This window comes from uncultured Aliiroseovarius sp. (assembly GCF_947497285.1).
GTDB lineage: Bacteria > Pseudomonadota > Alphaproteobacteria > Rhodobacterales > Rhodobacteraceae > Aliiroseovarius.
In genome coordinates this window covers 52437-109140 of the sequence record NZ_CANMFT010000005.1, presented here as the reverse complement: position 1 = coordinate 109140, position 56704 = coordinate 52437, and the positions used below count along the sequence as shown (strand labels likewise).

The 56704-nt window shown below is 60.0% G+C and carries 56 protein-coding genes (2 of these 56 only partly in view); 22 read left to right on the top strand and 34 right to left on the bottom strand.

Annotated elements, in window-relative coordinates; genetic code table 11:
* Positions 1-777: the start of a primosomal protein N' gene (locus tag Q0864_RS10705; RefSeq protein WP_298569083.1), read on the bottom strand. The gene continues 1419 nt to the left of window position 1, outside the view; 777 of the gene's 2196 nt are visible here — the first part of the coding sequence; its start codon is at positions 775-777; its stop codon lies off the left edge, out of view.
* A 102-nt stretch (positions 778-879) separates the two neighbouring features.
* Between Q0864_RS10705 and fsa the strand changes: the two genes are divergently transcribed.
* From fsa to Q0864_RS10685, 4 genes are all read left to right on the top strand, one after another.
* Entirely contained in the window at positions 880-1533 is a 654-nt protein-coding gene (gene fsa, locus Q0864_RS10700) for a fructose-6-phosphate aldolase (RefSeq protein ID WP_298569081.1), read from the top strand.
* 138 nt (positions 1534-1671) lie between these two features.
* Entirely contained in the window at positions 1672-2379 is a 708-nt protein-coding gene (locus Q0864_RS10695) for a DUF484 family protein (protein ID WP_298569079.1), read from the top strand.
* Between the two features lie 17 nt (positions 2380-2396).
* Positions 2397-3311, top strand: a complete 915-nt coding sequence (locus tag Q0864_RS10690) for a tyrosine recombinase XerC (protein ID WP_298569499.1) — start codon at positions 2397-2399, stop codon at positions 3309-3311.
* A 65-nt stretch (positions 3312-3376) separates the two neighbouring features.
* Positions 3377-4084: a CDP-alcohol phosphatidyltransferase family protein gene (locus tag Q0864_RS10685; RefSeq protein ID WP_298569077.1), complete on the top strand. Its 708-nt coding sequence runs from the start codon at positions 3377-3379 to the stop codon at positions 4082-4084.
* Positions 4085-4103: 19 nt separating this feature from the next.
* Here Q0864_RS10685 and Q0864_RS10680 read toward each other — a convergent pair whose 3' ends face one another.
* The 12 genes from Q0864_RS10680 to ileS all read right to left on the bottom strand — a co-directional run bounded on the left by Q0864_RS10680 (position 4104) and on the right by ileS (position 16497).
* The gene (locus tag Q0864_RS10680) at positions 4104-4553 is read right to left on the bottom strand and encodes a molybdenum cofactor biosynthesis protein MoaE (RefSeq protein ID WP_298569075.1); all 450 of its coding nucleotides are present in this window, start codon (positions 4551-4553) and stop codon (positions 4104-4106) included.
* A 1-nt stretch (position 4554) separates the two neighbouring features.
* Positions 4555-4803 carry a molybdopterin converting factor subunit 1 gene (gene moaD / locus Q0864_RS10675; protein WP_298569073.1) on the bottom strand — a complete coding sequence of 83 codons (249 nt, stop codon included), beginning with the start codon at positions 4801-4803 and terminating at the stop codon, positions 4555-4557.
* The gene (pgsA, locus tag Q0864_RS10670) at positions 4796-5470 is read right to left on the bottom strand and encodes a CDP-diacylglycerol--glycerol-3-phosphate 3-phosphatidyltransferase (RefSeq protein WP_298569071.1); all 675 of its coding nucleotides are present in this window, start codon (positions 5468-5470) and stop codon (positions 4796-4798) included. The genes moaD and pgsA overlap by 8 nt, the downstream gene beginning before the upstream one ends.
* Before the next feature lie 18 nt (positions 5471-5488).
* Positions 5489-7372, bottom strand: coding sequence for an excinuclease ABC subunit UvrC (uvrC, locus tag Q0864_RS10665; protein ID WP_298569069.1), 1884 nt, complete (start codon positions 7370-7372; stop codon positions 5489-5491).
* 322 nt (positions 7373-7694) lie between these two features.
* Entirely contained in the window at positions 7695-8480 is a 786-nt protein-coding gene (locus tag Q0864_RS10660; RefSeq protein ID WP_298569067.1) for an SDR family oxidoreductase, read from the bottom strand.
* Entirely contained in the window at positions 8481-9449 is a 969-nt protein-coding gene (locus Q0864_RS10655; protein ID WP_298569064.1) for a calcium/sodium antiporter, read from the bottom strand.
* A 168-nt stretch (positions 9450-9617) separates the two neighbouring features.
* Positions 9618-10415 carry a S49 family peptidase gene (locus tag Q0864_RS10650; protein ID WP_298569497.1) on the bottom strand — a complete coding sequence of 266 codons (798 nt, stop codon included), beginning with the start codon at positions 10413-10415 and terminating at the stop codon, positions 9618-9620.
* A 79-nt stretch (positions 10416-10494) separates the two neighbouring features.
* Positions 10495-11256: an ABC transporter permease gene (locus Q0864_RS10645; RefSeq protein WP_298569061.1), complete on the bottom strand. Its 762-nt coding sequence runs from the start codon at positions 11254-11256 to the stop codon at positions 10495-10497.
* On the bottom strand, positions 11253-12179 hold the full coding sequence (locus Q0864_RS10640) for an ABC transporter ATP-binding protein (RefSeq protein ID WP_298569057.1): 927 nt from the start codon (positions 12177-12179) through the stop codon (positions 11253-11255). Before Q0864_RS10640 ends, Q0864_RS10645 begins: the two co-directional genes overlap by 4 nt.
* A 66-nt stretch (positions 12180-12245) precedes the next feature.
* A complete protein-coding gene (locus Q0864_RS10635) occupies positions 12246-12704 on the bottom strand; it encodes a methylated-DNA--[protein]-cysteine S-methyltransferase (protein WP_298569055.1) in 459 nt (152 codons plus the stop codon).
* 65 nt (positions 12705-12769) lie between these two features.
* The gene (locus Q0864_RS10630) at positions 12770-13540 is read right to left on the bottom strand and encodes an AAA family ATPase (RefSeq protein WP_298569053.1); all 771 of its coding nucleotides are present in this window, start codon (positions 13538-13540) and stop codon (positions 12770-12772) included.
* A 50-nt stretch (positions 13541-13590) separates the two neighbouring features.
* The gene (ileS, locus tag Q0864_RS10625; protein ID WP_298569051.1) at positions 13591-16497 is read right to left on the bottom strand and encodes an isoleucine--tRNA ligase; all 2907 of its coding nucleotides are present in this window, start codon (positions 16495-16497) and stop codon (positions 13591-13593) included.
* Between the two features lie 272 nt (positions 16498-16769).
* Between ileS and Q0864_RS10620 the strand changes: the two genes are divergently transcribed.
* A complete protein-coding gene (locus Q0864_RS10620; protein WP_248367851.1) occupies positions 16770-17195 on the top strand; it encodes a group III truncated hemoglobin in 426 nt (141 codons plus the stop codon).
* Here the strand turns inward: Q0864_RS10620 and Q0864_RS10615 are convergent.
* Genes Q0864_RS10615 through Q0864_RS10605 form a run of 3 tightly spaced genes read right to left on the bottom strand, consistent with a single transcriptional unit; the run spans position 17187 to position 20049 of the window.
* Positions 17187-18203: a TIGR01620 family protein gene (locus tag Q0864_RS10615; RefSeq protein WP_298569049.1), complete on the bottom strand. Its 1017-nt coding sequence runs from the start codon at positions 18201-18203 to the stop codon at positions 17187-17189. The two genes, Q0864_RS10620 and Q0864_RS10615, sit on opposite strands and share 9 nt — an antisense overlap.
* Positions 18203-18634, bottom strand: coding sequence for a GNAT family N-acetyltransferase (locus tag Q0864_RS10610; protein ID WP_248367855.1), 432 nt, complete (start codon positions 18632-18634; stop codon positions 18203-18205). Before Q0864_RS10610 ends, Q0864_RS10615 begins: the two co-directional genes overlap by 1 nt.
* Positions 18634-20049 (bottom strand): YcjX family protein, encoded by a 1416-nt coding sequence (locus tag Q0864_RS10605; RefSeq protein ID WP_298569046.1) that lies wholly within the window; start codon positions 20047-20049, stop codon positions 18634-18636. Before Q0864_RS10605 ends, Q0864_RS10610 begins: the two co-directional genes overlap by 1 nt.
* Positions 20050-20181: 132 nt before the next feature.
* Here Q0864_RS10605 and truA point away from each other — a divergent pair, with 132 nt between their 5' ends.
* Positions 20182-20952, top strand: coding sequence for a tRNA pseudouridine(38-40) synthase TruA (gene truA, locus Q0864_RS10600; protein ID WP_298569044.1), 771 nt, complete (start codon positions 20182-20184; stop codon positions 20950-20952).
* Here the strand turns inward: truA and Q0864_RS10595 are convergent.
* On the bottom strand, positions 20942-22390 hold the full coding sequence (locus Q0864_RS10595) for a pyridoxal-dependent decarboxylase (RefSeq protein WP_298569042.1): 1449 nt from the start codon (positions 22388-22390) through the stop codon (positions 20942-20944). The two genes, truA and Q0864_RS10595, sit on opposite strands and share 11 nt — an antisense overlap.
* Before the next feature lie 158 nt (positions 22391-22548).
* Here Q0864_RS10595 and parE point away from each other — a divergent pair, with 158 nt between their 5' ends.
* Entirely contained in the window at positions 22549-24507 is a 1959-nt protein-coding gene (gene parE, locus Q0864_RS10590; RefSeq protein ID WP_298569040.1) for a DNA topoisomerase IV subunit B, read from the top strand.
* A gap of 676 nt (positions 24508-25183) precedes the next feature.
* Here parE and Q0864_RS10585 read toward each other — a convergent pair.
* The 4 genes from Q0864_RS10585 to Q0864_RS10570 all read right to left on the bottom strand — a co-directional run bounded on the left by Q0864_RS10585 (position 25184) and on the right by Q0864_RS10570 (position 28412).
* Positions 25184-25597: a cytochrome c gene (locus Q0864_RS10585; RefSeq protein ID WP_298569038.1), complete on the bottom strand. Its 414-nt coding sequence runs from the start codon at positions 25595-25597 to the stop codon at positions 25184-25186.
* Positions 25598-25702: 105 nt separating this feature from the next.
* Positions 25703-26350, bottom strand: coding sequence for a DUF3047 domain-containing protein (locus tag Q0864_RS10580; protein WP_298569036.1), 648 nt, complete (start codon positions 26348-26350; stop codon positions 25703-25705).
* A 105-nt stretch (positions 26351-26455) separates the two neighbouring features.
* Positions 26456-27133 (bottom strand): ABC transporter ATP-binding protein, encoded by a 678-nt coding sequence (locus Q0864_RS10575; RefSeq protein WP_298569035.1) that lies wholly within the window; start codon positions 27131-27133, stop codon positions 26456-26458.
* Positions 27126-28412 (bottom strand): lipoprotein-releasing ABC transporter permease subunit, encoded by a 1287-nt coding sequence (locus Q0864_RS10570; RefSeq protein WP_298569033.1) that lies wholly within the window; start codon positions 28410-28412, stop codon positions 27126-27128. Before Q0864_RS10570 ends, Q0864_RS10575 begins: the two co-directional genes overlap by 8 nt.
* A 311-nt stretch (positions 28413-28723) precedes the next feature.
* Between Q0864_RS10570 and Q0864_RS10565 the strand changes: the two genes are divergently transcribed.
* The 4 genes from Q0864_RS10565 (at position 28724) to Q0864_RS10550 (ending at position 31446) form a co-directional block, all read left to right on the top strand.
* Entirely contained in the window at positions 28724-29227 is a 504-nt protein-coding gene (locus Q0864_RS10565) for a YbjN domain-containing protein (RefSeq protein ID WP_298569031.1), read from the top strand.
* A gap of 110 nt (positions 29228-29337) precedes the next feature.
* Positions 29338-30165, top strand: a complete 828-nt coding sequence (gene proC, locus Q0864_RS10560; RefSeq protein ID WP_298569029.1) for a pyrroline-5-carboxylate reductase — start codon at positions 29338-29340, stop codon at positions 30163-30165.
* Positions 30158-30496, top strand: a complete 339-nt coding sequence (locus Q0864_RS10555; RefSeq protein WP_248367889.1) for a tRNA-binding protein — start codon at positions 30158-30160, stop codon at positions 30494-30496. The genes proC and Q0864_RS10555 overlap by 8 nt, the downstream gene beginning before the upstream one ends.
* Positions 30496-31446 carry a D-glycerate dehydrogenase gene (locus tag Q0864_RS10550; RefSeq protein WP_298569025.1) on the top strand — a complete coding sequence of 317 codons (951 nt, stop codon included), beginning with the start codon at positions 30496-30498 and terminating at the stop codon, positions 31444-31446. Before Q0864_RS10555 ends, Q0864_RS10550 begins: the two co-directional genes overlap by 1 nt.
* A 1-nt stretch (position 31447) precedes the next feature.
* On the opposite strand, the gene Q0864_RS10545 is transcribed toward Q0864_RS10550, so the two are convergent.
* Positions 31448-32041: a thymidine kinase gene (locus Q0864_RS10545; RefSeq protein WP_298569023.1), complete on the bottom strand. Its 594-nt coding sequence runs from the start codon at positions 32039-32041 to the stop codon at positions 31448-31450.
* 384 nt (positions 32042-32425) lie between these two features.
* Between Q0864_RS10545 and Q0864_RS10540 the strand changes: the two genes are divergently transcribed.
* The gene (locus Q0864_RS10540) at positions 32426-32884 is read left to right on the top strand and encodes a hypothetical protein (RefSeq protein WP_298569021.1); all 459 of its coding nucleotides are present in this window, start codon (positions 32426-32428) and stop codon (positions 32882-32884) included.
* Between the two features lie 14 nt (positions 32885-32898).
* On the opposite strand, the gene Q0864_RS10535 is transcribed toward Q0864_RS10540, so the two are convergent.
* Complete coding sequence (locus tag Q0864_RS10535; protein ID WP_298569019.1) at positions 32899-33285, bottom strand: YigZ family protein; 387 nt, start codon at positions 33283-33285, stop codon at positions 32899-32901.
* A gap of 93 nt (positions 33286-33378) precedes the next feature.
* Here Q0864_RS10535 and Q0864_RS10530 point away from each other — a divergent pair, with 93 nt between their 5' ends.
* Positions 33379-33621 (top strand): hypothetical protein, encoded by a 243-nt coding sequence (locus tag Q0864_RS10530; RefSeq protein WP_298569017.1) that lies wholly within the window; start codon positions 33379-33381, stop codon positions 33619-33621.
* Here Q0864_RS10530 and glpK read toward each other — a convergent pair.
* Positions 33608-35074, bottom strand: a complete 1467-nt coding sequence (gene glpK, locus Q0864_RS10525; protein WP_298569016.1) for a glycerol kinase GlpK — start codon at positions 35072-35074, stop codon at positions 33608-33610. The two genes, Q0864_RS10530 and glpK, sit on opposite strands and share 14 nt — an antisense overlap.
* A gap of 153 nt (positions 35075-35227) precedes the next feature.
* Between glpK and Q0864_RS10520 the strand changes: the two genes are divergently transcribed.
* Positions 35228-36634: an FAD-binding oxidoreductase gene (locus Q0864_RS10520; protein WP_298569015.1), complete on the top strand. Its 1407-nt coding sequence runs from the start codon at positions 35228-35230 to the stop codon at positions 36632-36634.
* Positions 36635-36716: 82 nt separating this feature from the next.
* Here the strand turns inward: Q0864_RS10520 and Q0864_RS10515 are convergent, their stop codons facing one another.
* The 5 genes from Q0864_RS10515 to Q0864_RS10495 all read right to left on the bottom strand — a co-directional run bounded on the left by Q0864_RS10515 (position 36717) and on the right by Q0864_RS10495 (position 40818).
* Positions 36717-37184 carry a hypothetical protein gene (locus tag Q0864_RS10515; RefSeq protein WP_298569013.1) on the bottom strand — a complete coding sequence of 156 codons (468 nt, stop codon included), beginning with the start codon at positions 37182-37184 and terminating at the stop codon, positions 36717-36719.
* A 96-nt stretch (positions 37185-37280) separates the two neighbouring features.
* Positions 37281-38651, bottom strand: a complete 1371-nt coding sequence (locus Q0864_RS10510; RefSeq protein ID WP_298569011.1) for a glutamate--cysteine ligase — start codon at positions 38649-38651, stop codon at positions 37281-37283.
* 63 nt (positions 38652-38714) lie between these two features.
* Positions 38715-39227 (bottom strand): hypothetical protein, encoded by a 513-nt coding sequence (locus Q0864_RS10505; RefSeq protein ID WP_298569009.1) that lies wholly within the window; start codon positions 39225-39227, stop codon positions 38715-38717.
* A complete protein-coding gene (locus Q0864_RS10500) occupies positions 39224-40024 on the bottom strand; it encodes a GNAT family N-acetyltransferase (protein ID WP_298569007.1) in 801 nt (266 codons plus the stop codon). The genes Q0864_RS10505 and Q0864_RS10500 overlap by 4 nt, the downstream gene beginning before the upstream one ends.
* A 68-nt stretch (positions 40025-40092) precedes the next feature.
* The gene (locus tag Q0864_RS10495; RefSeq protein WP_298569005.1) at positions 40093-40818 is read right to left on the bottom strand and encodes a 16S rRNA (uracil(1498)-N(3))-methyltransferase; all 726 of its coding nucleotides are present in this window, start codon (positions 40816-40818) and stop codon (positions 40093-40095) included.
* A gap of 11 nt (positions 40819-40829) precedes the next feature.
* Here Q0864_RS10495 and ubiA point away from each other — a divergent pair, with 11 nt between their 5' ends.
* The 3 genes from ubiA (at position 40830) to Q0864_RS10480 (ending at position 44278) form a co-directional block, all read left to right on the top strand.
* Positions 40830-41798 carry a 4-hydroxybenzoate octaprenyltransferase gene (gene ubiA, locus Q0864_RS10490; protein WP_298569003.1) on the top strand — a complete coding sequence of 323 codons (969 nt, stop codon included), beginning with the start codon at positions 40830-40832 and terminating at the stop codon, positions 41796-41798.
* A gap of 63 nt (positions 41799-41861) precedes the next feature.
* Positions 41862-43925, top strand: coding sequence for an OmpA family protein (locus Q0864_RS10485; protein ID WP_298569001.1), 2064 nt, complete (start codon positions 41862-41864; stop codon positions 43923-43925).
* Positions 43926-43948: 23 nt separating this feature from the next.
* Positions 43949-44278: a hypothetical protein gene (locus Q0864_RS10480; protein ID WP_298568999.1), complete on the top strand. Its 330-nt coding sequence runs from the start codon at positions 43949-43951 to the stop codon at positions 44276-44278.
* Between the two features lie 7 nt (positions 44279-44285).
* Here Q0864_RS10480 and Q0864_RS10475 read toward each other — a convergent pair whose 3' ends face one another.
* A complete protein-coding gene (locus Q0864_RS10475) occupies positions 44286-46328 on the bottom strand; it encodes an NADH:flavin oxidoreductase (protein ID WP_298568997.1) in 2043 nt (680 codons plus the stop codon).
* A gap of 24 nt (positions 46329-46352) precedes the next feature.
* Entirely contained in the window at positions 46353-47906 is a 1554-nt protein-coding gene (locus Q0864_RS10470) for a trimethylamine methyltransferase family protein (protein ID WP_298568996.1), read from the bottom strand.
* 84 nt (positions 47907-47990) lie between these two features.
* Between Q0864_RS10470 and Q0864_RS10465 the strand changes: the two genes are divergently transcribed.
* From Q0864_RS10465 to Q0864_RS10455, 3 genes are all read left to right on the top strand, one after another.
* On the top strand, positions 47991-48608 hold the full coding sequence (locus tag Q0864_RS10465; protein WP_298569494.1) for a TetR/AcrR family transcriptional regulator: 618 nt from the start codon (positions 47991-47993) through the stop codon (positions 48606-48608).
* A 163-nt stretch (positions 48609-48771) separates the two neighbouring features.
* Entirely contained in the window at positions 48772-51978 is a 3207-nt protein-coding gene (locus Q0864_RS10460; protein WP_298568995.1) for a 2Fe-2S iron-sulfur cluster-binding protein, read from the top strand.
* Between the two features lie 46 nt (positions 51979-52024).
* Positions 52025-52498 (top strand): GNAT family N-acetyltransferase, encoded by a 474-nt coding sequence (locus Q0864_RS10455; protein ID WP_298568993.1) that lies wholly within the window; start codon positions 52025-52027, stop codon positions 52496-52498.
* A 23-nt stretch (positions 52499-52521) separates the two neighbouring features.
* Here Q0864_RS10455 and Q0864_RS10450 read toward each other — a convergent pair whose 3' ends face one another.
* From Q0864_RS10450 to Q0864_RS10440, 3 genes are read right to left on the bottom strand one after another with little or no spacing between them, the layout of a single operon-like run.
* A complete protein-coding gene (locus Q0864_RS10450; RefSeq protein WP_298568991.1) occupies positions 52522-53910 on the bottom strand; it encodes a HAMP domain-containing sensor histidine kinase in 1389 nt (462 codons plus the stop codon).
* 24 nt (positions 53911-53934) lie between these two features.
* A complete protein-coding gene (locus Q0864_RS10445; RefSeq protein WP_298568989.1) occupies positions 53935-55305 on the bottom strand; it encodes an FAD-dependent oxidoreductase in 1371 nt (456 codons plus the stop codon).
* Position 55306: 1 nt separating this feature from the next.
* Positions 55307-56044, bottom strand: a complete 738-nt coding sequence (locus Q0864_RS10440; protein WP_298569491.1) for a TVP38/TMEM64 family protein — start codon at positions 56042-56044, stop codon at positions 55307-55309.
* A 266-nt stretch (positions 56045-56310) separates the two neighbouring features.
* Here Q0864_RS10440 and rpmH point away from each other — a divergent pair, with 266 nt between their 5' ends.
* Positions 56311-56445, top strand: coding sequence for a 50S ribosomal protein L34 (gene rpmH, locus Q0864_RS10435; RefSeq protein ID WP_248367959.1), 135 nt, complete (start codon positions 56311-56313; stop codon positions 56443-56445).
* A gap of 17 nt (positions 56446-56462) precedes the next feature.
* Positions 56463-56704, top strand: the 5' portion of a protein-coding gene (gene rnpA, locus Q0864_RS10430; RefSeq protein ID WP_298568985.1) for a ribonuclease P protein component. 199 nt of this gene lie beyond the right edge of the window; the window shows 242 of its 441 coding nt (coding positions 1-242); the start codon lies at positions 56463-56465; its stop codon lies off the right edge, out of view.

Sequence of the window (56704 nt, the reverse complement as noted above, 5' to 3'; positions counted from 1 at the left end):
GGCGGTCAGGGCGATTTCGGGCAGCAACACCAGCGCCTGTCGCCCTTTGCGCAGGCAGGCAGCGACGGCTTCAAGGTAGACCTCAGTCTTGCCCGCGCCGGTGACCCCACGCAGAAGTATCGTGCCGTAACGCCCCCCGCGCACCCCATCGGTCAATTGTTTGGCGGCGACCGCCTGTTCCTCGGTCAGGTCTTTGCTGGGCAAGTCGGGATCAAGGCGCGGATAGGGCATGTCGCGCGGGGTATCTTCTTCGCGAATGGCCCCCAGCTTCACCAGCCCCTTGACGACCGACCCGCTGACCCCCGCCAGATCCGCCAGCTCTTTTTGGGTAAACCCGACGCCGGGCTGGTCCATCAACGCGTCCATCACCTTGGCACGCGCATCTGTCAGGCGATTGGGGCGGTGGCCTGACGCCTTCAGAACCTTGCGCATCGACGGCGGGTCGGACAGCCCTGGTGCACGCGTGGCAAGGCGCAGCATCTGGCTCATCGGGGTCAGGGTGTAGTCGCCCACGCGGGTCAGAAACTCTGCCATCTCGGTGCGCATTGGCGCCACGTCCAACACCCGGATCACCGCGCGAAGTTTGGAGGCGTCAAAGCCACCCTCGCCCGGCCCCCACACCACGCCCAGCACTTTGCGCGGGCCAAGCGGCACCTCAACATACGCGCCTTGCACGCAACCGCCTTCGGGCGCGCGGTAGGTCAGGATTCGGTCCAGTGGCTGGGTGGTCAGCACGCCGACCCTTGCGCCTTCCGGAAACTGCTCAACGTCGCTCATATAGCCAGATTCCCTGTCATCAAGCGCACCATAAGGGCTTTCTGCCCGCGCGCCCATGGGGTATGAGAGCGCAAACGCTCAATAGCTGCAGGAGCCGCGCTTATGAAATTTTTCGCTGATACCGCCGACATTCCCGCCATCAAGGAACTGAACGACCTTGGCATGATCGACGGGGTGACCACCAACCCCTCGATCATCAAGAAATCGGGCCGGGACATTCTGGAAGTGACCAAAGAGATCTGCGACATCGTGGATGGTCCCGTGTCCGCCGAAGTCACCGCCATCGACGCGGACACCATGATCGCCGAGGGCCGCAAACTGGCCAAGATCGCCGACAACATCGCGGTGAAGGTGCCGCTGACTTGGGATGGTTTGAAAGCCTGTAAGGTGCTGACCGACGAAGGCAGCATGGTCAACGTGACGCTTTGCTTTTCCGCCAACCAAGCCCTGCTGGCCGCCAAAGCTGGTGCGACCTTCATCTCGCCCTTCATCGGCCGTTTGGACGACATCAATCTGGATGGCATAGAGTTGATCGAGGACATTCGCACCATCTATGACAACTATGGATATGAGACGCAGATTTTGGCGGCCTCAATCCGGTCGGTCAACCATATGAAAGACTGCGCGCTGGTAGGAGCGGATGTTGCAACCGCACCTCCGTCAGTGATCGAAGCGATGGCCAAACACGTGTTGACCGACAAAGGCCTGGACGCCTTTTTGGCCGACATCAAAGCAGCGGGCATCAAGATCCTGTAACGCAACGCGATCCAGACAGAACTGTTACGAGGGGGCCACGGCCCCCTTTTTCTGTTTTGGTTAACCAAAAATATACAACAATCGGCCAATGCTTGGTGTATATTCAGGAAAAATAACAAAACGAACCCGAGGCAGAACATGAGCGTACCGGTTACGATCAATGAAGATTTGCGCGAGCAGTTAATCGCGCAACCCGAAGCCATCCTGGACGATCACGACATCATGCACGCCCTGATCGCGGCGAATGAACGCGCAATGGGTGCGAATATCGTCGATATGCGCGGCATCGCGATGGAGCGGCTTGAGGCCCGGCTTGACCGGCTGGAAGACACCCACCGATCAGTGATTGCCGCTGCATATGACAACATCTCGGGGATGAATCTGATCCACCGCGCTGTGCTTAGAATGCTGGACCCCGCGGATTTCGAGCTGTTCATGAACGATCTCGGCGGCGAAGTTGCCGAGATCTTGCGCGTTGATTGCGTGCGTCTGGTGCTTGAAACCCTGCAGGACGAAAAGAACAGCGCTGTCGAACGGTTGGGCAAGGTGCTTTCGATCGCAGAACCCGGCTTTATCGCTGACTATCTGGGGGTCGGAACCGATCAATCGTCGCGGCAGGTTTTCCTGCGTCAGGTGCTGGAACAAGATCAAACCATCTATGGCGATACCGGATGCTGGATGCGGTCCGAAGCCTGTATCCGCCTTGATTTGGGAGAGGGACGCCTGCCGGGCATGCTGGTTCTCGGCGTAGAGGACCCCGACCAGTTCAAGCCGGGACAGGGCACCGATCTTTTGTCTTTCTTTGGTGGCGTCTTCGAACGGGCCATGCGCCGCTGGTTGTCGTGACCGCCACAAACACATCGATGATTTCCGAAGGCGCGCGCGACGCGCTTTGCACGTGGCTTGATCACATCCGGGCGCTGGATGGCGCGTCGGTCAACACGATTTCCGCCTATCAAACCGACCTTGCCGGGTTTCTGGCTTTCATGTCTGGTCACCTCGGTGGCGCGACCGGGCGGGGCGCGTTGGCCGCTGTTACCCTGTCTGACATGCGCGCATGGATGGCGAACGAGCGTAATCGGGGCGTTGGCGCTCGGTCTTTGGCCCGCTCCCTGTCTGCCGTGAAAAGCTTTTACCGCTGGCTCAGCGAACGCGATGGGTTTGATGCGACGGCCGTTTTGTCGACACGCAGCCCGAAATTCACACGAAAGCTACCGCGTCCGCTTGCGCCAGATGCTGCGAAAGCGGTTATTAAAACGGCTGGTGTGCAAGCACGGCAGGACTGGGTTGGCGCGCGCGACATCGCCGTTGTGACCCTGCTTTACGGTTGTGGTTTGCGCATTTCCGAAGCGTTGAGCCTGCGCTGCAAGGACGCCCCATTGCCCGACACCTTGCGGATCAAGGGCAAAGGCGGGAAAGAGCGGCTGGTTCCCGTTTTGCCCGCAGCGCACGACGCAGTCGAAGCCTACCGTCGCCTCTGCCCCCACCCTGCCACACCTGACGCGCCACTGTTCAGGGGCGTGCGTGGTGGCGCACTTGGCCCGCGCATCGTGCAAAAGGTGATGGAGCAGGTGCGTCTGCAACTTGGCCTGCCCGCCACTGCGACACCGCACGCCATGCGCCACAGCTTTGCGACGCACCTTCTGGCTGCTGGCGGTGATCTGCGCGCCATTCAAGAGCTTCTGGGTCATGCCAGCCTGTCGACCACACAGGCCTACACCTCGGTCGATACTTCGCGCCTGCTGGAGGTTTATCAGTCCGCCCATCCGCGCGCCTGACACGCGATGATGTAGGTTCAAGGTTTCTTCTTTCCCCCAAAGTGAATTTCCGGCACAAAGCGCGCATGAAAATCTCGACCAAAGCCCTTCTTGTTCACCTGCTGACCGCGACAGGTGCCGTGTTTGCCATGTTGGCAATGCTGGCCGCAGTAGATGAAAAGTGGAGCCTGATGTTTCTTTGGCTGGTCGTGGCCTTCGGGGTGGATGGGATCGACGGACCATTGGCGCGACGCTATCACGTCAAGGTCAACGCACCACAATACGATGGCGTATTGATGGACCTGATCATCGACTATCTGACTTATGTTTTCATACCGGCCTACGCGCTGTTCAAATCCGGGCTGATGCCGGGCTGGACGGGCTGGTTCGCGATCATCGTGATCACCTTCGCCAGCGCGATCTATTTCTCGGACACTCGGATGAAGACCAAAGACAACAGTTTCTCGGGCTTTCCGGGCTGTTGGAATATGCTGGTCATCGTCTTGTTCGCAACCGAACCAAATTTCTGGGTCTTGCTGTTGTTGGTGTCAGCACTGGCCGTGGCGATGTTCTTGCCACTGAAGTTCATCCACCCTGTGCGGACCGAGCGGTGGCGGCTGGTCAGCTTGCCCTGTGCCCTGGCCTGGACGTTCTTTGCCGGGTGGGCCGCTTGGGTCGATTTCCACCCGGAAAGCTGGGCGCATTGGGGGTTGGTCGTGACGTCGGTTTATCTTTTGGGGGCCGGTATCGCGCAGCAGATCCTGCCTGAACGACAAACCACGCAACCCAGCTGAGACGCGACGCACTTAGCGCTTAGTCAGACCATCGTTTCAGCGCGTCTTCGTCATCGACCTTCGCCGCCACCCAATCGGTGGCGCCGTCGCGTGTGAATTCTTTCTTCCAGAACGGCGCGCGGGATTTCAGGTAATCCATCAGATATTCTGCCGCCTCAAACGCGGCGACGCGGTGTTTGGAGGCCGTGGCAACCATCATAATCTGCTCGCCGGGTTGCAAGGAGCCGTGGCGATGAATCACCAGGCAATCTGCCAGCGCCCAACGGTCAACCGCCCGCGCAACGATCTGCGAAATCGCCTTTTCCGTCATGCCCGGGTAGTGCTCAATTACCATCCGGTCAAGCGAGCCCGCATCGTCCCGAACGATACCCGTGAAGCTGACGATCGCACCCAGATCTGCGCGACCTTGCCCGAAAGCGGACAGTTCAGCACCGGGGTCGAAAGTTTCGGCCTGCACCCGAACGGTCATCTTATCCCCCGGTCATCGGTGGGAAGAACGCGACTTCTCTGACCCCTTTCAAGGGCGCATCGAAATCTGCAAGCTCTTGATCCAACGCCACCCGCAGGGCTGACAAATCCTCGAACGCCGCAGCATAGCGCGGTTCGCGCGCGCGCAATTCGCTCACCAATTCGGCAACTGTTTCGGCCTTTGTCTCGATCTTTTCACGCGGTTCACCGATGCGTTCACGCACCCACGCGAAATACATGACCTCAACCATGGTCTTGCTCCTCTTTCAGAAAAGGCATCGCCTTTCGGAAATAATCCCATCCGGTTACGACGGTCAGGGCGCCTGCAATCCACAGCAGTGCGATCCCAACCCATGCCGACCAGCGGCCTGCAGCCTCGTAAAACAGAAGCCCGACCTCGTCAGTGACAGTGCCGTCAAACACGCCATCAATTGTGGCCTGATCCATGCCTTGAATGCGATCAATGAAGCTGTGCTGGAAAATCCCGGTCGAGAACAGAATGGCAATCGCCACCATCTGCACTGTCGTTTTCCATTTCGCCAGATTGGTGACCTTTAGCGCACGTGCCTTGTCGCCCAGGGTTTCGCGCAAGCCAGACACAAAGACTTCGCGATAGATGATCAGCGCCGAGGGCAGCAAGATCCAAGGCGTCACGCCCGCATAACCATTGATGACAAGCAGCGCGATCAACACCATCGCCTTGTCGGCAATCGGGTCCATCGCCGCGCCAAACAGGCTTTCAAGCTTCCACGCACGCGCCAAGTAGCCATCAAGGTAGTCGGTGATCGAGGCCACGATGAACAGGATCATCGCGTACCAATCCGCCCAAGGACGCGCGAAGTAAAGAAACATGACCGGCAACAAGGGCGCGGCAACAAGCCGGGCAACGGTCAGGATATTTGGCAGGTTCCATTTCATGGGATTATCCTTACCGCGTCAGCCTTTGTCATGGAAGAAGCCATAGATGGTTTCCGCCAGTGTTTCGGAAATACCATCCACGGCCTTGAGGTCCTCAAGCCCTGCGCGGCTGACGGCTTTGGCCGATCCGAAATGAGCAAGAAGCGCGCGTTTGCGCGCGGCCCCGACGCCGGACACGTCGTCCAACGGTGTCGCCCCCTGCGCTTTCGCGCGTTTGGCGCGGTGGGTGCCGATCGCGAAGCGATGCGCTTCGTCGCGCAGACGTTGGATGAAATACAGAACCGGGTCATTCCGTTTCAACGCGAAGGGGCGCTTTTTCCGTCGGTAGAATTCTTCTTTCCCCTGATCGCGATCGACCCCCTTCGCCACCCCGATCATCGGAATGTCGGTCACACCCAGCTCTTCCATGATCTGATGCACCGCGCTGACCTGCCCCGCACCGCCATCAATCAACAGCAGTTCGGGCCAGTGTTCACCCTCGCGGTCGGGATCTTCTTTCAAAAGGCGCTTGAAACGGCGGGTCAGCACCTCTTTCATCATACCGAAATCGTCACCGGGGGTCAGGTCATCGCCCTTTATGTTGAACTTGCGATACTGGCTTTTCATGAAGCCTTCCGGCCCGGCTACAATCATCGCGCCCACCGCATGTGCCCCCTGTATGTGCGAGTTGTCATAAACCTCGATCCGCTGTGGCGGGCCAACCAGATCGAAGGCCTGCGCAAGCCCCTCCAGCAGACGGGCTTGCGTGGCCGTTTCCGCCATCTTGCGGCCCAAGCTTTCGCGGGCATTGCGTTGGGCGTTGGCAACCAGTTCCGATTTCTCACCGCGCAACGGGACCGAGATTTCAACCTTGCGACCCAGCTTTTCGCCAAGCGCCTGTGACATCAGGTCCTGTTCATCCAGCGGGTCGGACAGAAGGATCAACCGCGGTGGTTCCTTTTGGTCGTAGAACTGCCCGACGAACGCTTGCAGCACCTCGCCCGGCCCAGCGCCCGCCCCTGTGCGCGGATAGAAATCGCGGTTGCCCCAGTTCTGGTGCGCGCGGATGAAAAAGACCTGCACACAGGCCTGCCCCCCTTCCATGTGCAACGCGATTACATCCGCCTCGGCCACGCCGCGCGGGTTGACGCCTTGTGCTTGCTGAACCTGGGTCAACGCGCGGATACGGTCGCGCAGGATGGCGGCCTTTTCGAACTCCATCGCCTCGGAGGCTGCTTGCATTTCACCGGCCAGATTTTCCTGCATTTTTGTTGTGCGGCCCGACAGAAAATCCTCGGCATCGCGCACAAGGGTGGCGTATCCCTCGGCATCTATTTTCCCAACGCATGGGCCAGAACACCGCTTGATCTGGTATTGCAGACAAGGCCGGGTGCGGGTTTCGAACATCGCGTCCGAGCAATTGCGAAGCAAGAACACCTTCTGCAACTGGTTCAGCGTCCTATTCACCGCATCTGCACTGGCAAACGGTCCATAATAGGCGCCTTTTTCCCTGCGCGCGCCGCGATGCTTCTTGATCTGTGGATAGTCGTGCCCCGTCACAAGAATGTTTGGAAAGCTTTTGTCGTCGCGCAAGAGCACATTGAAATGAGGCTTCAATTGCTTGATCAGATTCTGCTCTAACAACAGGGCTTCGGTTTCCGTGCGCGTCGTCAGAAACATCATCGAGGCCGTTTGGCTGATCATCCGCGCGATCCGCGCCGAATGCCCCGTGGGCTTGGCATAGTTCGAAACGCGTTTCTTCAGGTTTCGCGCCTTGCCGACATACAAGACCCGCCCCTTTGCATCGAGCATTCGGTAAACACCCGGCGAATTGTCGAGCGTTTTCAGATAGGTCTGGACAACCTCATACCCGGTTGGTGTGGCGGCTGTTGCGGCGTTCGCCTGCGGTTCATCTTGGCTCATGTCGGCACATTTCCGATTCTCTGCGCGTCTGCAACCTTACCGCGCCTTGCACAAGAGAAAACATGCCCACATTTTCTGTGGATAACTCTGAGGACATGTTTTGCGCATCAAGAAAAATCCTTTGTTTTCGGTCTGCTTCGTTGATCTGCCTATTTTTTAGGCACATATATAAGCCCTTGTTATTAAAGGAAAGAAATATGAACACACTGTAAATAAATGAAATCATTGCAGAAAATATGACCATCGACGTTTGACAATTTCACAGGTGCACAACTTTCGCGTCGGTTTTGTTGCAAGCAACCGTTCGCACAAGCAGCCTGCCTTATTCGACACCCAGAATATCAGGCGTTTCCCATCCCAAATGTTGCCCGCCATCCACCGCAATCATCTGTCCCGTGACCGCAGGTGCTGCCAGAAAATAGGCAAGCGCTGCCGTGATATCATCGCTATTTGCGCCGCGCTTCAGGATTGATGCGGCCCGCTGCGCTTGGAAATGGGCCGGAGATTGTCGCGCCCCAATCAAAGTGGATCCGGGCGCGATGGCGTTTACACGAATATCCGGGGCAAGACCCTGTGCGGCGGTCTGGGTCAACACCCACAAGGCGTGTTTGGCAAGGCTGTAGGTCATAAACTCGGGCGTCGGCTTCCGAACCCGTTGATCCAGCATGTTGACCACCAAAGCGTGCGGCATGCTTTCGCCGCTCTCATCCAGCGTCGCCCTGGGCGCCTGAGCCGCAAAAGCCTGCGTCAAAAAGAATGGGGCGCGCAGGTTCGACGACATGTGGCGGTCCCAACTGTCCTGCGTCGCGCTGGCCAAAGTGTCATGTTCGAAAATCGAAGCGTTGTTGATCAGCACATTCAGCGGTCCGTCCAATGCTTTGGCGGCGCGCGGCACAAGCGTGTCGACCTGCGCCATGTCCAGCAGGTCGGCCTGCAAGGTCACAGCACTGCACCCCAACGCTTGAATGGCGTCTGCGGTTTCACGCGCGCCATCTTCGGAGGTGCCAAAATGCACCGCAACATCATATCCGGCGCGCGCAAGCTCCAAGGCCATGGCACGCCCCAACCGCGCGCCGGCGCCTGTCACCAATGCGCGTTTCTGCACCACTTATGCACCTCCCAGAACGGCCAGAATATAGGCGACATACAGCACAGAAAGAATGATGCCCCAGACGCGGCCCATATGCCATTTCAGGAACACGAACGGCGCCAAAAGCGCCGACGCCCCCAGCATCACCCACAGGTCAAACTTAAGGATGCCCGGCTCGACCGGGATCGGGCCAACCAACGAGGCAATCCCGATGATGGCAAGCAGGTTGAACATGTTCGACCCGATGACATTTCCCAGTGCAACCTCGGCTTGGTTGCGCAAGGCGGCCATCACGGTCGTGGCAAGTTCCGGCAGTGACGTTCCAAGCGCGACCAAAGTCAGTCCGATCACCGTTTCTGAAACCCCATAGTGACGCGCGATATTGGTCGAAGCGTCAACCAGCAGATCTGCCCCCAGCGGCAAACCGATCAGACCCAGCACAAGGAACAGTATGACCTTCCACCACGGCATGTCGGGGTCGGCGCCTTCGACCTCTTCTTCGTCGTCCAGGGCGACCAGTGCCCCGTTGGCTGTCGCGCGGCGATGCGACAGCGCCACGCGAAAAGCAGAGCTTAGCATCAGCCCCAAGGCAGCCAGAAGCACCAGACCTTGCACCCATGTGATGACGCCCTGAAGGCTGAGGATGATGAACAGCACGGTCGCGCCCATCATCTGCAAATAGCTTTTCTTTGTGTCGCAATTGCCGGTCGACAACCCTGCCATAAGCGCAGGCACACCGAGCACCAACAGGATGTTGGCCGTGTTCGATCCGACCACGTTGCCCATCGCCAAACCGGGCACGTTTTCCGCAATTGCCTGAACCGAGATCAACAACTCGGGTGCAGACGTGCCGAAAGCGACAATCGTCAGCGAGACGATCAGCGCGGGCACCCCAAGGCGCAGCGACAGGTTGACTGCACCGCGCACAAGGCTGTCGCCCGCCAGCAAAAGGATCACAAGGCCAAGCGAGGCATAGATCAGATCCAAGTCTTAGCCCTTCCCTTTACAATCACACGGGGCTTTCCCCAGGCGATACCGCCCGCAACGCTTACACTTCAACGCCTCGATACGTTGCTGACCGGGATAGCGCAACTTGCCAAACATTGCCAAGACACCCATGCCCACAAGGAACAGAACGACGACCTTGATGACCATTCAAAGACCAAACCGCGCGTATTCCGCACGTTCCTCAAGGGCGGCAAGGGAATTGGCCGCAAAGCTAAGACCAAAACGGCCAATCAGGTTGCGGCGCGGGCCGTAGATGCGAAAGCGCACCTTGTCCCCGAACTTCTCTTTCATCGTTGGCACCACATGGCCAATTCGATCAGCCAGCCCTTTTTCAATCGCGGCCCGTCCCAGCCAAATGTCACCTGTAAACAGGTCCTCGCCTTCCGGCAGCTTGTCACCGCGCCGCGATTTGACCTGCGCTTTGAATGCCGCGTGGATGTCTTCTTGCAGGGCTTTCAATCGCTTTACGTCCGCAGGTTTCTCCGCCTGAAACGGGTCCAGCATGGATTTTGACTTGCCCGCGGTATAGACCCGCCGTTCGACGCCCAGCTTTTCGATCAGCCCCGTCAACCCGAAGCTGGCCGAGATGACCCCGATCGAGCCTAGGATCGAGCATTCATCAGCGTAAATCTCGTCAGCTGCCGTCGCCAGCCAATAGCCCCCCGAAGCTGCAACGTCTTCGACAAATGCATAGACCGGCAGATTGTTTTCAATCGCCAACCGACGAATGCGCGCAGTGATCAAGTTGGATTGCACCGGGCTTCCACCGGGGGAATTGATGACCAGCGCCACCGCTTTCGGCCTGCCCTTGCGAAACGCCCGCTCGATCGAAGGGGCAAGACTTGCGTCATTCAACTGACCGCGCGTCCCGGTGGCAATTGTTCCCGACAGCCGGATAACATTGACCAGCGGCGGCTTCTTCAAAAAGGGTATGAATGGTGTCATGGCTGTCATGTAGACCGCCCTTCAGGCTCAAACAAGGGTGCGGGGCATACGCTTTTCGTCATGTTGCAAACACCCCTCCTCAGCTGCGCAGCCGATAGCCACTGCGGAAGATCCAGCGGATCGTCAGAAGGCAGGCGGCCATGAAGGACAGGATCGCCAGCACCGACCAGCCAAGCGACACATCAGCCATCCCGAAGAAGGCCCATCTGAAGCCAGAGATCAGGTAGACCACCGGATTGAACAAGGTGATTGTCTGCCAAACGGGTGGCAGCATCGAGATCGAATAGAACGATCCGCCCAAAAATACGAGTGGCGTGACCACCAACATCGGCACCAGCTGCAATTGTTCAAAGTTTTGCGCCCAAATGCCAAGGATAAACCCTAACAGCGCGAAGCTGATGCAGGTCAGCACAAGAAACGCCATCATCCAAACCGGGTGTTCAATGGTCAGATCCACAAAGAAATGTGCGGTCGCAAGGATGATCATGCCAATCAGGAAGGCTTTCGTGGCTGCCGCACCGACATAGCCGATGACGATTTCATAGAAGGAAATCGGCGCCGAGAGGTGTTCATAAATCGTGCCGATAAACTTCGGGAAGTAGATCCCGAACGAGGCATTGGCGATGCTTTGCGTCAACACGGTCAGCATAATCAGCCCCGGCACGATAAAGGCACCATAGCTGACACCTTCGACCTGTTCGATGCGCGACCCGATGGCGGCCCCAAAAACGATAAAGTATAGCGACGTTGACAGGACCGGAGAGATGATCGACTGCACCAGGGTTCGAAAGGTGCGCGCCATTTCAAACCGATAAATCGCGGTGATTGCATTCCAGTTCATGCCGTCTTTTCCTTCACCAGGTCGACGAAGATATCCTCAAGCGAGCTTTGGCGCGTGGACAGGTCCGCCAAGTGAAGCCCGGCCGCGCGCAGGTCCGCCAGCAGCCCGGTGATCCCGGTGCTGTCACCCTGAACGTCATAGGCGTAAACCAGTTCCTGCACGCCGCCGATGGTCAGCGCATGGTGGGACAGGCTTTCGGGGATTGCGTCGATGGGATGATCCAGCTCGATCAATAGTTCTTTCTGCCCCAAACGCTTGATCAGGGCGGCTTTGTCTTCGACCAACAGGATTTCACCGTTCGAGATGACACCGATCCGGTCCGCCATCGCCTCGGCTTCTTCGATGTAGTGGGTGGTCAGGATGATTGTGACACCCGTCTCTTTCAGTTTGGCCACGATGTCCCACATGTCCTTGCGCAGCTCGACATCGACACCGGCGGTGGGTTCGTCCAGAAACAAGATCTTGGGGTCATGGCACAGTGCCTTTGCAATCAGCACACGCCGCTTCATGCCGCCAGACAGCGTCATGATCCTGTTGTCCTTCTTGTCATGCAGGCTGAGCAGTTTCAGGATTTCTTCGATCCGTGCGTCATTGCGCGGCCGTCCGAACAGACCGCGCGAAAACCGAACGGTGTTCATCACGGTTTCAAACGGCTCCAGATTGATTTCCTGCGGCACAAGGCCAATCATCTCGCGTGCAGCCCGGTATTGGGTCACATGATCATGCCCCCCGACGGTGATTTGCCCAGAGCTTGCGGTCGCAATGCCGCAGATGATCGAAATCAGAGTTGTTTTGCCAGCACCATTTGGACCCAGCAGGGCAAGAATCTCGCCCTCTTCGATCTCAAGATCGACGCCTTTCAAGGCTTCGTGACCACCGTCATAGGTTTTGGTCACGCCCTTGACGTTCAGAATGGTCGCCATTTTGTCCCCCTGTTGCGCGCCGCCACGTTGCCTGATTTTGCCGGCAATGACCAGCGGCCGAAAAAATCAGATAAGAAGCCCGGCCGCGCCTTCAAGGCGCAACAGATGAACTTTCGTTTCGACCCCTCCGGCACCGGAAAATCCAACCAGTTTGCCCCCGGCCCCCATCACGCGATGGCAGGGGATGATGATCGGAATCGGATTGGCACCACACGCATTACCCACAGCTTGGGCTGAGTTTCCGGTTAGCTTTGCGATGTCGCCATAGGTCAGAGTTTCGCCATACGGAATGGCCGACATGACGTCGCACACCGCGCGCTGAAAATCCGAACCGTTTACATAGGTGGGCAGGTCGAAGCGTTTCAAACTTCCGCCAAAATAGGCCGTGAGCTGCGCGTGCGCTTCTTGCAGCAAAGGCGTGTCCGCATTGTCGGTGGCGCGCCCCCAACCAAGCCGCACTATGGCCTCATCGTCCTCGTGGATGACCAAAGGTCCGACAGGAGAATGGAATGACATCTGAAGCATACCGCACACTGGCCCAGCCAAGCAGTGCCCGCAATCCGAATTCTGCGCCTAGCAGGCCGCAGACCCTAAGAAATGGCGTCCCAATCCCCTTCAAGCGCCGCTTTCAAGAACGCTTCCGGGTCCTGTGCGAAGGACTGGTAAAGCTTGAAATGCTCAGTTTCGCGGTAAGAGCACGCGACGATGCCGCGATGGGTCATCCGCCGCAAATCTGCGCCGGGTGTTGCCATCAGGATGGGCGAATGAGTCGCCAGAACCACCTGGGAACTGCCCGTCTGCTGCACATTCATCAAGAACTGCAACAACTCGACTTGTCTGCGTGGCGACAGCGCGCTTTCAGGTTCGTCGAACAGGTAAATTCCCTGTCGTTCCATACGTTCCCCGAAAAAGCGCAGGAAGCCCTCGCCATGGGAATTGGACAGGAAATCGGCGTTCGGACTGCCCAAAGCATCAAGCCTGCGCGCCATCGAAAAGAATGTCTCTGCACGAAAAAACCAACCGTTGGTCACTTTGGGCAGCCAGCTTCCACGCATCACGCGCCCCAGTGCGGCCCCGTTCACCTCAAGCCCGCCATCGTCGGATGTCGCGCCAACAGACCGGTTGCCGCCCGTATCGCTAAACCCGCAAACCTCTGCGATGGCTTCGATCAGGGTTGATTTTCCCGACCCATTCTCACCGCAAAAGATCGTGACCGGATTGTCGAATTCCAACTCAAAATCATCCGACACCCACGGCAAGCTGAAGGGATATCCTTCCGGCAGCGGCAAGGCATCAAGCCGCACCCAGAGCCGTTTCAGATAAGGCGACGGGAGCTTGGTTTCGCGCGTTCGTTTCGCCATCGACCTGTCCCCTTTCGGAAAGGGCGAGCCATTGGCCCGCCCTTGCTGTCTTAGCCAAGCGCCTCGTCACAGCGTTCGCAAGTGCCTGGGTGGCTGTGTTTGCCCACATCCGGCAGGATTTTCCAGCAACGCTGGCATTTCTCGCCCGACGCTTTTTCAAACACCACGCCCACACCTTCGATTTCCGGCAGGCGGAAAGCTTCGGATGGCAGCGGGTCGTTGGTCAGCGACACCGCCGAGGTGATCGCGATATCGGCAAAGTTCACCGATTTCAGCGTCGCCAGAACATCCTTATCGCGCACATGCACGACAGGCGCGGCCTCAAGCGAGGCCCCGATCACCTTGTCGCGGCGCTGGATTTCCAGTGCGGCTGTCACCACGCGACGAGCCTTGCGGATGCCTGACCATTTCGCGGCCAGCGGTTCGTCAAGCCAGTCGGCGGGCGTGTTCGGGAAATCGATCAAATGCACCGAGCTTTGGTCGCCGGGGAAGCGTTCCAGCCAAACCTCTTCCATCGTGAAGACCAGAACGGGCGCAAGCCACGTGGTCAGACGGTGGAACAGGATATCCAGCACCGTGCGCGCGGCGCGGCGGTTCAGGCTGTCGGCCCCATCGCAATACAGCGCGTCCTTGCGGATGTCGAAATAGAAGCTCGACAGGTCCACGGTCGCGAAGTTGAACACGGCCGAGAAGACACCTTGGAAGTCGAAGGTCTTATACCCCTCGCGCACCGTGTGATCGAGTTCCGCCAGACGGTGCAGAACCCAGCGTTCCAGTTCTGGCATGTCGGCCGCGGCCACTTTCTCATCCTCAGAGAAATCGGCCAGGTTGCCCAGCATGAAGCGCATGGTGTTGCGCAGGCGACGATAGCTGTCGGCCACACCTTTCAGGATTTCCGGCCCGATCCGCTGATCGACCGTGTAGTCCGTCTGGGCCACCCACAAGCGCAGGATATCCGCGCCATATTGTTTCACGACCGTTTCAGGCACGATGGTGTTGCCAAGTGACTTGGACATTTTCATGCCCTTTTCGTCCAGCGTGAAACCATGCGTCACGACGTTCTTGTAAGGCGCGCGCCCCTTGGTGCCGCAGGCCTGCAGAAGCGAGGAGTGGAACCAACCGCGGTGCTGGTCGGTGCCTTCCATATAGACATCCGCGATGCCGTCCGGCGTGCCGTCTTCACGGTCGCGCAGGACGAACGCGTGGGTCGAGCCACTGTCAAACCACACGTCCAACACGTCAAACACCTGGTCATAGTCGTCGGGGTTCGCTGCATCCCCGATGAAGCGCTCCTTGGCGCCGTCTTTATACCATGCGTCCGCGCCTTCAGCCTCGAACGCCTCGGCGACACGGGCGTTGACGCCTGCGTCACGCAGCAGGAAGTCCGGGTCAGTCGGCAGAGCACCTTTCTTGGTGAAACAGGTCAGCGGCACGCCCCATGCGCGTTGACGCGACAGAACCCAATCGGGCCGCGCCTCGATCATCGAATACAGTCGGTTGCGCCCCGATTGCGGCCACCATTTCACCAACTGGTCGATCGAGTTCAGCGCGCGGGTGCGGATGGTCTTGCCCATCTCGTCCTGCCCGTCACCGACCTCTTTATCCACGCTCGCAAACCATTGCGGCGTGTTGCGATAGATGATCGGCGCTTTCGACCGCCATGAATGCGGATAGGAGTGCTTGATCTTGCCACGGGCCAGCAACCCGCCAACCTCGACCAGCTTGTCGATCACGGTCTTGTTGGCATCGCCTTCGCCACCTTTGCGCGACAGAATGAATGTTCCGCCAAAGAAGGGCAGATCTGCACGGAATGATCCGTCATCAAGCACGTTGTAGGTAATGACCTGCTCAAGCATCCCAAGGTCACGGTAAAGCTCGAATTCTTCCATCCCGTGAGACGGCGCACAATGGACGAAACCGGTGCCTTCTTCATCGGTGACGAAATCGGCGGCGCGGAAGTCACGCTGATCATCCCATTCGCCATTCCCGCCTTCGGCACCCGCCAGAGGGTGGTTCAGCGACAGCGTGGCCAGTTCGTCCGCCTTGACGTCCCGAACGCGCGTCCACTGGTTGTCGTCAAGGCGGGCGCGGGCGAATACGTCACCGGCAAGCTTGTCCGCCAGAAGAAAGCGGTCGCCTTTACTGGCCCAGCATTCCGCCGGGGTGTCGGTCACTTCATAAAGTCCGTAATCGTAGTTTTCACCATAGACCACGGCTTTGTTCGACGGGATCGTCCAAGGAGTCGTGGTCCAGATAACCACGTTCGCGCCTTTCAGGTCACCATCTGTCGCGACCGGGAATTTCACCCAGATTGTGAAGCTTTCCTTGTCGTGGTATTCCACCTCGGCCTCAGCCAGCGCAGTCTGCTCAATCGGCGACCACATCACGGGTTTGGACCCCTGATACAGCGTGCCGTTCATCAGGAATTTCATGAATTCCTCGGCGATCACGCGCTCGGCGTGGAAATCCATCGTCAGATAGGGATCGGCCCAGTTGCCGGTGATGCCCAGCCGCTTGAATTCGTCGCGCTGGATGTCGATCCAGCCTTCCGCGAACTTGCGACATTCCTGACGGAAATCGACCACGTCGACGTCGTCTTTGTCTTTGCCCTTCTTGCGATACTGCTCTTCGATCTTCCATTCGATGGGCAGACCGTGACAATCCCAGCCCGGCACATAACGCGCGTCGAACCCCATCATCTGGTGGCTGCGCACGATCATGTCCTTGATCGTCTTGTTCAGCGCGTGACCGATATGCAGATGCCCGTTGGCATAGGGGGGGCCATCGTGCAGCACGAAGGGCGTGCGGCCTTCTTTTTCGCGCAGGCGGTCATAGACGCCGATCTTTTCCCACCGGGCCAGCCATTCAGGCTCGCGCTTGGGCAGGCCTGCGCGCATGGGGAATTCGGTGACGGGAAGCGTCAAAGTGTCTTTGTATTCAGGGGTGTCGGCACACATGTGTCCGGTCCTTTTCAGGATATTTCGCAATCTATCGGATGGGTCGGCGCGGGTCGTCCATACGCCTTGTCCCGGCGGCTCAGTGGGTCAGAGCGCCGGGCTGATAATTCGAATAATGATGGCTTTGGCGTGCATCATGGGCGCGTTATAGGCGCGTGGGTCGGCGGCGTAAAGACTTGGCAGACCGGCAAAGATCATGACGTGGTGCGCGCAATTGTCTCTTTCGCCCGCACACTAATCTGACTAAAAGCATCAGATTAGCAGGAGCCACCATGACTGACCTCAACCCCCTTGCCCGCTTTCCCGTGTCCGGCGACCAGATCGCGCGGGTCATGCAGGTGTTTTATACGCGCATTCGACGCCACCCCGAGCTTGGCCCGGTGTTCAACGCCCATATAGGCGAAACCGACGCCGAGTGGGCCGCCCATATCGACAAGATTGAAAGCTTTTGGCGCAACGCGATCTTGCGTGAGAAAGGGTATGACGGGAACCCGATGCGCGTTCATGTTGGGTCGCCCGACATCCGGCTGGAGCATTTCGCCCCGTGGCTTGAGATGTTCGAGGAGGTATTGCGTCAGGAACTACCCGAAGATCTGGCCAATACGTGGATCGCCTTGGCGCAGCGCATCGGACGGGCCTTCAAGTTCCAGATGGAGGATACGCGCAGGCCTGCCTCTGCCCCGCCCAAACTATTCTGACTTCGTCCCGAACAGCCCTGTCAGGGCACGTTTCACAATTCCGGTGACGCTTGGGCGTTTCTTGGGGCCGAAGGGCAGCGGGCGACAGACCTCAAGCGCGGCCACACCCACGCGGGCGGTCAGCGCGCCATTCACCACGCCTTCGCCAAACCGGCGGCTGAGCTTGGACAGCATCCCACCGCCAGCCAGCGACCCGATCATGTCATCCCCCACCGCGACGGCCCCGGTGGCGACAAGATGCGCCATCACAGCGCGGGTCAGCCGCCAACTGCCCAGCGCACCAGAGCGACCGCCATAGATCTCGGCCACGCGGCGGATCATACGGATATTGGCCGTCAGGGCTGTTGCTACATCGGCCAGTGCGATCGGCACGATGGCGGTGACGGTCGCGACCTGACGGGCGGCGGCTTCGACCTCTTTCAAGGCGGCGGCGTCCAGCGGGGCCATCAACTCGGCCTCAGCCAAAGCAAACAGTGTGTCGGCGTCGAAAGCATCGCCTTCGCGCTCGGTCATGCGTTCCAGCCCCCAGCGCAGATCGTCGCGCCCGTGGTAAAGCTGCTTCAGGCGGTCCACCACGCGCCGCGCCTCGGTCAGGTCGCCATGGGCAATCGCAGCTTCAGACGCGCGGTGCAGGCTGTCGACGCGCCGCAACCGGGCGAAGGCCACCCATTCCTTCAGCGCAATGACCAGCAGAACCAGAATGAACGCCGCGACCAGACCCAGCGCTGCATATCCCAGCAGAGGCTGGCGTTCGATCAGACCCGTCACGAAGTCGTAGGCGGCGACCGACAGCACAAACCCCATGATCGCCATGAGAAGCGACCAGAACCAACGCGCCAGACGCGACCGTTTACGGCCCGCAAAACTGATCGCGCCTTGCATCGCGGTCCCCGTGGCATCGACCGCGGCCAACTCGGGCACCGGCGGGGCGTCGGCGGGCGTGGCCCGTGGCGCATCACCCAATTCGATCAGGACCGGGCCCGTGGACTTCTTTGGGGTGTCAGCCATCACGCGGCCCTCCAGATGAACCGTATGTCCGGCAGGTTTTCGTCATTGCCCGCGCCATCGGTGCGAAACGCCTCGGTGAAGCCCTCGCGCCGATAGAAGCGACAGGCGCCTTCGTTGGCTTGAAACGCAAACAACGCGAGATCGGCGCGGGCGGTTTTAGCCTGATCCAGCAGCGCCTTGCCCATGCCCCGACCACGCGCGGCAGGCGACAGGTAGAGCGCATGAACCTCGCCCCCGTCACGGGCCAGAAACCCCCGCACGCGGCCCCGTTCACGCGCGACCACGGTCCAGCCGCGATCCACCAGCATCCGCGCGAACCCCTTTTCATCCGCGCGGCTGTGGACGCGCGGCATCCACGGCGTCGCGGCCACCCAACCGGTCAGGATATTGGCAATCGCGGGCACGTCCGCCGGGGTTGCTGGCGCGATCATCACAGGCGATCCCCGATCAGAAATTCCGCGGCCTTGTCCAGCCGGATATGCGGCGGCCCCTCGCCGGGTCTGAGCGTGACAGCGGCAGGCGCAAACCGCATGATCTGGTAATCTGCATCCAACCACGCCTCGGCCCCGTCACGCGCGGGCGACAGAAGGCGGGATGGGTCATCGGGCAGCGCGCCGGGATAGAACGCGGCCGTCTTGCCGCTGTCCAGCAACGTCCCGCGCACGCAGTCAAGCGTTTGGCCGTCATGCTCCAACCGTTCCTCGACCGTGGTGCGCAGCGCGGCGATGGACATCGCGGCGGTCTTGGCGCCCGCAAAATCTGCGCGATCACGGGCTTCGCGCAAAAGCGCCTCGGTGATCGCGGTCAGGCGGGGGTGCTGGCTGTGATGCAGGTGGTCGGCCTTGGTGGCGGCAAAGAGGATGCGTTCGACCCGCCGCCCCAAGAAGATCGAGCTGAGAAACGCATTCGCGCCGGGGCGAAAGGCGGTCAGGATCTCGGCCATCGCGCGGCGCAGGTCTTCCAGCGCAGCGGGGCCGGAATGGATCGCGCCCAGCACATCCACCAGCACGATCTGACGGTCGATCTTGGCGAAATGATTGCGGAAGAACGGTTTTACCACGCGGGATTTATAGGCCTCGAACCGGCGCTCCATCTCGCGCCACAAGCTTTTGCGCGGGGTGGTGTCGGGATGCGGGATCGGGGCGAAGGTCAGGGCCGGGCTTCCCTCCATATCGCCGGGCAGCAGGAAACGCCCCGGCGTGCAGTCGCTATATCCATCCTCGCGCGCGGCGGTCAGATAGCCGGCAAATCCGCCAGCAAGGCGCTTGGCCTCCATTTCGTCAAGCGGTGCGGCCCCATCGATGCCCTGAAGCATGCCCAGATAGCTGTCCGCCTGGGGGCGGTCCGCGATCCGGTCCAACACCTGCGCGGCCCAATCGGTATAGCTGAGGTCCAGCAGTGACAAATCCAACAGCCATTCACCGGGGTAATCCACGATATCCAGATGCACGGTGCGCGGCCCACGCAGCCCACCCAACAGACCCGAGGGCTGAACCCGAAACGACAGCCGCAACTCCGACGTCGCGCGGGTTGAGGCAGGCCAATGCGGGGTCGGCCCGGTCATCGCCGCCAGATGTGTTTCGAAATCGAAACGCGGCACCGTATCGTCTGGCTGAGGTTGCAGAAACGCCGTTTGAATACGCCCATCGGCCGCTGCCATCAGGCCGGACATTCGCCCCCTGTTCATCAGGTTTGCCACCAGCGACGTAATGAAAACGGTCTTGCCCGCGCGTGACAACCCGGTCACGCCCAAGCGGATCACCGGTTCGAACAGCGCCTCGCTGGTCGCGTCGCCGATCGCTTCGATCTGACGCGTGATACTGTCTGCGATATCGCCTAGCCCCACAGGTGCCTCCGTCTTTCAATTAGGCTGAACATAGGCGCGCGGACACCCATGTGCCAGAGGGGAGCTTTCAATGCGCTCTCCCCTTGGAGTCGCGCCTTGCCCGCACCGTCATCGCGCGGTATGCGGAATGCCATGCCCAGATACGCTTTGAAGATCGAATATCACGGCGCAGGTTTTGCCGGTTGGCAGCGCCAGAAAGAGCAACCCTCGGTTCAGGGGGCGATCGAGGCTGCGCTGGCGAAACTTGAACCCGGCGCGCACAATATCGCGGCGGCTGGGCGCACCGATGCAGGTGTGCATGGGCTGGCACAGGTGGCCCATTGCGATCTAACAAAAGATTGGGATGCCTTCCGGCTGTCCGAGGCACTGAATTTTCATCTACGCGGGTTGCGGGTCGCGATTGTCGATTGCGCCCGCGTTGACGATGATTTCCACGCGCGCTTCTCGGCGCTAGAGCGACGGTATCTGTATCGCCTGATTTCCCGCCGCGCCCCACTGACCCATGATCGCGGGCTGGCGTGGCATATCAAACACAAGCTGGACGCGGACGCCATGCAGGCCGGTGCGGATCGTTTGTTGGGGCGCCATGACTTCACCACCTTTCGCTCAACCGTTTGTCAGGCAGACAGCCCGGTCAAGACGCTGGGCGAATTGCGCGTAGAGCAGGTCGAGATCCCCAACGGCACCGAGTATCGCTTTCACGTGCGCGCCCGGTCGTTTCTGCACAACCAGGTGCGCAGCTTCGTTGGCACGCTGGAGCGGGTGGGGATCGGTGCATGGGTGCCCGATGATGTCAGTCGCGCGCTAGAGGCGCGCAACCGCGCGGCCTGCGGGCCGGTGTGCTCGCCCGATGGGCTTTACCTTGCCAGTGTCACCTATCCCGACGACCCGTTCAAGGACTAGGCACGGCCTGCGCGATGGCCTGAACAGCGTTGATTGCCTCACGAATATGGTGGTCGTCTGTCCGGTGGTTGGTAATCGCCGCCCGCAGGCATGTGACCCCCGCAAGCGTTGTGGTCGAAAAGACCGTCTGCTGTTCGATCTGAAGCGCCGTGGCGATTTTGCTGTTCAGGGCGGATTGTTCATCGGCGGGCAGGTGTGGAGCGGCGTTGAAAACACAAACATTCGACACGACAGGGGCCATCAGTTCCATGCCGCGCGCCTCAACCAGATCTGCCATCAATTTGGCCTGAGCGCAGTTGCGCGTGATCGCCGTGCAAAAGGCATCGCGCCCGAACATCTGAAGCGCGCACCAGACCCTAAGCGCCCGATTGCCGCGTGACAGATCGGTGCCGTAGTCGCAAAACCAAGGCTCTCCGGCGGCCAACCCACCTTCGGCGCCTTTCAGATAGGCCGGGCGCGTCGCGAAGGCCGCACGATGCGCGCCTTTATCTGCGAGCAACGCCATTGCGCAATCATAACCCACATACATCCACTTGTGAAAATCCAGCGCGATACTGTCGGCGCGCTCTATGCCGTTGGTCAGCGCATGCCAGGGGTCCGCGGCAAGCCGGGTCCACGCCCCAAACGCCCCATCAACATGCAGCCAGACCCCTGTGTCGCGCGCAGTATCTGCCAGCGCGGACAGGTCGTCAAAACTGCCGGTATCGACCGACCCGGCCGTTGCGACAATCGCCATCGGGCGTAACCCCAGCGCTGTGTCCTGCGCAATCGTCTGTCGCAGCACTCCTGTATCAATCGCGCCCTCATGCTGCGGCACAAGGCGCAACGCGCTGCGCCCCAGACCCAGCAGTTCGACCGCTTTCAGCGTCGCATTGTGCACCCCTTCACCGGCGTAAACTGTCAGGCCTTGGGCGCTGCCGGCGCTTCGGGTATCCGGCTGGCAGTGCACTCGCGCAGCGTGAAGCGCGATCACTGTCGCCTGCGAACTGCCGGTGACCAGCACGCCACTTGCCTGCGGCCCAAACCCCATTTGCTGCCGGGTCCAGTCCACGACGGCCCGTTCCATTTCATTCGCACCATGGTGGCGTCCGCCAAGGTTGGCGTTCAGCGTCGCGGTGACCATCCCCGCCAACAGATCCGACGCCAGCCCACTGCCCTGCACCCAGCCCCAAAATTTCGGGTGGGTATTACCGCCATGAAAGGGCAACACGTCATCGGTGAGGCTGCTCAAAAGGTCACGGTCCGGGCCAATCGCGTATCGCTTGGCGATATCTGAAGGGGGTGCCTGCCACGGGTGATCCTCGCTGTCGCGCATTTGGTTGATGCATCGATCCAAAAGCTGGTGCGCGCCGTTGCGAAACGCCTCCCAATCGTCTGGCGTAAGCGCAGCGCCATCTGATTGGCGCTCAGATCCGGGCTGCTCTGGGGGTTCACTCATGGTCGCGTCCCTTTCACTCTTCGTGCAGAGCGTAGTGAAAAAGGGCAGAAAAGAAAGCCCAAGGCCGACACGCTCTTTTCCCCGTGTGCTGGCTCTGCCATAATGCCCGCTCAGAACACAGCAGAACAAACCAGAGCAGCATTCAGGGCAGTATGTAAATGAGCCAAGACCTTCTGGCCGGCCAAGGGCCTGACGACTACGACGCCTCGTCCATCGAGGTGCTTGAGGGCCTTGAACCCGTTCGCCAACGGCCCGGCATGTATATCGGCGGCACGGATGAACGCGCGCTGCACCATATGGTGGCAGAAATCCTTGACAACTCGATGGACGAAGCGGTCGCGGGTCACGCCAACCGGATCGAGGTTGAGCTGCACGAAGATTACGCCGTGACGGTCCGCGACAACGGGCGCGGCATCCCGATTGATCCGCACCCGAAGTTCCCCGACAAATCCGCGCTTGAGGTGATCTTGTGCACACTGCACGCGGGCGGCAAGTTTTCGGGCAAGGCGTATCAGACATCAGGCGGTCTGCACGGCGTTGGCTCGTCCGTGGTGAACGCTCTGTCAGACACGATGGTCGTGCAGGTGGCGAAGAACAAAGAACTGTTCGAGCAACGCTTTTCGCGCGGCATCCCTCTTGGCCCGGTTGAGAAAATCGGCGCGGCCCCCAACCGACGCGGCACCGACATCACCTTCCATGCGGACGAGGAAATCTTTGGCCACCACAGGTTCAAGCCCAAACGGCTGTTCACGCTGGTGCGGTCCAAGGCCTATCTGTTCTCGGGCGTTGAAATCCGCTGGAAATCCCATATCGACGACGGCGAAACCCCGACCGAGGCGGTGTTCCACTTCCCCGGGGGCCTGTCCGATTACCTAAAAGAAACACTGGGCAGCGCGTCGGTCTATGCCGATGCGCCGTTTGCCGGCAAAGTCACGTTTCAGGAGCGGTTTAACCAACCCGGCTATGTCGAATGGGCGATCAACTGGACGCCGTCGATGGATGGCTACCTGCAATCCTACTGTAACACCGTGCCGACACCAGAAGGCGGCACCCATGTCACCGGGTTCTGGGCCGCGATGCTGAAGGGCATCAAGGCGTATGGAGAGCTGGTGGGCAACAAGAAGGCCGCCAATATCACCCGCGACGACCTGATGACAGGCGGCTGCGCGCTGGTGTCGTGCTTCATCGCCGACCCGTCTTTCGTGGGGCAAACCAAGGACCGACTGTCCACGGAAAGCGCCACCAAGATGGTCGAACAATCCGTGCGCGACCATTTTGACAACTGGCTGGCGGCGGACACGAAATCCGCCGGTGCAATCCTTGATTTCCTCGTCCTGCGCGCCGAAGAACGCCTGCGCCGCCGGCAGGAAAAAGAGACGCAGCGCAAGACCGCCACCAAGAAACTGCGCCTACCCGGCAAGCTGGTCGATTGCTCCGCCACCAACCGCGAAGGCACCGAGCTGTTTATTGTCGAGGGCGACTCGGCCGGTGGGTCGGCCAAAATGGCGCGCAGTCGTAAGACGCAGGCGCTTTTGCCCCTGCGCGGGAAAATCCTGAACGTGCTGGGCGCGGCAGGCTCAAAAATCGGCACCAATGCCGAAATCAGCGACCTGACCCAAGCCCTTGGCGTCGGGCTGGGCACAAGGTTCAACGTCGACGACCTGCGCTATGACAAAATCATCATCATGACCGACGCGGACGTCGACGGCGCGCATATCGCGGCGCTGTTGATGACGTTCTTCTTCACCCAAATGCGCCCGATGATCGACACCGGCCACCTGTATCTGGCCTGCCCGCCACTGTTTCGCCTGACCCAAGGCGCCAAACGCGTCTATTGTCTTGACGAGGCCGAGCGGGATGAGTGGCTGGAGAAAGGTCTGGGCGGCAAAGGCAAGATCGACGTCAGCCGGTTCAAGGGTCTGGGCGAGATGGACGCGAAAGACCTGAAAGAAACCACGATGGACCCGGCGTCCCGCAAGCTGATCCGCGTCACGATTGACGAGGATGAACCGGGTGAGACAGCGGCTTTGGTCGAGCAGTTGATGGGGAAGAAGCCGGAATTGCGGTTCCAGTATATCCAAGAGAACGCGCGGTTTGTGGAGGAGTTGGATGTGTAATCTCCAGAGGCTAGACCTTATTATAGAGGGCGAGAGAGATGAGCCTGTGAAAACCGTCACAGTTCAGATCGGCGGCAATCGAATTCAATTCTTATTCGCTGGCGATAGCGGCAGGCCTGCCTCCGTCCCAATTTCTACCTGGCGCCCTGATCATTCCTGGGAAGTTGAGGCGCCGACAAAAGCCTATCCCCCAAACCGGGACCGGCAAAGAACGTTTGAAGCGATGATTTGGGCCCTATCGGCATTACTCCCAGATGGCGAAGTACCTGTTAGTTTTCTAGATAACCACGGAGTGCGAAAGCGTTTGGACAAGACCTGCACTGAATGGGCTGCTAGCACCCCAAGTTTTGATCTAGTCACCAATTCCAGCGGGCAGACATTTTTACGGCCCAGAAATTAGGGGTTGCATTTTGGACTATGACTAAACCAACTAACCGCGATGTCCGTTTCTGGCATCTTTGCGTGCTAAAGGGACGGGCAGCGCCCGACCCTGGGTCGGCGCACGTATCCCTCTCGTGAGGCACCCGCTCACCACACCTGATCCCGTTCCGCATGTTGATGCGTTGCAAAAGCGCCCTCCCGTGGGGCGGATTACCTCTCGATGATTGCAAGCAAACACCGAGAGGTCGACGGGGCGCTGCCCGGTCTATCGACCGGACGGAAGGTCCGCGAAATCTCACCCCTGCACAGACTCCAAATACTCCGCCAGCCTGATCAGCGCAGCCGGTGTTGGCGTCTGAACGCCTTTCTCGTCCACCCAAACCTCCATTTCGCCCTCCAGAAGGGCGCCAAATTCAGGCATGGGGCCGTGGGTGTCGGCTTTGGCATAGCCGTCGATGGTGGACATGACGTAGCGGGTGGGGAATTTGCCGCTGTGGCGGGCGGTCAGCGTGGTCAGGTCGGGTGCGTCTGGCAGTGGGCCGCCTTTGGCGTCCGTCCCGTGGCACGCGGCGCAGTTTTCGGCAAAGATCTCGCCCCCGGTCATGCTGGACAGGTCCGGCCCCGTCGCTTTCGCGGCAAAGGGGCCGCTGGGCTCGCACGCGGCAAGGGGCAAAATCAGAAGCGGAAGGATCAAGGGGGCACGCAGCATGGGACCTCGCAGCTGTAAGTGGCGTTGCGCCAACCTAGCACGCCGCCCGGCAGGTTCAACCAAAACGCGGTGAGCGGGCGGGTTTCCTCCTGCGATCATGAGGGGTTAGTTCAAAACCAAATCCGTGATCTGTCCGCGCGTGACCGTATTGGTGTCATCGCTGTCAGACGACACGGCCAGCGCGACCAGCGCCTGGGGTGCCTCGCCGAAGGCCCGGCGATAGTCCGCAACCAGATCGACCTTTTCCGCATGCGCCCCGGTGCCAGATGGCCTGAGCACCACGGTCTTGCCGCGCGCGCCCAGATAGGGCGAAGGCAGCACCGCACCGCGCCCGTGATCCCCACCCCAGACATAGACCAGAACCCGCCCCTCTGGATGCTTTAGCAATTTGCGAAGGTTGCGCGATGCGCCCGAGCGTTGCGCCTCGGCCTTGGGTAGAAACGCGAAATAGAGCGCAAGGTTGCGGTCATCCCCGCCCTTTAGTCGCAAATCCGTTCCGGGCACGGTCTGGTCCACCGACCAAGACCAGCGCGCCGCCCGAGCCTCCCAGTGGCTCTGGTCCAGCAGCTTATAGGTGATCGACACGGCTGCATTGGCCTGCACCGCCAGCGACCCGGTTGAATAGGTGAAATCCACATCCGCGAAGCGCGCAAACCAGTGCTGCCGCCAATCACCGAAGCCAACCGGTCCGGCCAAGGCAGGGGGTGCACTCAGCACAAGGGCCAGGGTGATTGGCTTGATCAAGGAACGCATGTCGCAGGCTCAGCATGGTGAACGTTGATCCGACTTTGCCAATCCCTGTGCTGGGCGCAATCCCACTTCGCCAGACCACACGGGATTGTTAGCCACCGCGAGCGGTCATGCGATGACACCGCCGTCCAGCCGCAACGTGCGGTCCATCCGTGATGCCAGCTCAAGGTTATGGGTGGCGATCAGAGCGGACAGGCCAGTATCGCGCACCAGCTCCATCAGCGCGTTGAACACCGTGTCGGCGGTATCAGGATCAAGGTTGCCGGTCGGCTCGTCTGCCAACAAAAGCGCGGGCCGGTTGGCAAGCGCCCGACAGAAGGCAACGCGCTGCTGTTCGCCGCCCGACATTTCGGCCGGGCGGTGAGTGGCGCGACCGTCCACACCGACACGCGCCATCAGCGACATCGCGTGATCGCGTGCGGCCTTGTCGCTGATACCGTTGGCCAGTTGCGGCAGCACGATGTTCTCAAGCGCGGTAAATTCCGGCAGCAGGTGGTGGAATTGATAGACGAACCCCACTTCGTTGCGGCGGGTGGTCGTGCGCCTTCGGTCAGATTGCGCGCCCATGTCCTGCCCTTTGATCGACACGTGACCTGCATCGGCCGTATCCAGAAGTCCGGCGATATGCAAAAGCGTCGACTTGCCCGATCCCGAGGGCGCGACCAGCGCCACGACCTCGCCGCGCGCGATCTGAAGGTCGGCCCCGCGAAGCACCCGGATTTCGCCCGGCGTGCCTTCGTTATAGGTCTTTTCGATGCCCGACAGGCGCAAAACCGGATCACTCATAGCGCAAGGCCTCCACCGGGTTCATCCGGGCCGCTTTGCGCGCCGGGAACAGGGTCACCAGAAAGGACAGGGACAGTGACAAACCGACCGCTGATGCGACATCCCAGAATTCAAGCTTGGCTGGCAGCCGATAGATACCGCGGATTGACGGATCCCAAACGCCCCCACCGGCGATGAAGTTTACCAGTGAAAAGATGCTGTCAATGTTGAGCGCGAACAGGCACCCAACGACAACGCCCAGAATGGTTCCAACAATCCCGGTGAGCGACCCACACAAAAAGAAGATGCGCAAAATCGACCCCTCGGTCAGCCCCATCGTCCGCAATATGCCAATATCGCGCCCCTTGTTCTTGACCAACATGATCAGGCCAGAGGTGATGTTCATGGACGCAATCAGCACCAGCACAGACAAGATGATAAACATCACGTTGTCTTCCATATCCAACGCCCGCAAGAACGCGCCCGAGCGGTTGCGCCACGTCCAGTAGGATGACGGTTCTTCGGTTGCGGTCAGAATGTCCTCGATCAAGCGATCCACCTTTTCGGGCTCTTCGACGATGACCTCAATCTGGTCTGCGGTGCCTTCGCGGTTGAAAAAGCTCTGCGCCTCGGCAAAGGGCAGATAGACGCGCGTGCGGTCGATGTCCCAGCGCCCGGCGGTGAAGATATAGGTCACCTCATAGGCATTCACCCGCGGGCTGGTGCCAAAGGCTGTCTTGACCCCGTTGGGCGAGATGATTTTGATCTTGTCACCCAGACCAATCCCCAACTCAGCGGCCACACCTGACCCGATGGCGATGCCTTGTTCAAACGCCGAGATATCGCCCAGAAAGCTTTCAGGGCGGGCAATCCGCGGGATGGTCAAAAGGTCGTCATAGCTGATGCCGAACACCTCGACACCGGCGTTGGCCTGACCGCGGTTGGCCATGACCTGACCCTTAATCAAGGGGGCCGCGCGCGTGACACCGGGCACTTTGGCGATGCGGTCAGCCCATCCTTCGTAGTCCGAAATCGTGCTGACAACCTGACCGGTTTCATTCACATGGCTTTGGGCGAAGACCTCGACATGAGCATTGGCGCCAAGGATCGTATCGACGAATTCGTCCCGAAACCCGGTGCGCACGGCCAGCGTGATGATCAGGGCTGCGACCGCCAGCGTGATGCCGATCAGGCTGATCCACGTCATTGTGCTGACGCCGCCATCTGCGCGCCGCGCCCTAAGATATCGCCACGCGATCTGCCATTCAAATCGCGAAAACGGGGTTGTGTGATTGGACACCTGCTGCTCCTGGCTCCTGCGCAATGGCCGCAAACTGGGGCTTCGCGCAAGCAAGGTCAAGCGGGCGACGCAATGACGGCTTTGTTCCGCCCTTCGCGGCCACTCGGCCTAACCTGTGGAGAACCAAATGTTTTCTGTGGACAACTCCTTCACATGGGAAAGTTTGTCTTTACAGCGACTCAGTGACCTGACACCATATCTAGTAAGGGTAAGGTGCGTAGAACGCCGAACCTAGTACAGGCATCAAGCTTTAGTGGCCAAATCGGGTTCTCTTCCGGTCGCAAAGCTGAAACGAATGGAAGGACAATATCATGTCCGCGACCGAGCAATTCATCGAGAGTGAAGACCTTCACCCCATCGACGTCGTCGAGACCATTGCGCAACATCACGCATGGGAGTTTGACCGCGTCGCGGACGATCAGATCGCAATGGCGGTCGAGGGGCAATGGCGAACCTATTCGATCACCTTGGCTTGGTCGCCCTATGACGAAACCCTGCGCCTGATTTGCACGTTCGAGATGGAGCCACCCGAGGACAGTCTGCCGCGCCTTTACGAAGCCCTGAACCGCACCAACGACATGTGCTGGACGGGGGCGTTCACCTATTGGCACGACCAGCGCCTCATGGTCTATCGCTATGGTCTTGCGCTGAACGGCGGGCAGATCGTCAGCCCGCAACAGATCGATCAACTGATCTCTAGTGCAGTCGCCACGTCCGAGCGGTTCTATCCCGCCTTCCAACTGGTCTGCTGGACCGATCGCACCATAGACGACGCGCTTCAGGTTGCCATCGCGGAAGCTTACGGCCGCGCCTGAACCCAACTTTCGACATTCCATCAGAAAAGCTCGGTCGATGACCGGGCTTTTTTGCTGGCCCCACGCCCAAGCCGCGCGTTATCCATGACCTCAACAACGGAGGACGCATCATGGGCGCTGGTGATATGAAGGATCTGGAAGCACGCGGTCTTGTGCTTCTGGGCTGCGGAAAAATGGGGTCGGCGATGCTGGAAGGTTGGCTGGCACAAGGTCTACCCGCCGGGTCGGTCTGGGTGAACGATCCCTATCCATCGGACTGGCTGTCTGCGCAGGAGGGTCTGAACTTGAACGTGAACCTGCCCGACAACCCGGCGATCGTTCTGGTCGCCGTTAAACCGCAGATGATGGCAGATGCGCTGCCCACACTGGCCGGATTCGGCAATGGCGACACGCTGTTTCTGTCGGTCGCGGCGGGCACCTCGATCGCCACCTACGAGGCGATGCTGGGGGACCAAACCCCGATCATCCGCGCCATGCCCAACACCCCCGCCGCCATCGCGCGCGGCATCACGGCGATCTGCGGCAACGATCAAGCGACCCCCGCCCATCTGGATATGGCCGAGGCGCTATTGTCCGCCGTCGGGCAAGTTGTCCAACTGGACGGCGAGCATCAGATGGACGCCGTGACCGCCGTGTCCGGCTCTGGCCCCGCCTATGTCTTTCACCTGATTGAAACGCTGGCCGCTGCAGGGGCGACGCAGGGTCTGGCACCAGAGCTATCATTGCAGCTTGCCAAGGCCACCGTCGCCGGTGCAGGCGCGCTGGCGATGCAATCGGATGATGATCCCGCGCAACTGAGGGTCAACGTGACCAGCCCCGGCGGCACCACGGCAGCCGCGCTTGAGGTGTTGATGAACGAAACAGACGGCTTCCCCGCCCTGCTGAACCGCGCCGTCGCAGCCGCCGCCAACCGATCCAAGGAGCTTGCAAATGGGTGATCTTAGCTTCGACGATTTCCTGAAAGTGGACATTCGCAAGGGGACCATCACCCGCGCCGAACCCTTCCCCGAGGCCCGCAAGCCCGCCATCAAGCTTTGGGTCGATTTCGGGCCAGAGCTTGGCGAGAAGAAAAGCTCGGCCCAGATCACCACGCATTACGACCCCGAAATGCTGGTGGGCAAAGAGGTTCTGGCCGTCGTCAACTTCCCACCTCGCCAGATCGGCCCGGTGATGAGCGAGGTTCTGGTGCTTGGCCTACCTGACGAGAACGAAGATATCGTGCTGTTGACCCCGGATAAATCTGTGCCCAACGGCGCAAGGATGTATTGATGAAGCTCTTTATCTCTCGCCCCCTGCCCGACGCCGTGATCGACCGCGCCCGTGCCGGTTTCGATGTGACTCTGCGCGAGGATACCACATCCATGTCGCATGACGAGATGGTGACGAGCCTGCGTGATTTCGACCTGGTGCTGCCCACGCTGGGCGATTTCTACTCGGCCGAGGTGTTCAAGGCGGCAGGGACTATCCGCGCCAAGTTGCTGGCCAATTTCGGTGTGGGCTACAACCATATCGACGTGGACGCCGCCCGCGCGCATGGCGTCGCAGTCTCAAACACACCGGGCGCGGTGACAGACGCCACCGCCGACACGGCGATGACGCTGATCCTGATGACCGCGCGCCGGGCGGGTGAAGGCGAACGGCTGGTGCGCGCAGGTCAATGGGAGGGATGGCACCCGACACAAATGCTGGGAATGCACGTCACCGGCAAGACCATCGGCATCATTGGCATGGGGCGGATTGGCGAGGCGATTGCCGCGCGGTGTCATCATGGGTTCGGGATGGACGTCGTGTTCTACAACCGCTCCCCGAAATCCCCGTCTTTCCCGGCGCGCCAGATGGACAGCATTGGGGACGTTGCCGCCGCCTGTGATATCCTAGTCGTCGCCGTGCCGGGCGGGGCTGACACCCGTCACCTGATCAACGCTGACACCTTCGCAGCCATGCAAAACCACGCCATCTTCGTGAACATCGCGCGCGGAGAGATTGTGGATGAGGCCGCCCTGATCAACGCGCTGGACGCAGGGCAAATCGCGGGCGCGGGGCTGGACGTTTACGAGTTTGAACCCAAAGTGCCCGACGCGCTGATTGCCCGCGAAAACGTCACCCTGCTGCCCCATCTGGGCACCGCGACGTTAGAGGTGCGCACCGCGATGGGCATGTTGGCCGTAGAAAACCTGGAAGCCTTCGCGGCGGGTGACGATTTGGTTAGCCCTGTCTGACCTAAGCGCCGGTGTCAGGATCCCCGACCGCCTCGCGCCAGTGACGGCGGCAGAGCGAAACATAGGTCTCGTTCCCACCGATCTGCACCTGATCACCATCGGTCAGCACGTTACCGGCATCGTCTTGCCGCACCACCATCGTGGCTTTCTTGCCGCAATGGCAAATCGTGCGCACCTCGCGCATTTCATCTGCCAGCGCCAGCAACGCCGCCGATCCCGGAAACAGATTGCCCTGAAAATCAACGCGCAATCCGTAGCACATGACAGGCACGCCGAGGTCATCGACCGCACGCGCCAGTTGCCACACCTGATCGGGTTCAAGAAATTGGGCTTCGTCAATGAACACGCAAGCACACGGGCTGGCATTCAGTCGTGATTGGATTTTCGCAAACAGATCCTCGCCCACCGCGAACGTGTCGGCATCTGACCCGATACCGATCCGGCTTCCGATACGAGCGGAACCAGCCCGATGATCAAGCTTCGCGGTGATCAGATAGGTCTCCATACCGCGTTCGCCATAGTTATGGCTGGCTTGCAGCAGCAGGGTCGATTTCCCCGCATTCATCGTCGAATATTGAAAATAGAGCTTGGCCATATCGACGCATTACGCCGCCCGACGTGCAGGATCAAGTGTTGTTGCCATCAACCACGCAGGCAAACGGCGGGCGTGGGTTAGCATATGAAAAGGGGTCGGTAAGCAAAACCGGAAACGAGGTCTGCGGGCGCTTGGCCCTTGGGGATGGAACGGACCTCAAACTCATTACAACTGCTTACCGACTTGCGCCGGGACACCTGCCCCAACACTCCACCGCGAAACACGCCGTGGACCCTTTTCACGTGCTGGCGCAACATGCGCCTTGCACTCTTGAAACTCACCAACTCGCTATGAAACAATTAAGCCATTCCCTTGCGCGCCGAATAATGGGAAAAGAATGACGCAATTCCCCACAGCGCCGTGCTGAGGAAAGAGGTTTGGTATATGTCGAGTATTGGAAACTACCTGAAAAAGCACACCGAGGCCTTGGTCAAGGATGTCGGACTTGAGACCGCGTGCTCTTTGACCGGCAAGTCGAAGGCAACACTTGGGCGGTATTATTCAGACAGTGACGAGCACACCGACCGGTTCATGCCCGTTGACGCGGTCGCGGCGTTGGAAAAAGCCGCAAGCTATCCCCATGTCACCAGCGCGCTGGCAGAATTGCGCGGCGCGTCGATGTCCTATGATGCAGATCGCAAGAACGCCCCTGGTGGCGGCGTGAACTCGGACGTGATTGCCTTATCGCAGCGGTTTGCCATGTTGATGGCCGAGTATCAGCAATCGATCGAGGATGGCGTTATCACCATCAACGAAGCCAAACGCCTGTTGCGTGAAACACTGGCGCTGCAACATGTGCTGATCGACATGAAGTTGCATCTGGAAGAAGAAAGCGGCACCTGACCACCGTGTGTCGGTCACTTAGCTTTGGTCGACAACCCGTGCGCGGCCAGATCGGCGTGGGCGATATAGTGGTCCACGCAGTCCTGCACGCGGCGAAATCTGTCACCCCCCAATTTCGTGCCACCAAACCAACGGGTGACAACGATGATGTGACCCTGCAACCCCTCTCGCTCCAGCATCCGTAGGATGACCAGCCCTGCCCCGGCTTCTCCGTCATCACCTTTTGACGGGCCATCCTCGGGTATTATCGCCGCCCATGTATTATGAGATGCCTTGGCGAACCGTTTGTCGCGCGTCAGCGTTTTCAAGAACGCCTTCACCTCTTCGCGCGACGCGACGGGGCCGCCGGATACGGCGTATTTCGACCCTCGGTCGGTAAGGAATCCAGTGAACTGTTGCATATGCCCCCGCTGATCGCCCCTGTATATCCGCCGCAAACCGCCGCGACCATAGGATGCACTGGCCTTTGGCGTGTGATCGCGTAAACTCGACCCATGTTTACCATTGAGCACGAATTTGACGCCACCGTCGTCACCCTTGTGGACGAAGGGCGCGAGCATTTGAACGAGGATGTCACCATCAACGCGTTTGACGATTGCGTCACGCTGGAACAATGGGATCCGCGCACCGATCAGGTGCATCGAATTACATTGTCGCCCGCGCAGCTTGGCGACCTGACAGCGGCACTAAACCTGCCCGAAGGGATTTATCATTCGACCAAATCTACGGGTGCGTAAGAGTCCGTCTGACGGCATCTTTCCATGCTTCGTAGCGGCGGTTGCGCGTGGCTTCGTCCATCTGGGCCTCGAACCGGTGGTCAAGTGCCCAGCGCGCGGCAAACCCGTCCTGATCAGGGTAAATTCCCGCTTTCATTCCCGCCAACCAAGCCGCGCCCAACGCGGTGGTTTCCAGAACAGTCGGGCGATCCACCGCCGCCCCGGTGATGTCGGCCAGAAACTGCATGGTCCAGTCAGACGCCGCCATGCCGCCGTCGACGCGTAGCACGGTATCGCTGGCATGGCCCATATCCGCCTGCATCGCATCTAGCAAATCGCGGGTCTGAAATCCGACGCTTTCCAACGCCGCACGGGCGAATTCCTTGGGGCCGGATCCACGCGTCAGGCCAAACATCGCGCCGCGACATTCCGCGTCCCAATAGGGCGCACCAAGACCTGTGAAGGCCGGGACAAGGATGACCTCTTGTTCGGGATCAGCGGCTTGGGCCAGTTCACCGGTCTGCGCCGCATCCTCGATGATCCCCAGCCCGTCACGCAGCCATTGCACGGCAGCCCCCGCGATGAAGATGGACCCTTCCAGCGCATAGGTCGGCGTGCTGTCCAGCTGATAAGCAATGGTGGTCAGCAATCGGTTGGTCGAGGCAACTGGCTTGTCGCCTGTATTGAGCAGCGCAAAGCAACCAGTGCCATAGGTCGATTTCATCATGCCCGGCTTGAAGCACGCCTGCCCGATCGTGGCCGCCTGCTGGTCGCCCGCCACGCCAAGGATCGGCGTCGCGCCGCCCAGCAAATCGGTCGTGCCGAAGTCGGCGGCGCAATCCAGCACCTCGGGCAGCAGAGACATCGGAATGTCCAGAAGGCGGCAGATATCGGCATCCCACGCGCCGATCTTGATGTCGTAGAGCATGGTGCGCGCGGCATTGGTGGCGTCGGTCACATGCCGCGCCCCGCCCGTCAAGCGCCAGATCAGGAACGTGTCGACCGTGCCGAATGCCAGCTCGCCTGCTTCAGCCCGGGCGCGGGCACCATCCACATTGTCCAAGATCCACGCCAGTTTGGTGGCCGAGAAATAGGGGTCCAGCAACAGCCCGGTGCGATCAGTCACAAACGCCTCGTGCCCGGTCTTTTTCAGCGCCGCACAGGTGGCGGCGGTGCGCCTGTCTTGCCAAACGATGGCATTGTGAATGGGCTTGCCTGTCGCGCGGTCCCACACCAGCGTCGTTTCGCGCTGGTTGGTAATACCGATTGCCGCGACGTCTGTGCCAGCAGCAACCTCAAGGCAGGTTTCACGAACCGTTTTCCAAATCTCTTCCGGGTCATGTTCGACCCAACCCGATGCCGGGAAATGCTGCTTGAATTCCTGTTGCGCCGTGCGCGTCGGGCGCATCTTTTCATCAAACAGGATGGCACGGGAAGATGTGGTTCCCTGATCAATCGCAAGGATGTAGGTCATGAAAAACTCCGGTCGTCGTGGTGATCTGCCGCCCGTAAGCGGTTAGATATCGCTAACACCCAGACGCTGACCTGTCACGCCCGTATGCATCGTGGCTATACCTTGGCAGCTGCAGGACTTATCCTGACGCAATCGAAACAGGAACAGAATAACATGGAATTGCTTGACCAATTGCGAGGCGCCATCGGGGCTGCGCATGTTCTGACCGGCGCAGATACCGCGCCTTGGGCCAGCGACTGGCTGGGCAAGTATCGCAACGACCCTCTTGCTGTTTTGCGCCCCGGATCAACACGCGATGTGCAGGCTGTGATGGCCATCGCCCATGACACGGGCACCCCGGTCGTTCCCGTGTCGGGCAATACCGGTTTGGCAGGCGGCGCCCACGCGCCCAAGGGCAGCTTGATGCTTTCCCTATCGCGTATGAACCACATTCGCGACATCCGGCCCGACGCCCGCATTGCCATCGTTGAGGGGGGCGTCGTGCTGGAAAACCTGCAAACCGCCGTCGCCGCGCATGATCTGGAGTTCCCGATGAGTTTCGGCGCCAAGGGATCGTGTATGATCGCGGGAATGCTGGCCACCAACGCAGGCGGGTCAAACGTCGTGCGCCACGGCAACACCCGTGACCTGTGCATCGGGATCGAGGCCGTCCTGCCCAACGGCGACCGCCTTGACCTGATGAGCGAGCTTCACAAGGACAATTCCGGCTATGACCTGCGCAATCTGCTGATCGGATCCGAAGGCACGCTGGCGGTGATCACGGGCGCGGTTCTGAAGCTGGTGCCTGCCCCCAAAGCCCGTGCCACGGCCATGCTTGCGGTCGGATCTCTGGCCGATGCGCTGTCCATCCTGAACCGGCTGCAAGATGCCACCGGCGGCGCGGTCGAGGCATTTGAATACATGCCCGACCGTTATTTCGATGCCTTGCGTGAAAAGCACCCTGACCAACGCCCGCCCTTTGCGGACAGCCACGCCATCAATGTTCTGGCCGAAATCGGATCGACGATCGAGCAGGACGCCACACCCGGCGATGACGGCTCGATCCCCCTGACCAACCGGCTCGAGGAGGTTTTGGCGGGCTTTCTGGACGATGGCGTCATCCTTGACGCGAACATCGCCCAGAACGACGCCCAACGCGCACGAATGTGGCATATGCGCGAATCCGTAGCCGAAGTCGTCTTGTCCCGCGATCCGCTGGTCAACAACGACATCGCCCTGCCGCTGGACAAGGTCGAACCGTTCCTGACCCGCATGGGCGACGTGTTGCGGCAGGTGGACCCCGACGCCGAGGTGATCGAGGTCGCGCATCTGGGCGACGGCAATATCCACTATACCGTATTTCCCAGCGCCCCGGACTTGGTTGATCCCATCATGCAACGGGTCGAGGACGTGACCATTTCGATGGGCGGCAGCTTTTCGGCAGAGCACGGTATTGGGCTGTCAAAACTGCCGTCAATGCGGCGACGCAAGGACAAAGTTGCTTTGACCGTGATGGCTCAGATCAAGCAGGCGTTGGACCCGAAGGGCATTATGAACCCCGGGAAACTTTTGCCGGTTTGAGGCCGGGCGGAGAAAGGGCAGATGGTGGTTCAGAGCCCTTTTTGACCGCGCCACAACGCGGGTCTTTCGTCTGTAAACGCGTTCAAGAAAGGATATAGTTGAAGTTCGATTCCACAAGTCTGTGCCAGCGTCTCTGTCGATGTGTATAGAAACTTCGAGCAAAGGCAGCGACGACAGGTGTAGCAATGCCAGCATCAAGCGCTACTCGATCCGTATAACGTGTGCCGTTGCCATCTGGTTCCAGTGATATCAAATGATCCCAGCGTCTTACCAATGCGCCGTGTCCGTTATCTCTAAGAAGCCTCAATTTGCCTTCTGTTGCTGGTCGCGAAATACTAATAACCAGCTTTCCCAATGGCACGATGTTATGCCATCTCAGTTTGAAAATGTAATCGCCGTCCGCCCATCGGTCGGGGAGCCTTTCAGGTTCAATGGGTATGAAATGCAAAACCGGATGCGCTACGAACATTAGCAATTGCGGTTTGTTCACCTCACTCCAAACCTGATCCACAGGCGCGTTCAAGTGGGTGGAAATTTCTACGGTTTTCATGGCGGAAATACTAAAACAAGAAATTTCTCAACGAAAGCGTGCATTGTCCGCTCAGCAGTCGTCCATCATCCCGCGCCACCCAGCACGTAGCTGCCTCTAGTAACTGTATTCGGCGTAAATCCGGCTTAGATCGCCATCCCACTCGCCATGGTATTTGGCCAGCAATTCACACGCGGGGGACCGGCCTTCCTCGACACTCTCCTGAACGGCGTTCAGGAAGTGGGTTTCGTCCGGCACCAAGCCGGCATTGCCTGCCCGCGCACGCGCTTTCAGGCCAGCTTCAGCGATCTTCACGGCCTCGCGCGCAAGGTCGTGCAGCTTCACGCCGCCAGCCTCGCCTTGCAAGCCTTTGATTGATGCCGCAACCCGCAGCCCCTCGCGCGTTTCGGCATCAAGGTGTTTGACCAAGTCCCAAGCCGCATCAAGGCTGCTGGCGTCATACATCAACCCGACCCAGAACGCCGGCAGCGCGCAGAGACGACGCCACGGGCCACCATCAGCACCGCGCATCTCCATGTATTGCTTGATACGAGCTTCAGGGAAGATCGTTGTGAGGTGATCAGCCCAATCGGACAGCGTCGGCGTCTCGCCGGGCAGCGCGGGCAGTTTGCCTTGCATGAAGTCACGGAAGGACTGGCCCAGCGCGTCGATATACTGCCCGTCGCGGTAGACAAAATACATTGGCACATCGAGCGCGTATTGCACATAGCGCTCAAACCCCATGCCGTCTTCGAACACGAAGGGCAGCATTCCGGTGCGGGCCGGGTCCAGATCGCGCCAGATGCGCGACCGCCATGACTTGTGGCCGTTGGGTTTGCCTTCAAAGAACGGCGAATTGGCGAAAAGCGCGGTGGCAACGGGCTGCAAGGCCAACGCCACGCGGAATTTCTGCACCATGTCGGCCTCGCTCGCGAAGTCGAGGTTCACCTGCACCGTGCAGGTCCGATACATCATCTGTTTGCCGTGCGTGCCGACCTTGTCCATGTAGTCGGTCATCAGCTTGTAACGGCCCTTGGGCATCACCGGCATCTGCTCATGCGTCCAGTCGGGCGCTGCGCCAAGGCCGATGAAGCGCGCACCGATCCCATCCGCGACCTCCTGCACTTCGCGCAGGTGTTCGTTCACCTCGTCACAGGTCTGGTGGATGCTATCCAAGGGCGCGCCGGACAGTTCAAACTGCCCGCCCGGCTCAAGACTGATATTCGCGCCGTCACGCTCCAGCCCGATCAGGTTGCCCGCCTCGCGCACCTCGGTCCAGTTGAAACGGTCGCGCAGTCCTTCCAGCATCGCCAGAATCGACCGCGGCCCGTCATAAGGCAGCGGCTTTAGCGTGTCCTTGCAATAGCCGAACTTCTCATGCTCGGTGCCGATCTTCCACGCATCGCGTGGCTTGCAGCCGTCTGACAAATACTGGGCCAACTGGTCTTGGTGGGTGATCGGTCCGCCGCCGGACTGAGGGATGGACATGGGCGTCTCCTACTGTTCGCGCCTTGCAGGGTCATTCAGTGGTGGTCCAATGGGCCGGGACTGTCAATGCAGCTTAACGACAGCGCGCTGCCAGATCACGACGGTTTCATTGGGTGGCGTATTGGCGGCACGGATGGCCGCATCAATGTCTGCGCCAGACAGAGCGGTGAGCGCGTCAAACAGCGCCTCGGCCCCTTCTGCGCGCGCGGGGATGAACAAAATCTCGTTGCCTGTGCGAAAGCGCCAAACAGCCATGCCCGCGCGGTCTTTTGCGATCTCGATCCGGCCCACATCGTCAAGCGAAGCGAACCCGCCCCCGACGGGCGCCAGATAGGTGATTTGTCGTTCATCCACCTGCACCACACCAACGCCACCATGGCCCGCACGGATGCGCGCATGACGCAAGCCTGACCACAGGATCGCAGCGCCGAACGCCGCGACGGTCAGGCCGATCCACTTGATCAGGCCAAGCGAGCCAATCGCCCACCAAAGACCCAGAAAAACCACCGCGCCGCCCACCATGGCTTCGCGATAGCGGATTAGCGCTTTGCCCGCTTCGGGACGCACGAAGCTCATGAGGTCGCTCCGATCACGTGTGGTTCGGTAAGGATGCCAAGCGTATAGGTTCCGATCCTCTGAAACCCGATGGCTTCATAGGCACGGCAGGCGGGTTTGCCGCTGGCAAACAGGATCGCGGTTTTCACACCGCGTTCGCGCGCTTCCAATAGGTGAAGCGCGACAGCGGTTCGGGCATAGCCTTTCGACCGGTGTTCCGGGGGCGTGTAGACGCCGCCGATCTGCACCATGTCCGGCAAGGACGCGTTGAACGCGGTCTTCGCGACGGGCATGCCGTCGACCTCCAGAATACGATGGCTGTCTGAATTCATGTGCGCCTGCGCATTTGCACTGGCGCGCGCGCGGGTCACGTCGTTCAAAGGAGACCCCAAAACACTGGTGTCATAGTCAATGATCCAGTCGACCAGCAGGTCAAGATCGTCAGGCTTGGCGGGACGCAACCGCGCGTTGCTGGCGGGGTCTTCAAGATCGTGAAGGTCCAGCCTGTAATGCGGCTCATCGCGCATCACCGAATATGGCGCATTCTGTAGCCCCAGAACCTCTATTGCAGTCTTGATCTGAGGCGTGGCCCCCGTGATGCCTGCCACCGTTGCGCCTTTCAGCGCGTCGCGAAAAGCGATCCAGTCATCGGGGTCGTTGTCTGGTGCTTGACCCATCACAAACCCGGCGTTGCTCAGCCCAAAGACCGCGCGCATAGCACCATTCTTGGCCAGCCAAAACGTTGTCGCGCGCGGGTCGTCGGACCGATCCGGGCCAAGTCCCAGCCCGAATTGCGCAAGGTTGGATCGCAAGAACATGGAGCTTGCCGAATGGGGCTTCAGGAACGCATCTATAGCGCCCTCATCACCAGGCCTCGCCATGCGGATCAAGACCAATCTCCCAACACCTGCTGCCACATGGTCATGGCCGCCACGGCGGCAGTATCGGCGCGCAGGATGCGCGGACCAAGGCTAACGGGGTGGGCGTTTTCCATCGCATGCAGGCGCGCCCGTTCCCGGTCAGAGAACCCGCCTTCGGGGCCGATGAAGATGGCCCAGCGGTGCCCACTGGCGGCAGAGAGTGTCTCGGCCGCACCCACAAGCGCTTCGTCACAAAACATGATCTGGCGATCATCTGGCCATGCGTCCAACAGCCTGTCCATGCGCATCAGATCGACCACGTCGGGCACATAGGTGCCACCGCATTGCTCGGCGGCTTCGATGGCATGGGCCTGCAGCCGGTCACGGCGGATACGTTCGGAATTGGTGTATTCGGTCGACATGGGCTGGATCAGCGCCGCCCCCATCTCGGCGGCCTTTTCGACGATGAAATCGGTGCGCGCCTTCTTGATCGGCGCAAAGCACAGCCACAGATCGGGCGGCATGTGCAATGGCCGCGACTGGGTCTGACATTCCAGAACACCCTTGCGTTTGCCAGCCTCGACGATCTGCGCCGGAAACTCTCCGTCCCGCCCGTTAAACAGTGCCACAAGGTCGCCTTCGCCCAACCGCATCACCCCAAAAAGGTAGTGCGCCTGTTCGCGTGACAGCGAAACGGTTTGCCCCTCGGCCAAGGGGTGATCTACATAGAGCCTGACTTTCGCCTGTTTCATGAGGGAAACCTATGACCCAAAACGCCAATATGCCAGAGCCAAAAGGGCAAGTCGCCGATGCCTATACCGGCAATTGGGTCGATCGTCGCGCACCGGGTTGGAGCCGCCCTTACCTGCGCCTCAGTCGCGCGGACCGGCCCATTGGCACCTGGCTGTTGCTGCTGCCGTGCTGGTGGGGGCTGCTTCTCGCCGCCAATGCGACCGGGCGGTTCGGCTGGTTCGATCTGTGGATCATACTGGGCTGCGCCATCGGGGCATGGCTGATGCGTGGTGCGGGTTGCACGTGGAACGACATCACCGACCGCGACATTGATGCACAGGTCGAACGCACCCGCAGCAGGCCCATTCCGTCCGGGCAAGTCACCGCAAAACAGGCTGCGATATGGATGGCCCTGCAGGCATTGATCGCCTTCGGGATTTTACTGACGTTCAACGGCGCAACCATCTTGCTGGGCATTGTGTCGCTGGCCCCGGTCGCGATCTATCCCTTCGCCAAGCGATTCACATGGTGGCCGCAGGTCTTTCTGGGCATCGCCTTCAACTGGGGCGCGTTGCTGGCTTGGACCGCACATACCGGGAGCCTTGGCTGGCCCGCTTTGGTGCTATATGCCGCAGGTATCGCGTGGACACTGTTTTATGACACGATCTATGCACACCAAGACGCCGAGGATGATGCCCTGATCGGGGTTAAGTCCACCGCACGGCTCTTCGGTGACAACAGCCGTAAGTGGCTGCTTTTCTTCCAGATCGCCACAGTTGCCTTGCTTGCATTGGCCTTTATTTTGGCCCTTGCACCGGGTGAAAACGTTCTTTCTCTTGCAGTGGTGCTTGGCGGGGTCTGGTTTATGGGATGGCACCTGATGTGGCAGCTCAGGCAACTTGACACGGACAGCTCCGAGACCTGCCTGCGTCTGTTTAGATCCAACCGCGATGCAGGCCTAATTCCTGTGCTATTTCTTGCCATCGCGCTGCTCGTGTGATTGCACCGGGCAAAGACACGCCCTAAGAAGCACAAGTCAACAAGCAAACGGATGCCCTTACGCATGCGCCTTTCGCACATCATTCTGGTTCCTGCCTCGTTCGCCATTGCAGCCCTGGTGTCCCTGCTGGCGGCAACGCTGTCGGTGACAGCTATTGAAACGAGCTCGCAAGACGCGGTGGAAGGACAACTGATCCTGCACGGATATGAATGGGCAAGCGTGCAATCCGATGGATTGCAGGTGGTGCTGTCCGGCACGGCCCCCAGCGAAGCAGCAAGGTTTCGCGCCTTGTCTGCTGCAGGTTCGGTGGTCGATGCGGCGCGTGTGATCGACAATATCTCGATCCCGGCGACGGAAGCGATCGAGCCGCCCCGCTTTTCCATCGAGATTTTGCGAAACGACGCGGGCATTTCGATGATCGGTCTCATTCCGGCACAAACCGACCGCGAAGCCCTGAACGAAGATGTCCAGCAGATCGCACGCGGCAGCCATGTCACCGACCTTCTAGAAGTCGCGGACTACCCGGTGCCCGCCAATTGGGCAGAGGCGCTGGAATTTGCAATGTTCGCGCTTGAAAAGCTGCCGCGGTCAAAGATTTCGATGGACGCCGGAAAGGTGGCCATTACGGCGTTGGCCGACAGTGAAAAACAAAAGGCGACCTGGGCACGGGAGCTTAAGCGCGAGGCACCCAGATCGGCGCTGCTGGCCATCGACATCGCGGCCCCGCGCCCGGTCATCACCCCCTTCACGCTGCGTTTTCTGATCGACGAAGAAGGCGCGCGTTTCGATGCGTGTTCGGCGCATGACACAGTGGGGCGCGCAAAGATTGTATCGGCGGCGACCGACGCCGGGCTAGAGGGCAGTGCGAACTGCACCATCGGCTTGGGTGTTCCCTCGCCAGATTGGCCAGAGGCCGTCGAACTGGGCATTCGCGCGATCAAGGCGCTTGAAGGCGGCTCGATCACTTTTTCGGATGCCGATGTGACGCTGGTCGCCCCCGACACGACCCCACAGGCGACGTTCGACCGGATCGTAGGAGAACTTGAAAACGATCTGCCCGACCTCTATTCGCTGCACTCCGTGTTGCCCGAACCCGTAAAGATCGACGGCAGTGGCGACGGACAGGGACCACCGGAATTCGTGGCCACGAAAAGCCCGGAAGGCACGGTGCAGCTGCGTGGACGTCTGACCGATGAAACCCTGCGAAGTGCCGCGGAAAACTATGCACGCGCAAGATTCGGATCGACCAACGTGTATCCCGCGACCCGTTTGGACCCGGATTTGCCTGCCGACTGGCCGACCCGCGTGCTGGCCGCGCTTGAGGCTTTGTCACTGCTGTCCAGCGGCGCCGCAGTGGTGCAACCAGAAGTCGTCGACCTGCGTGGCATGACCGGTGACCCGGACGCCAGTGCGATGGTGTCACGTGTGCTGAGCGGAAAGCTGGGGGCGTCCGAGAACTTCCGGGTCAATGTCGTCTACAAGGAAGAACTTGACCCGCGTCACGACTTGCCCAGCCCTCAGCAATGTGCGGCCAACATCAACGCGGTCATGAACGAGGCCAAGATCACCTTTGCCCCCGGATCTGCGAATATCGAAACCTCGGCAGCGGGCACAATCGACAAGATCGCTGAGATTATGAAAGATTGCGCTGACGTGCGTATGGAGATTGCAGGCTATACCGACAGTCAGGGTCGTGAAGAAATGAACCAGGCCCTGTCGCAGAACCGGGCACAGGCCGTCCTGAACGCGCTTCTGACCCGGCGCATTCTGACGACGAACTTGACGGCGAAAGGCTATGGCGAAGACGATCCCATTGCCGACAACGGCACCGAAGACGGTCGCGAAGCCAACCGTCGCATCGAGTTTAAATTGCTAGAGGCCGACGACACCCAAGATCCTGAAGCTGAGGGCGCTGCGGACGAAACAGGCGAGGGGGATCCGGCCACGCAGGCTGACCCGACCGGCGGTAGCGACGATCCGGCAGCGACTGACACCGATGCCTCTGAAACACCACAGGAAGACGACACCGCCGAAGGCGACGCGGCAAGCGGCCCTCCTTTTGCCGGGCCAGCCTCCCTGACACCTGAAGACGAAGACACCCGCCCCAAGCCGCGCCCTGAACGCTGAGCGATACACAAGGACCAAAGCCGATGAACAGAACCGAGTTTATCATCGTGACCGCCATCATCCTGTTCGTGGCCTTTGTTTTGGGGTGGTTTGCTCATTGGCTGATCCACCGCTTCGTACAGGTTTCCGGGTCAGAGATGGGCGAACTGGACAAGATGGCACAAGCGCTGCACGAGGCGGAAGAGACGCGCGATCAAGCGATAACCTATCTTCAGCAGCGCGAAGCAGAGATGTCGAACCAACTGCACCAGACCGAGGCCGAGTTGAGCGCTGCCATGGACGGTCTGCGCGATGCGCGGCACGAGGCGGGCGAACTGCGCGCCTATATCGAGCGGGTCCAACAGGGCAGCTAGCGCGTCCTTAGATATCCTTGACCAACCGTAGCGCGTCATAGATCGCCGCATGGGTGTTGCGCGCAGATACCGCATCACCGATCCGGAAAAGCTGAAACGCGCCGTCTGGATTGGTGCGGATCGACTGCGGGCGACCCTCGATCAGGGCGGCCTGATCCACTTCGCCACGGTTCACGGACGTCTCTTTCAGATCAAAATAAAGGTCCGCCATCGGCAACGTGCCGTAGTTGACCACCACCTGATCATAGGTCGCTTCGCGGGTGTAATCTGAATAGTCCGTGCCAAGGGTCACACGCAGGCGGTTGCCATCTCGTGCGATGTCCAGCAGCCGCTCGGTCACGGTGAACCGCACGCCTTTGGGTTGGAGCGACCGCATGTAGGGCACCAAGTTCATCGCCATGATGTCAGGGGCGAAGACGCGGTCGGGTGTCATGACCTCGACCTGCGCCCCAGCCTCGGCGGCAATTTCGGCGGCTTGCAGTGCGGGGTGGTCCCCGCTTTCGTCATAGATCAGCACATCGCCCGCACATTTCACGTCGCCCGCGATCACGTCCCACGCGCTGACAGCCAAGTCCTGATCGCCCTTGCTTTCAAACAGCTCAAGGTTCGGCAGACCGCCGGTGGCGACAATCACCACGTCTGGGTTTAGCGCAGTCACATTTTCGGCTTCGGCCCATGTGTTGAAATGAAACGTCACATCCCGCGCGGCACATTGCGCCATGCGCCAGTCGATGATCCCGATCATCTCGCGCCGGCGCGGGGTTTGGGCGGTCAGGCGCACCTGCCCACCGGGGTTGGGTTGCGCCTCAAAGACGGTCACATCATGCCCACGCTCGGCGGCCACGCGGGCGGCCTCCAAACCGGCAGGCCCAGCGCCGACGATCACGACTCTACGGTTCTCGGGGGCCGCTTCGACCACATGCGGCATCGTCAATTCGCGCCCGGTGGCGGCATTGTGGATGCACAACGCATCGCCCGCCTGATAGATACGGTCCAGACAGTAGGTCGCGCCGACACAGGGGCGAATGTCATCCTCGCGCCCTTCGATGATCTTCTGCACGATATGGGGGTCAGCCATGTGCGCGCGCGTCATGCCCACCATGTCGAGTTGGCCCGAGGAAATTGCATGACGCGCCGTTGCCACGTCAGGGATACGGGCGGCGTGAAAAGTGGGCATGCCGATTTCGGCACGCACCCGCCCGGCAAAATCCAGGTGCGGCGACGAGGGCGCGCCCTGAATGGGGATCATATCTGTCATCGCCGGGTCCGTATGAATGCGCCCGCGGTTGATGTTCAGATAATCCACCTGCCCGCTATCGCGCAGCATCTTGGCAATCTCCATGCCCATTTCCGGGTCAATGCCACCGTCCTGAGCTTCGTCCGGGGCAAAACGCACGCCGAGGATAAATTCATTGCCGACGCGTCCACGCACGGCATCAATGATGTCCATCGTCAGTCGCATCCGCCCTGTCAGATCACCGCCGTAGGGTCCATCGAGACGATTGGTCAGGGGCGAAATGAACTGATCCAGCAGATGCCCATGGGTCATAATCTCGACCCCATCCATGCCACCCTCTTTCATCCGCTCAGCCGCGTCGGCAAAATCGGAAATGATACGGGTGATATCCCAGTCCTCTGCCAATTTTGGAAAAGCGCGGTGGGCCGGTTCACGGTGTGGCGTAGAACAGACCGGCGGCAACCAGTCGCCTTTGTTCCAACCCGTGCGCCGCCCAAGATGGGTCAGCTGGATCATGCAGGCCGCGCCATGTTCATGGACAGCATCGGTAAGATTTCTGATCCACGGAACGACCTCATCCTTATAGGCGAGGATGTTGTTGAACACGGGTGGGCTGTCCTTCGACACCGCGGCCGACCCTGCCGTCATCGCCATCGCGACGCCAGCCTTGGCCCGTTCTGCGTGATAAGCCGCATAGCGCTCCTTGGGCATTCCATCTTCGGGATAGGCCGGTTCATGGCTGGTGGTCATGATCCGGTTGCGAAGGGTCAGGTGTCCCAGTTGATAGGGCTGCAAAAGGGGATCAGTGGACATGGTCGTCTTCCTTAAAACCAAGCATCAATACCAAGCATCGTCCATGGACGCTTTTTTGCGGGCTATGAATTCTTTCAGGGCATCGTCAACGGCGGCGTCGATGGGCGGCGCCTCATAGGCCGCCAGTTGGGCCTTCCAGCGCAAATTGGCACGAGCGGCCATATCAACCTCGCCCTGCTCATCCCACGTTTCCCATGGTTGATGGTCGTCCAAGGCACTGTCGTAATAGGCGGTTTTGTAGTGGCGCATCGTGTGGGCGGTTGAGAACAGATGCTCGCCCGGCCCCTTTTCGGCCAGCGCGTCGAAGCCCAAAGTATCCTCGTTCACCGCCACCCCGTCCAGATAGGAATGAAGCGCGCCGCACAGATCGAGGTCGAGCATGAATTTCTCGTAAGACATCGACAGAAGCCCATCGAGGAACCCTGCTGAATGCAGCAGGTAATTCGCGCCGCAATGGATGGCCGACATCATCGACATCATGGCTTGCTGCATCGCCTGCGCATCCGGCAGTTTCGAGGTCGAGAAGTTGCCTGCACAGCGTAGGGGCAGGTTCAGACGGCGCGCAAGTTGGCCAAAGACCAGACTGCCCACCGCTGCCTCGGACGTGCCAAATGTGGGCGAGCCGGATCGCAATGACATGGAGCTTAGGAAACTTGCCAAGACCACTGGCGCGCCGGGGCGTTCAAGCTGGGCGATTGCGCAAGACACCATGCTTTCGGCCAAACACTGCGCCGCCGATCCCGCCATGGTTAGGGGTGACACCGCGCCACCAAGCAGGAAAGGCAAGTGAATCGACCCCTGCCCCGCCTTCGCATATTCGCGAATACCTTGCGAGGTCACACCGTCGATCACCAGAGGGCTGGTCGTGTTGAAATTGCCCATGATCACGCAGTTCTGGTCCACGAAATCTGCCCCAAACAGGATGCGGCACATCTCGACGCTATCAGCGGCACGTTCAGACGCGGTGATCGACCCAAGGAAGGGCCGGTCGGAATACCGCATGTGGGAATAGACCATATCCAGATGGCGCTTGTTCACCGGGATGTCGGTCGGCTCGCACACTGTGCCGCCAGAATGGTGCAGCCAAGGGCTCATTTGGCCCAACTTCACGAAGTTCTGGAAGTCCTCAAGCGTGCCGTATCGCCGCCCCCGGTCCAGATCCATCACGAAGGGGCTGCCATAGGACGGGGCGAACACCACGTTGTCACCGCCGATTTGCACATTGTTGGCTGGGTTGCGCGCGTGCTGGGTGAATTCGGCCGGCGCTGTTTTCAATATCTCGCGGATCATGCCGGGGGCGAATTTGATGTTCCACCGTGTCGGGTCCAATTCGGTGACCTGCCCGCCTGCTTTGCGAAACATCTCGACCGTTTCCGGGTCGTCGCGAAACTCGATTCCGATCTCGGCCAGGATCCGGTCGGCGGTTGCCTCGATCTGCGCAAGCGCATCATCGCCCAGAATGTCGTAGGTGGGGATGCCCCGCTTAATGAACGGGCGTTCCAGATGCGGGTTTTGGCCCGGCTGACCATCACGCGGTTCACGGGGGCTGCGACGCCGTCGCTGTATCGTTTGGTTCATCGCAATCTCCCATTTGCGAGTCACTCTTCTGACATATCTGTCATCACGTTTGACACTTGTGTCAAGTTTTCTAATATGGCCAGCATGAACAAGATGGCCCCCACCCGCCCGCGCGCCTCGGACCAGATGTGGCTGGATGCAGCATTGGACCTATTGGTCGAAGCCGGTGTGGACGCCGTAAAAGTCATGCCGTTGGCGAAAAAGCTGGGCCTGACCCGCACCGGATTCTATCACCATTTTCGCGATCGAGAGGCCTTGCTGGACGCAATGATCGCGCGGTGGGAAGATAAGAATACCGGAAACTTGATCGCCCGGTGCGAGGCGTATGCTGAGACGATTTGCGAGGCGATGTTCAACTTGCAAGATTGCTGGGTGGACCGCAGCCTTTTTGATGCGCCTTTGGACAACGCAATCCGCAACTGGGCCCGAACGGATCCCGATCTAAAACAGCGGCTGGATCATGCAGATCATCGCCGAAAATCCGCGATCGCCGCGATGTTCCAGCGGTTCGGATATACCAAGGATGACGCCGACATACGCACCATGGCGATCCTGTATACTCAGGCCGGATACATCGCGATGGAGATCGAGGAGGATCCCGCCAGCCGGATCGGTCGTATCCCCGCCTATGTCGAGCTGTTCACCGGGCAAGCGCCAACCAAGAACGAGGCAGACCGCTTTCGCGCCAGATACGGTTACTGAATCCAATCTGGGCTGGCGCCATCCTGCAGTCCATGCTCAACTGATCAGGTCGTGATTAGACCAGATGCGGAGCAAACCATAATGATCCCTCACCAAACATCCTTTTGGTCGGCGTCCTCTTTGTTGTTGCCGCAGCAAATCCCGGCTTTGGACCCGGCCTGAGATGCGGCTTTTCTCGACCCGGAAACGCCCCGTTCATTTGGGGCCCTATCCCTTGGAACGCCTTGTCAGGCAGACCGAGATGCCCGATATGTCGCGCCTTTTACCCGCAGACCCCGTTTCATTTGAACGTGCGGAACACCCCGAAAGCATCGTGAATGCGATGGCCCCCTATCAGGCCGCACTGGACGCCACCCGCGATGGCGAGGTCAATTCGGCCCGCGCCACCATTCCCGATGACCTTGGCGAACGGAGCCGCCATCTAAAGGCTTTCGGGTATTTCTCGGACGCCTCTATGGTCGCCATCGCACCCCTGACCGACGCAGACAGGCTTGCGACTCCACTTGAAAATGACGACATCGCGGATTTGGTTGCATCGCTGGCCACCCGCGAGGTGCGCACCCTTGCGGCAGGGATCGACACCCTGATGGCCGAGCTAAGCGACAGCCTTAATGCCCCGCCCCGCCCCATCACCACGCACAGCCACGCCATCGTTTTTCTGTATGAGCACCACCGCGACCCGAAGCCCGATGAGCCCGGCGCGACCTGGATCAAGGACGCACAGGACCAACGCGCCTGTTTGCTTGGCGCCGAAACGGCGGTAGTCATCGCCAACTACATTCGACTTCTTGGCTTTGATGCCAAGGCGCATACCGGCACCGCACGCGATGTTGACCTGAACCGGCTGGCCATCGCGGCAGGGCTAGCGACGCCCGAAGATGATACCATCATTGCGCCCTGGCTTGGCACGCGGTTTGGTCTGGCCGCCGTGACGACCGACCTGGCGCTGGCGAACGACCGACCACTGGCGCCTATGAACCAGCAGCCATGGCACAAAACCCACGGTCCAGCGTGGTGGCTGGGGGTTGGTTCGGCAAAATCCGCGCTGAACCGCGACCCATTTGCAAAGCGCGACTATGCCATGGGCGCGCACCCGTTCGAACGCTTAAAGCGCGTCGACACACCAACAACCTATATTGACGAACCTAACGTCGCCCGCGTGCCCAAACGTGCTGACATGTTTGCGCGGGCGCAATTCGGCGACATGGGCAAGAAGCTCCAGCAAAGCGCGGCAGGCGGTCATTATGTGCGAAAAGCGGCGCCCAGCTATGCGCAACGCCGCACCTTGGGTGTGCTGACACCCCTGCAGGATGGGCCGATCAACCACATCACGCCACGCCCTGCGGACCCGGTCGCAAACGCCGCCGCACTGAAAGCGGCCAGCTATTTTCTTGGCATTGACGCGGTCGGAACCAGCCGCTGCCCGGACTGGACATGGTATAGCCACGACGCCACAGGTGCCGAAATCGTGCCCCTGCACGACCAAGCCATCTCGATGATTGTCGATCAGGGGTTTGAAACGATGGAGGGCGCGTCGGGCGATGACTGGATCGCCGTCAGCCAATCCATGCGCGCCTATCTGCGGTTCTCGCTGCTTGGTGGGGTGATCGCGCAGCAGATCCGCAACCTTGGGTATTCCGCGAAAGCGCATACCGTGATGGACGGGACCGTTCTGCAACCTCCCTTGCTGCTTTTGGCCGGGCTGGGCGAGGTTAGCCGGATCGGCGAAGTGATCCTGAACCCATATCTTGGCCCGCGCCTGAAGTCGGGCGTGGTGACGACGGACATGCCGATGGCGCATGACAAACCCATCGACTTCGGCCTTCAGCGATTTTGCGAAGCCTGCAACAAATGCGCGCGGGAATGTCCGTCAGGTGCGATCACCGCTGGGCCGAAACTGATGTTCAACGGCTATGAGATCTGGAAATCGGACAGCCAGAAATGCACCACTTATCGCGTCACACAACCCGGCGGCGCGATGTGTGGGCGCTGCATGAAAACATGTCCTTGGAACCTTGAGGGGCTGTTTGCCCAAGCACCGTTCCGGTGGGCCGCGTCAAACCTGCCGGGGGCCGCGCCAGTGTTGGCCAAGCTGGACGACGCGGTTGGGAACGGTGGTCTGAACGATACCAAGAAATGGTGGTGGGATCTGAAGCTAGGTGAGGACGGCGGGTATCATCCAACGGACGACCCGGTGAACCGCCGCGACCTCGACCGCGATCTGGATTTGAAATACGCAGACCAAACATTGGCGGTCTATCCCGCGCCTCTGGCCCCACCGCCCTATCCATATCCCTTTCCGATGGATCGTGAGGCGGGCATTGCGGCGTATCAGGCACTGCACAGCGCCGACGACTATCGCGCACGACTTGCAGCCGGTGATCCGTCGATCATTCACCGCTACACAATTGCCGACGAAGCCCCTGTGTTGCAGCTTGTCGTCAATCGGGTCGCGCCGATGGTCAAAGGCATCACCAAATACGAGCTTACCGCGCTTGATGGCGCGCCCCTGCCGGAATGGACCGCCGGGGCGCATCTGGATGTGCTGGTCGCCCCTGATCTACTGAGGCAGTATTCCCTGTCCGGAAATCCCGCGGACCGCATGACCTATCAGATCGGTGTGCTGCGTGAAGCTGACGGGCGCGGAGGGTCCGCCCTGCTGCACCGAATTTTCACCGAAGGGCGCAAGGTGTTCGTCGCCAAGCCGATCAACCACTTTGAGCTGGACGAAAGCGCCACCAAAACCTTTCTGTTGGGCGGCGGCATCGGCATCACACCCATGATCGCCTTTGCCCACCGCCTCCACGCCATCGGTGCAGACTTCACGCTGCATTACTCGGCCAGCCGTCGCGCGGATGCGGGGTTTCTGGATGATCTTGCGGCTATGCCATGGGCTGACCGGGTGCATCTTCATTTCTCGGACGAAGGCACGCGGGCGGATTTCGATGCCATCCTGTCAGGCGCACCCGATAGCGCCCATGTGTATTGCTGCGGGGCAGACCGTTACATGACCGCAGCTATGGACGCAGCCTCTCGGCAGGGCATTCCTGAAGCCGCGCAGCATCTGGAGTATTTCAACCCACCCGAGCAACCTGACTATGAAAACCATCCTTTTACGTTGACCTTGAAAGATGGGCGCAGAGTGGCGGTCTCTGAGGATGAAAGCGCCGCTGATGCGCTGAACGCGGCCGGTATCCATGTGGATGTGAAATGCTCTGACGGGATTTGTGGAGTCTGCAAATGCGGTGTGCTTTCGGGCGCGGTCGAACATCGTGACTTCGTTCTGTCAAACGCCCAGCGCAAAACTGAAATGATCCTGTGCCAAAGTCGGGCCGCAGATCCGGACGGCGAGATCGCAATCGACCTGTAGCAAGCACCACGGCGAAGCCAGGGAACAGTCAGATGGGAATGGGCAGATGAAGACCAGACGGGCAAAGACGGACGACGCGGCAGAAATCAGTTCGTTTTTGAAAGAACTGGCGGACCTAGGGAAACGTCAAAGGCCATGGGATGAAGCATTCGTTCGTGAGCATTACATAAGCAATCCCGATGGCATCCAGTGCAGCGTGGTGGTGGAAGACGATGGCACGATCCTTGGATTGCAAGCGCTGTCACGTGCGGCGGAGGGTAATTCCTACGATGTCACACCCGGTTGGGGCATCATCGGAACCCATGTCAAACCAAGTGCTGCCCGGCGGGGCGTTGGCAAAGCCCTGTTCGCTGCAAGCACCACGGCGGCACAGGATGCGGGCATCAGGCATATTGACGCGACCATCGGTGCCACGAACGCCGAAGGTCTGGCCTATTATGAAGCGATGGGGTTTCGAACTTACAGAACGCCGGACGGGGCGGTCTGCAAGGTATTTGACGTGCCATTGCCCACTGCCTGACGCATCCTTAACCCAGACCTTACTTATTCGGCGTGGGCGACCTCTTTCGGCAGGGTCAGAAGGAAGGTGGTGCCCTTGGGGCCGGTGTGTTCCAGCACCAGCGTGCCACCATGGCCGCGCGCGAGCTCGGCCGCAATGGCCAGCCCAAGGCCTGACCCACCCTTGCGGCTGGTGCCTGAGAAAGGTTGAAACAGGTGTTCTTGCGTCGTGACTGGCAGGCCCGGCCCGGTATCCACGACACGGATCAACCAGTCGTCTGCGGTTTCGGCTGCCTGCACGGCGATCTCGCCTGGTTTGCCGCTTGTTTCGATGGCTTGACGAGCGTTGCGCACAAGGTTCGACAAGACGCGGTAAAGCTGTTCGGCGTCGGCGCGCAAGGTCAGGCCGGTGGGAATGTCTTCTGCAAACGAAATGTCGTGATCCCCTGCCGAAAGGCGTTCGCTGTCAAGGATATCGGCAGCCAGTTCGGCCAGTGCGACCCTGCTCATCGTCGGTGCTGCTTCTTCGGCCTTACCGAAGGCCAGCGTGTTTTCACACAGACTGACGGCGCGGTGGATCGAATTCACCAGCTTTGGGCCAATGCGTTTGACGGTCGGATCTTCGCTGGTCTCCATCCGATCCGCAAAAAGCTGCGCGGTGGTCAGGATATTGCGCAAGTCGTGACTGATCCGCGCCACGGCCCCGCCAAGTTGCGCCAGACGCTCTTTCTGTTTCAAAGCGCCGGTCAGGTCGGTTTGCAGGCTGCGTAGCGCAAGTTCGGCTTCGCGCAATTCGGTCACGCGGGTCTCGGGTTGGATGATCCGACGCGCATCTTCGGGGTCGGCGGCATAGTCTTTCATGTTGCTGACAACCGCCTTGATCGGACGCACCATCAGCCTTTGCACCGCCAGAAACAAAAGCCCCGCCGTGATCACCGAAATCACCGCCGACAAATACAGAATGTTCAGGCCATAGTCGATCATTGCCGAACGCAACTTGCCTGTCATCATCGTGATCTCGATCACCAGCCCACCTGCACGCACCGGGTCGCCAATCACGCGGATCACCTCGGGTTCGGGGCTGAACAGTCGGGCCATGGCGTCACGCACTAGGCTGATCGGCGTGGCCGAGCGCAAATCAAAGCTTTTATCGACTGCCGCTGGCATGGGCGAAGACAACATCAACTCGCGCACCTCGTCGCGGCGCAGCACCACGTTATAGACCTCGGCGTTTTCCAGCAGTTCGGCTTCCAGTTCCGGGGCGATCATGTCGTCGGCCAGCAGCACAAGAGATGCGATTTGCGCGCGTTCCAGCCGGGTTCTCAGGTAATCCTCGCGAAAGCGCGCGACCGAGGGCACGAAGATCAACACTTCGGCCAGCATGACGAACAGTGTCGTCAAGATCAGGAAACGGCCTGAAAGAGTGTTCAACACGTCGCGCGCTCCGCCTTTATGTCCTTACGGTAGAACCTTTTGCACCAGTCCGACAATCCGCTTAACCCAAGGGTTATCAAACAGTCGCGGCGAGAAATAGGCCCCTGCTGCGCGTTTGCTGACTTCCGCCATCGTGGGGTATGGCGCGACCATGGCGGCAATCTGGCTCATCTTCAGGTTATTGGCCAAGGCCAGCGCCCAAAGATTGATCATTTCGCCCGCCCCCGACCCAACGATCGACACCCCCACGGGCCGCCCTTTGACCACCATCACTTTGATTAGCCCATTGGTTTGCTGCGTCGCGATCGCGCGGTCATTGCCAGCGAAATCAAAGCGTGCGACTTCGACCTTGTCGCCATGTTCCTCATGCGCCTGTGCCTCGGTCAGACCAATTTGCGCCATTTCAGGTGAGGTGTAGGTGGCCCACGGGATATGATCCGTCCGGGATTTTGACGGCAACCCAAACAGCATTGACCGGATGATCACGCTAGCATGATAGCCCGCCACATGGGTAAACTGCAGCCCACCCGCCACGTCGCCAATGGCATAGACCCTGCGGTTGGTGGTGCGCAATCCCGCATCCACTTTGATGCCAGCACGCGTCGGCTCTACCCCTGCGGCCTCCAGATTTAGCTTGTCGGTGTTGGCTTTGCGCCCGACAGCAACCAGCAGGTGCGAGCCTTTGAAGACGCGACCGTCTTTGACCTCGACCTCAATCGCACCGACCTTGCCACTAACCTCAGCGGCCAGCGCCTCTTCTTCAATGGCGATACCTTCGTCTCGCAGAGCATCCAGCACCTGCGCGGCCATTTCCGGGTCGTCATTGCCCAGCGCCTTCGCACCTTCGATCACCGTCACCTCACAGCCCAGCCGCCGATGCGCCTGCGCCATTTCCATGCCAATCGGACCGCCACCGATGATCAGCAGGTGCTTGGGCTGTTCTTTCAAATCAAAAAGGGTCTCGTTCGTTAGATGCGGCACCTTGTCCAACCCCGGAATGGGCGGCACCAAGGGCGACGATCCGGTGGCAATCACGAAGCGGCGCGCCTCGATTATATGGTCGCCCGCTTCGACCTCGGTTGGCGAAGTAAAACGGCCATAGTCCTGAATGACCCGCACGCCCAGCCCTTCGAACCGCTCAACCGAGTCGTGCGGTTCAATAGTCGCGATGGTCTGGCGCACATGGGCGTGGGCGTCGTCCCAGCCCATTCCCGATTGTGCCGCGTGCAGCAGCGCCTTTGACGGCACGCAGCCATAGTTCAGGCAGTCGCCGCCCATTTTGTGACCTTCCAGCAGCACGACGGACGCCCCCATCTGAACCGCGCCCGACGCCACGGACAAGCCACCCGATCCGCCCCCGATGACGCAAACATCAACCTTGATACGTTCGGCCATTTCAGGCTCCCTTTTTGAAACGCTTCAGCACCATGGGAAGGGCGGCAAGCGCGGCCAGTCCCAAGATGGGCAGAAGGATGTGAGGCTCAAAGATGACGCCAAGATCGGGGGTTTCGCCACGGGCAAAAACCTCGCCCAACCCAGCGCCGACCGAGGTGTAAACCAAACCGCCCGGAATGATCCCAAAGAAGGTCGAGATCAGGAACCGGTGCAGCGGCACGCCGACCAGCGCGGGGATCAGGTTGGCCACAAAGAACGGCACAGCCGGCACAAGGCGGATCAGGAACAGGACGGACCACTGGTTTTCGTCGATCCCGTCCTTGATCGCTTTCACCTTGCCCTCGCTGGTTTCCATCTTGGCGGCGAGTTTTTCACCCAAACCCCAACGGGCGGCCAGAAAGATGATCGTGGCCCCGATGCTGGCAGCCGTGACGTTGAACAACACGCCGGGGAAGGTCGAGAACAGAAAGCCTCCGGTAAGTGTCGCGATCGTCGCGCCGGGCAGTGAAAAGCCGACAATGACCACATAGGCCGCAATGAACGCCAGCACCGTCATCAGGTAGTTTGCATCGCGAAACGCCAAAAGCGCCTCGCGGTTTTCGGCCAGCGTTTCAAAGCTGAGGTAGTCACGCAGCGTAAATGCGCCAACCGCGGCAACGACAACAATCGCGATCAGCGGAAGGCGGCGCAGGATTGGGCTTTGGGTCTTTTTCGCGGTTTCCGAATTGGGCTCGGTCATCATCATGGATCTTTCCAGTGCCGTCATGGCATAATAAGCTGGGTAGCATGTTGGTCTCGCTGCAAGATGAGCGCAAATGCGCCCCTTGCCCACCCACATCACGCGTGCTTGAACGGGGCTGACGAAAACGTTCCCGCCTGTAACAAAAGGCGTAAAAATAATGCATCGGGCATTTGACTTGCCCTCGAATGCCGCCTATAGACCGGGCTTCGAATAACACACGCTCCGAATCCACCGGGATTGGGACGCAAATACGGAGACGGGCGATGAAACGCACCTACCAACCTTCGAACCTGGTTCGCAAACGCCGCCACGGCTTCCGTGCGCGCATGGCTACTGTTGCTGGCCGCAAGATTCTGAACGCGCGCCGTGCACGCGGTCGGAAGTCGCTGAGCGCATAAGCCGTCGGGTCGCAGTCATGTCTGCGCCCAAAGCTGACACATCGAAAACCGCCGGGACCGAAGGGTCTGCGGCGGTTTCCGTTTGCGCGGGGAAACCAATGATCGCAACGCTGACCGAGCGGCGCGATTTTCTGGCCGCCGCGCGCGCGCGCCGCGCCCCTGCGCCTGCTTTTCTGTTGCAGGCCCGCCGCCGCCGCGAAGGCGAAAAAGCACCCGCCGACCAAACCCGAATCGGCTACACCTGCTCCAAGAAGGTCGG

Excerpts from the sequence above, each read along its gene's own strand:
- Q0864_RS10515 (WP_298569013.1), bottom strand. The coding sequence starts at position 37,184 with ATGAAAACCGTAGAAATTTCCACCCACTTGAACGCGCCTGTGGATCAG.
- Q0864_RS10615 (WP_298569049.1), bottom strand. The coding sequence starts at position 18,203 with ATGGCTGACACCCCAAAGAAGTCCACGGGCCCGGTCCTGATCGAATTG.
- fsa (WP_298569081.1), top strand. The coding sequence starts at position 880 with ATGAAATTTTTCGCTGATACCGCCGACATTCCCGCCATCAAGGAACTG.
- Q0864_RS10470 (WP_298568996.1), bottom strand. The coding sequence starts at position 47,906 with ATGAACCAAACGATACAGCGACGGCGTCGCAGCCCCCGTGAACCGCGT.
- Q0864_RS10460 (WP_298568995.1), top strand. The coding sequence starts at position 48,772 with ATGCGGCTTTTCTCGACCCGGAAACGCCCCGTTCATTTGGGGCCCTAT.
- glpK (WP_298569016.1), bottom strand. The coding sequence starts at position 35,074 with ATGACCTACATCCTTGCGATTGATCAGGGAACCACATCTTCCCGTGCC.
- parE (WP_298569040.1), top strand. The coding sequence starts at position 22,549 with ATGAGCCAAGACCTTCTGGCCGGCCAAGGGCCTGACGACTACGACGCC.
- Q0864_RS10635 (WP_298569055.1), bottom strand. The coding sequence starts at position 12,704 with ATGCTTCAGATGTCATTCCATTCTCCTGTCGGACCTTTGGTCATCCAC.
- Q0864_RS10440 (WP_298569491.1), bottom strand. The coding sequence starts at position 56,044 with ATGACCGAGCCCAATTCGGAAACCGCGAAAAAGACCCAAAGCCCAATC.
- Q0864_RS10455 (WP_298568993.1), top strand. The coding sequence starts at position 52,025 with ATGAAGACCAGACGGGCAAAGACGGACGACGCGGCAGAAATCAGTTCG.
- uvrC (WP_298569069.1), bottom strand. The coding sequence starts at position 7,372 with ATGAGCCAAGATGAACCGCAGGCGAACGCCGCAACAGCCGCCACACCA.
- Q0864_RS10480 (WP_298568999.1), top strand. The coding sequence starts at position 43,949 with ATGAACAGAACCGAGTTTATCATCGTGACCGCCATCATCCTGTTCGTG.
- Q0864_RS10680 (WP_298569075.1), bottom strand. The coding sequence starts at position 4,553 with ATGACCGTTCGGGTGCAGGCCGAAACTTTCGACCCCGGTGCTGAACTG.
- Q0864_RS10610 (WP_248367855.1), bottom strand. The coding sequence starts at position 18,634 with ATGATCGCGCCAGCAACCCCGGCGGACGTGCCCGCGATTGCCAATATC.
- Q0864_RS10645 (WP_298569061.1), bottom strand. The coding sequence starts at position 11,256 with ATGAACTGGAATGCAATCACCGCGATTTATCGGTTTGAAATGGCGCGC.
- Q0864_RS10540 (WP_298569021.1), top strand. The coding sequence starts at position 32,426 with ATGTCGAGTATTGGAAACTACCTGAAAAAGCACACCGAGGCCTTGGTC.
- Q0864_RS10530 (WP_298569017.1), top strand. The coding sequence starts at position 33,379 with ATGTTTACCATTGAGCACGAATTTGACGCCACCGTCGTCACCCTTGTG.
- Q0864_RS10445 (WP_298568989.1), bottom strand. The coding sequence starts at position 55,305 with ATGGCCGAACGTATCAAGGTTGATGTTTGCGTCATCGGGGGCGGATCG.
- Q0864_RS10465 (WP_298569494.1), top strand. The coding sequence starts at position 47,991 with ATGAACAAGATGGCCCCCACCCGCCCGCGCGCCTCGGACCAGATGTGG.
- Q0864_RS10640 (WP_298569057.1), bottom strand. The coding sequence starts at position 12,179 with ATGGCGACCATTCTGAACGTCAAGGGCGTGACCAAAACCTATGACGGT.
- Q0864_RS10685 (WP_298569077.1), top strand. The coding sequence starts at position 3,377 with ATGAAAATCTCGACCAAAGCCCTTCTTGTTCACCTGCTGACCGCGACA.
- ubiA (WP_298569003.1), top strand. The coding sequence starts at position 40,830 with ATGACCCAAAACGCCAATATGCCAGAGCCAAAAGGGCAAGTCGCCGAT.
- Q0864_RS10580 (WP_298569036.1), bottom strand. The coding sequence starts at position 26,350 with ATGCGTTCCTTGATCAAGCCAATCACCCTGGCCCTTGTGCTGAGTGCA.
- Q0864_RS10535 (WP_298569019.1), bottom strand. The coding sequence starts at position 33,285 with ATGCAACAGTTCACTGGATTCCTTACCGACCGAGGGTCGAAATACGCC.
- Q0864_RS10505 (WP_298569009.1), bottom strand. The coding sequence starts at position 39,227 with ATGAGCTTCGTGCGTCCCGAAGCGGGCAAAGCGCTAATCCGCTATCGC.
- Q0864_RS10695 (WP_298569079.1), top strand. The coding sequence starts at position 1,672 with ATGAGCGTACCGGTTACGATCAATGAAGATTTGCGCGAGCAGTTAATC.
- Q0864_RS10510 (WP_298569011.1), bottom strand. The coding sequence starts at position 38,651 with ATGTCCATCCCTCAGTCCGGCGGCGGACCGATCACCCACCAAGACCAG.
- pgsA (WP_298569071.1), bottom strand. The coding sequence starts at position 5,470 with ATGAAATGGAACCTGCCAAATATCCTGACCGTTGCCCGGCTTGTTGCC.
- Q0864_RS10495 (WP_298569005.1), bottom strand. The coding sequence starts at position 40,818 with ATGAAACAGGCGAAAGTCAGGCTCTATGTAGATCACCCCTTGGCCGAG.
- Q0864_RS10500 (WP_298569007.1), bottom strand. The coding sequence starts at position 40,024 with ATGTTCTTGCGATCCAACCTTGCGCAATTCGGGCTGGGACTTGGCCCG.
- Q0864_RS10575 (WP_298569035.1), bottom strand. The coding sequence starts at position 27,133 with ATGAGTGATCCGGTTTTGCGCCTGTCGGGCATCGAAAAGACCTATAAC.
- Q0864_RS10550 (WP_298569025.1), top strand. The coding sequence starts at position 30,496 with ATGAAGCTCTTTATCTCTCGCCCCCTGCCCGACGCCGTGATCGACCGC.
- Q0864_RS10545 (WP_298569023.1), bottom strand. The coding sequence starts at position 32,041 with ATGGCCAAGCTCTATTTTCAATATTCGACGATGAATGCGGGGAAATCG.
- Q0864_RS10690 (WP_298569499.1), top strand. The coding sequence starts at position 2,397 with ATGATTTCCGAAGGCGCGCGCGACGCGCTTTGCACGTGGCTTGATCAC.
- Q0864_RS10485 (WP_298569001.1), top strand. The coding sequence starts at position 41,862 with ATGCGCCTTTCGCACATCATTCTGGTTCCTGCCTCGTTCGCCATTGCA.
- ileS (WP_298569051.1), bottom strand. The coding sequence starts at position 16,497 with ATGTGTGCCGACACCCCTGAATACAAAGACACTTTGACGCTTCCCGTC.
- Q0864_RS10620 (WP_248367851.1), top strand. The coding sequence starts at position 16,770 with ATGACTGACCTCAACCCCCTTGCCCGCTTTCCCGTGTCCGGCGACCAG.
- proC (WP_298569029.1), top strand. The coding sequence starts at position 29,338 with ATGGGCGCTGGTGATATGAAGGATCTGGAAGCACGCGGTCTTGTGCTT.
- rpmH (WP_248367959.1), top strand. The coding sequence starts at position 56,311 with ATGAAACGCACCTACCAACCTTCGAACCTGGTTCGCAAACGCCGCCAC.
- Q0864_RS10520 (WP_298569015.1), top strand. The coding sequence starts at position 35,228 with ATGGAATTGCTTGACCAATTGCGAGGCGCCATCGGGGCTGCGCATGTT.
- truA (WP_298569044.1), top strand. The coding sequence starts at position 20,182 with ATGCCCAGATACGCTTTGAAGATCGAATATCACGGCGCAGGTTTTGCC.
- Q0864_RS10630 (WP_298569053.1), bottom strand. The coding sequence starts at position 13,540 with ATGGCGAAACGAACGCGCGAAACCAAGCTCCCGTCGCCTTATCTGAAA.
- Q0864_RS10650 (WP_298569497.1), bottom strand. The coding sequence starts at position 10,415 with ATGACACCATTCATACCCTTTTTGAAGAAGCCGCCGCTGGTCAATGTT.
- Q0864_RS10595 (WP_298569042.1), bottom strand. The coding sequence starts at position 22,390 with ATGAGTGAACCCCCAGAGCAGCCCGGATCTGAGCGCCAATCAGATGGC.
- Q0864_RS10585 (WP_298569038.1), bottom strand. The coding sequence starts at position 25,597 with ATGCTGCGTGCCCCCTTGATCCTTCCGCTTCTGATTTTGCCCCTTGCC.
- moaD (WP_298569073.1), bottom strand. The coding sequence starts at position 4,803 with ATGGTTGAGGTCATGTATTTCGCGTGGGTGCGTGAACGCATCGGTGAA.
- Q0864_RS10565 (WP_298569031.1), top strand. The coding sequence starts at position 28,724 with ATGTCCGCGACCGAGCAATTCATCGAGAGTGAAGACCTTCACCCCATC.
- Q0864_RS10555 (WP_248367889.1), top strand. The coding sequence starts at position 30,158 with ATGGGTGATCTTAGCTTCGACGATTTCCTGAAAGTGGACATTCGCAAG.
- Q0864_RS10475 (WP_298568997.1), bottom strand. The coding sequence starts at position 46,328 with ATGTCCACTGATCCCCTTTTGCAGCCCTATCAACTGGGACACCTGACC.